The organism is Enterococcus mundtii (genome assembly GCF_002813755.1).
In the GTDB taxonomy this organism is placed as follows: domain Bacteria; phylum Bacillota; class Bacilli; order Lactobacillales; family Enterococcaceae; genus Enterococcus_B; species Enterococcus_B mundtii.
The window spans coordinates 1,669,730-1,727,400 of record NZ_CP018061.1 but is presented as its reverse complement, the minus strand read 5'-3'; the positions used below and the strand labels follow the sequence as shown (position 1 = coordinate 1,727,400).

Below are 57,671 nucleotides of genomic sequence, written 5' to 3'. Positions count from 1 at the left end.
GGAGTTCCATATATTTGTGTCTCCGATTATTTGTTGATTTTGTTTATATAGGGCCAAAGCATGTTGTGCGAATTGTTTTTGTGAAAACAAATCTTTCCAATAAAGAAGATTATGAACTTGATAATCTCGAATGACTTCAAGAATTGCATCATTAATGCTACTTACTTTTTTTTGCAAATTTTTTTCATGACTATCTGGTAATCGTGATTTATCAATAATCACACCATAAGGGGTAACCCAATAAGCAGTATAGAACTTACCTTTTAAACGATACTCCGAATACACAAAATGTTCCATCGGATGATTCGGTACACGAGGGTCCCAATAAATTTTTGATAGCTTTGGAAAGACCTCCGGACCATAATCAATAAAGTTATCATTATGTATCAAAGTCAAATCTGGATCGATTGCTTGAAATTTTTGAGTCAGTTCTTCTGTCATTTTTCTGATCTCTGCTTGTGGTCGACGGTTGGGATCGACAAAGGGGAAGAAGGTCATAGTTAATATCCTTTCTGTTCAAAATTTTTATTTGAATCATAACACGTTGGAAAAGTAGAAGAGAGAATTATTATTTCGGGAAAGTCGGAGTAAAAAGAGAATTTGAGTGAAGCGTTAACAAACATCTAAGTTAGACAGACCTATCCAGTCTCCATGTCTCTCTGTCTTTATATTCATTAATTTTTTTTTGAAACATTTCAGGTGTATATACATTACGCCAATAATATAAATTGTTCTGTTGATATTGATAGATGATAGCTAAAATTGAATTATTCAATTGTTCGCTTAAACCAAGGTAGTCCGTATTAAACATCCATTCGCTATAAAAATCCCCATGTATTCCATAGCTTAATTGATAAGGGGAACAACCAAATAAAGAAATACCGTCGTAACTAATTGTATACTCTTCATTAGACAAATAACGTCTAGGATCATTAGGTTCATCTTCTTCAGGATCATAAGGGAATTCAGCGAAAAAGAACCCAACTTCTGGATCAAAATCAATGTATGAGTCATCACGAATCACGGTTAATCGAGAATCTAATTGATCTAACTGAGTTTCTAGAAATTCCGTATTTTTTTCTACAGCAGCCAAAGGTCGGTGCTTGGGGTCAGTGAAACTAATTGGTGAACTAATTAATTCGCCAGGTCCAATAGATTGCGATACTCTCTTGTAGGGTTTTAACTTCTCCTGTTCCAATTGTTTTTCAGTAAATATATCTTTCCAATAGAGAAGGTTATGCACTTGATAGTCATGAATGATTCTTAGGATAGTCTGTTCAATCATTTTTAAAGTTTTTCTTCGCGAGCCTGCATTCCCTCCAGGGCTTCTATAATATTCGTAAATTTTTTCATCATAAGGCGTAAACCAGTAAAGAGGATAGCCGCCATATCTAAGTAGATACTCCGAATACACAAAATGTTCCATTGGGTGATCTGGCACACGAGGGTCCCAATAAATTTTCGATAACTTTGGAAAGACCTCTGGACCGTAATCAATAAAGTTATCATTATGTATCAAGGTCAAATCTGGATCGATTGCTTGAAATTTTTGGGTCAGTTCTTCTGTCATTTTTCGAATCTTGGCTTGTGGTCGACGATTGGGATCGACAAAAGGGAAGAAGGTCATAGATATTATTCCTTTCTATATCAAGTTTTTTCATTTGAATCATAACATGTTGAAAGACAGTATAAAGAATTTTTTTTCGAAAAAGTCGAAGTAAAGAGAACATGAGTAAAGCGATAATAAACATCTAGGTTGGACATCTATCTAAGCGATAAATCGACTATTGAACAGACCAAGTAGTCCTTGGTAGAAAAATTGAAAATCACTGAATACTATAACCGTAAAGCCTTGCGTCATGTGGAGGGAGAGGTAAGACCGGGGAAAGATGGTGTACCTGTACTTAAAGGTGCTCATTCACGCCGCCCTGATTTTTATAATCCAGACAGTGGAGTGGATTATGAACCAACTGGGACAGTGGTGGAAGGACGACCTTTTGAGGCGAAAGTTAGATATGATGGGAAATATAAGAGAACTAACTCTACTGTTTTTCCTGACAACTGGGATGCAGAGAAAATTACGAGTGAAGTAGAGCAAATTGTAAAAAAAGAGGTTCCGAATATACCGGGGAGACATCCTTTTAGTGGTGAAAGTACAGAAGGTTTTACGATAGAAGGACATGCGAATGTTAAAGCAAATGGAAAAATTACGGTTGCGACAGCATATCCGATTATAAAATAATAAAGATGGTGGTGCTTAGTTATTCTAAGCACCACATCTTTTTATTTTTTTTAATTTCTTTTTGGAACTCTCCAGTAGTATAATAATCACGCCAATAATATAAATTATTCAATTGATATTTGTGAACATGTTTTATTACAGTAGCATCAAGTTCATTACTTAGTCCAAGATGAACGAAACTAGGTATGCCACCATTAAGAATATTTCCTTGGTAACCAGTTCCAAAGCTATAGGGAGTAAAACTGTACAAAAGAGTATCACCATAATAGATTTGATACTCTGAATCAGATAAGTCGCATATAGGATCATTAGGTTCATCTTCTTCTGGATCATAAGAATATTCAGCTAAAAAACGACCAATCTTTGGGCCAAAGTCAATGTATGAATCATCATGAATAAGAGATAAGCGCAAATCTAGTTTGTTGAGCTGTGTTTCTAAGTATTCGGTATTCTTTTCTACAGCAACCAAAGGTCGATGCTTGGGGTCAGTAAAACTAATTGGTGAACTAACGAGTTCTCCTGGTCCGATGAATTGTGATGGACGATTATAAGGTTTTAACCTTTCCTGTTCCAATTGTTTTTCTGGAAATAAGTCATTCCAATAGAACAGGTTAAGTACTTGATATTCATGAATGACTTTTAAGATAGCTTGGTCAATCACTTTTACTGCTTGTCTAGAAGAATCTGAAGCCCCACTCGGTTTTCTATAATATTCGTAAATTTGTTCATCGTAAGGCGTAAACCAGTAAAGAGGATAGCCTCTATATCTAAGTAGATACTCCGAATACACAAAATGTTCCATCGGATGTTTTGCCACGCGAGGATCCCAGTAAATCGACGAAAGTTGTGGAAAGACCTCTGGACCATAATCAATAAAGTTATCATTGTGAATCAAGGTCAATTCTGGATCGATTGCATGAAATTTTTGAGTCAGTTCTTCTGTCATTTTTCTGATCTCTGCTTGTGGTCGACGGTTGGAATCGACAAAGGGGAAGAAGGTCATAGTTACTATCCTTTCTGTTCAAGATTTTATTTTTTGAATAAACTGTTAAAATAAAGTCCACCATTCTTTATCTTCACTTATTTTACTTTGAAATTGTTCTGGGGTATAGGTTTCCCGCCAGTAGTATTTGTTGTAAAGCATATATTTTCTCATAATCACATTGATCGCATCAACTAGCTTCTTGCTTAGTCCAAGGTAGGTAACATTCGGTATTCCCCCATTAAAGTAATCGCCATGAAATCCAGTCCCACTACAATAAGGAGAGAGAGAGAAAAGTAATGTTTTATTAAAATAAATGTCGTACTCGTAACGAGATAAATCACGTCTAGGATCATCTGGCTCGTCTTCCTCTGGATCGTAAGGGCACTCCGCAAGAAAATGACCGATATCTGGACCAAAATCAATATATGAGTCATCACGAATCACGGTTAATCGAGAATCCAATTGATCTAACTGAGTTTCTAGAAATTCCGTATTCTTTCCTACAGCAGCCAAAGGTCGGTGCTTGGGGTCAGTGAAACTAATTGGTGAACTAATTAGTTCGCCAGGTCCAATAGATTGCGATACTCTCTTGTAGGGTTTTAACTTCTCCTGTTCCAATTGTTTTTCTGTAAATATATCTTTCCAATAGAGAAGGTTATGAACTTGATAGTCATGAATGATTCTTAGGATATTCTGTTCAATCATTTTTAAAGTTTTTCTTCGCGAGTCTGCATTCCCTCCAGGTCTTCTATAATATTCATAGATTTGTTCACCATAGGGCGTAAACCAGTAAAGAGGGTAACCTCCATATCTAAGTAGATACTCCGAATACACAAAATGTTCCATCGGGTGATTTGGCACACGGGGGTCCCAATAAATTTTCGATAACTTTGGAAAGACCTCTGGACCGTAATCAATAAAGTTATCATTATGTATCAAAGTCAAATCTGGATCGATTGCTTGAAATTTTTGGGTCAGTTCTTCTGTCATTTTTTTGATCTCTGCTTGTGGTCGACGGTTGGGATCGACAAAGGGGAAGAAGGTCATAGTTACTATCCTTTCAGTTCAAGATTTTTTTAGTTCAATCATAAGAAGTTGAATTAATTCAACTTCCATGTCTTTTTATAGTTACGCACTATTTTTTGGAAATCTTCATAGGAATAATTGTTGCGCCAGTAATATTTATTATAGAGCATATATTTCCTCATAATCACTTCGATCGCATCATCTAGTTCCTTACTAAGTCCAAGGTACGTAACATTAGCAATCCCTCCATTGAAGAAGTCGCCATGAAAACTTGTTCCTATACTATAAGGAGAAAGTCCGTAAATGGGTATCTCATTAAAATAAATGTGGTAATCATAATGAGATAAGTAACGAGTAGGATCATCTGGCTCGTCTTCCTCTGGATCGTAAGGACATTCCGCAAGAAAATGGCCGATATCCGGACCAAAATCAATATAAGAATCATCATGAATCACTGTTAATCGAGAATCTAAGTGATCTAATTGAGTTTCCAGAAATTCGGTATTCTTTTCTACAGCAGCTAAAGGTCGGTGCTTGGGGTCAGTGAAACTAATTGGTGAACTAATTAGTTCGCCAGGTCCAATAGATTGCGATACTCTCTTGTAGGGTTTTAACTTCTCCTGTTCCAATTGTTTTTCTGTAAATATATCTTTCCAATAGAGAAGGTTATGAACTTGATAGTCATGAATGATTCTTAGGATATTCTGTTCAATCATTTTTAAAGTTTTTTCTTCGCGAGTCTGCATTCCCTCCAGGTCTTCTATAATATTCATAGATTTGTTCACCATAGGGCGTAAACCAGTAAAGAGGGTAACCTCCATATCTAAGTAGATACTCCGAATACACAAAATGTTCCATCGGATGATCTGGCACACGGGGGTCCCAATAAATTTTCGATAACTTTGGAAAGACCTCTGGACCATAATCAATAAAGTTATCATTGTGGATCAAGGTCAAATCTGGATCGATTGCATGAAATTTTTGTGTAAGTTCTTCTGTCATTTTTTTGATCTCTGCTTGTGGTCGACGGTTGGGATCGACAAAGGGGAAGAAGGTCATAGTTACTATCCTTTCTGTTCAAGATTTTATTTTTTGAATAAACTGTTAAAATAAAGTCCACCATTCTTTATCTTCACGTATTTTACTTTGAAATTGTTCTGGGGTATAGGTTTCCCGCCAGTAGTATTTGTTGTAAAGCATATATTTTCTCATAATCACATTGATCGCATCAACTAGCTTCTTGCTTAGTCCAAGGTAGGTAACATTCGGTATTCCCCCATTAAAGTAATCGCCATGAAATCCAGTCCCACTACAATAAGGAGAGAGAGAGAAAAGTAATGTTTTATTAAAATAAATGTCGTACTCGTAACGAGATAAATCACGTCTAGGATCATCTGGCTCGTCTTCCTCTGGATCGTAAGGGCACTCCGCAAGAAAATGACCGATATCTGGACCAAAATCAATGTATGATTCATCACGAATCACGGTTAATCGAGAATCTAATTTATTTAATTGAGTTTCTAGAAATTCCGTATTCTTTTCTACAGCAGCCAAAGGTCGGTGCTTGGGGTCAGTGAAACTAATTGGTGAACTAATTAGTTCGCCAGGTCCAATGAATTGTGATGGACGATTATAAGGTTTTAACCTTTCCTGTTCCAATTGTTTTTCTGTAAATAAGTCATTCCAATAGAACAGGTTATGCACTTGATATTCATGAATGACTTTTAAGATAGCTTGGTCAATCACTTTTACTGCTTGTCTAGAAGAATCTGAAGCCCCGCTCGGTTTTCTATAATATTCGTAAATTTGTTCATCGTAAGGCGTAAACCAGTAAAGAGGATAGCCTCTATATCTAAGCAGATACTCCGAATACACAAAATGTTCCATCGGGTGATTTGGCACACGGGGGTCCCAATAAATTTTCGATAACTTTGGAAAGACCTCTGGACCATAATCAATAAAGTTATCATTATGTATCAAAGTCAAATCTGGATCGATTGCATGGAACTTTTGAGTGAGTTCTTCTGTCATTTTTTTGATTTCTGCTTGTGGGCGACGATTGGGATCGACAAAGGGAAAGAAGGTCATAATCGTTTTTCCTTTCTATGCTATAAAAGTTTTTTAAATTAAAGTATGACATGAAAATAAGGAGTGGTGAGGACTGTTTTTTCGATAATCAGAAGAAAGTGAGAATTCATATTGAAATAAGCAATACCTACCTAACTTAAAGTTAACTAAGCTTTATATGATTTTTAGCGCTTGTTGTGTTTCTCAATGATATTTGAATTTATTCTACTAGTGGAAAACATTACTATTATTGTTTCTATGAGGCATTGAGTGCGAGGTATAGTGGGCTTTCATAGCAACGAAAGGTTAAGTCAACTTGAGAGAGGTTCATGATTCTTCTCCAGTATTGATTTAAATAAAAAAAGATGCTGGCAAATTTCACCAACATCAAAAAAATATATACAATTACTATCTGTTATGGCATTTAAAAAATTGTTGCTGTAGTGGGATGATGCAAGAAGTTTTCAACTAACTGCGCATCTTCATCATCTTTTGAAATAATGATCGTTGTATCGAAACCAGCGATGGTACTGACGATATGTGGCGGTTTGATTTCATCTAATACAGCAGCAAACAACGGGGCATTATCTGGTAAGGTATGGACGATAGTCAAAAAATGAACTCGTTCCACTTTTAACACGATATCTTCAATCATCTGGATCAAACGTTTTTCATCTTCGCTCTTTGATTCAGCTGTCTCCTTTTCTTTGAACAGGACAAAATGGGAAACACCATTTTCATCAGGCGCCTTGACGATTTTTAAGTCACGTATATCTCTTGAAATCGTCGCTTGAGTCGCAGATACACCCATTTCAGTCAGTTTAGCTAACATTTCATCTTGTGTACGGATCGTATAATCTTCAATGATTTGTTTAATCAACAAGTGTCGCTCAGTTTTTCGCATTTTAGTTCTCCTTTAACGAAACTTTTCACAAGTATCATAACAAAAAAACGTTGAATTGCCCATCTTTATTTTACATTTACCTGTTTATTTTTTCACGAATTGCTTATTAAAAAACAAAGAAATAAAGTAAAAAAATGAGAGGGAGAAAAAGAAGACACAAAAAAATAAGTAAGTTGATTTTTTTTCTTGAAATTTATGCCCAATTCAGTTAAACTATTGAATGTTGAGCAGAAAAAGATCACTTTGGTGTATCTTACGTCACTACTCAATAAATCCACATTCTTGTTGGATCGTTGGTCGGTGCTTGAAAAAGTTGGCTAGCGAGTTGGAAGACAAGAAGAGGGAAAATAAAAACCAAATCGGAGGAAACAAACATGGCAGTAATTTCAATGAAACAATTACTAGAAGCCGGCGTACACTTTGGTCACCAAACTCGTCGCTGGAACCCAAAAATGAAGAAATACATCTTCACAGAAAGAAACGGAATCTACATTATTGACTTGCAAAAAACAGTTAAATTAGTAGATGCAGCTTACGATTACATGAAGAGCGTAGCAGAAGAAGGCGGCGTTGCTTTATTCGTAGGTACGAAAAAACAAGCACAAGAAGCAATCAAAGATGAAGCTACTCGTGCTGGACAATACTTTGTAAACCACCGTTGGTTAGGTGGAACATTGACAAACTGGGATACGATCCAAAAACGTATCGCTCGTTTGAAACAAATCAATGCAATGGAAGAAGATGGAACTTTTGCAGTTCTACCTAAAAAAGAAGTTGCTGGTTTGAACAAACAACGTGAACGTCTTGAAAAATTCTTAGGTGGTATCGCTGATATGCCAAGAATCCCAGATGTAATGTACATCGTTGACCCACGTAAAGAACGCATTGCCGTTCAAGAAGCACACAAATTGAATATCCCAATCGTAGCAATGGTTGATACAAACTGTGATCCAGATGAGATCGACGTAGTTATCCCATCAAACGACGACGCAATCCGTGCCGTTAAATTGATTACTTCAAAAATGGCTGATGCTTTCATCGAAGGAAATCAAGGGGAAGATCAAGTAGTTGAAGAAGATTTTTCAGCAGAAAACACAGCGACTTCAATCGAAGAAATCGTTGATGTTGTTGAAGGCGACAACTCTTCAGCAGAATAATTTTTAAATGATGGAGCTGTTTCAAAGGCTAGGCGACAAGCCTCACTCTCCTTTGAAACAGCTTTTTTTAAAGAAAAAGCATACAACTAGGAGGAAGTAAAAATGGCAGACGTTACAGCTAAAATGGTAAAAGAACTACGCGACATGACTGGCGTAGGTATGATGGATGCGAAAAAAGCATTGGTTGAAGTTGAAGGTGACATCGAAAAAGCAGTAGATCTTTTACGTGAAAAAGGAATGGCTAAAGCTGCGAAGAAAAACGATCGTATCGCCGCTGAAGGTCTTGCTTCAGTTGCAGTGAAAGGTAATACTGCAGCAATCGTTGAAGTCAACTCAGAAACAGACTTCGTTTCTAAAAACGAAATGTTCCAAGACTTAGTAAAAGAAATCGCTGAACTAGTTGCTGAAAACAAACCAGCTGACATGGACGCAGCAATGAAAATCAAAACATCAAAAGGAACAGTTGAATCTGACTTGATCGAAGCAACACAAGTTATTGGTGAAAAAATCAGCTTCCGTCGTTTTGAAGTAATCGAAAAAGATGACAACGCTGCATTTGGCGGTTACCTACACATGGGTGGACGTATTGCTGTATTAGCTGTTTTAGAAGGTACAACTGACGAAGCAGTAGCTAGAGACGTAGCGATGCACGTAGCAGCGATCAACCCTCGTTATGTAAACGAAACACAAATCCCTGAAGCTGAATTAGATCACGAACGTACAGTCTTGACTGAACAAGCATTGAACGAAGGCAAACCAGCGAACATCGTTGAAAAAATGGTTGAAGGACGCTTAAACAAATTTAAAGCTGAAATCGCATTGGTTGACCAACCATTCGTTAAAGATCCTGATATGACTGTTGAAAAATTTGTTGCTTCTAAAGGCGCAACTGTGAAATCATTTGTCCGCTTTGAAGTCGGCGAAGGTATCGAAAAACGCGAAGATAACTTTGTAGAAGAAGTAATGAACCAAGTGAAAAAATAATCCGGTTTACGGACTTGGTTAATGGTACGATGTTTGGTCCAAAGAAAATAGAGATCATTCTGCATTTTCTTTGTGACCACATCGGTTCCATCGCTTATTTGAATGAAATGAGGAGCAGCGACATTCGTCACAGCTCTTTTTTTTAGGGCAAGAGATATCAAGAGCATAGGTATTTTCGTGCCTAAACTATCTGGATATGGTAGAATGTCAATAGAAAATATTGGAGGAATGAACATGGTCACACCAAAATATCAGCGTGTCGTCTTAAAATTAAGTGGAGAAGCTTTAGCTGGAGATGAAGGGTTTGGAATCAAACCGCCAGTTATCAAAGAAATCATCCAAGAGATCAAAGAAGTCCACGAGTTAGGCGTAGAGATGGCAATTGTTGTCGGCGGTGGAAATATCTGGCGCGGTCAAATTGGCGCACAAATGGGGATGGAACGTGCACAAGCGGATTACATGGGCATGTTAGCAACTGTGATGAATGCTTTAGCATTACAAGATACATTAGAAAATGTTGGTGTTCCTACACGCGTCCAAACCTCAATTGAAATGCGACAAATCGCAGAACCATACATCCGTCGTAAAGCAGAGCGTCATTTAGAGAAAGGGCGCATCGTTATTTTTGCCGGTGGTACTGGAAACCCTTATTTTTCTACAGATACAACTGCGGCATTACGTGCAGCTGAAATTGGCGCTGATGTTATTTTAATGGCTAAGAACAATGTTGACGGTGTTTATTCTGCCGATCCAAAAATCGATTCAACAGCAGTGAAATTCGATGAATTGACACACATGGAAGTCATTGCAAAAGGATTACAAGTAATGGATTCAACTGCTAGTTCATTGAGTATGGACAATGATATCCCGTTACTTGTGTTCAATCTTAATGAACATGGAAACATTCGCCGAGCAATCTTAGGTGAAAATATCGGAACAACCGTAAGGGGGAAATAAACAATGGCAGATGCAATTATGACAGAAGCAAAAGACAAGATGCAAAAAGCAGCACAAAATCTACAACGTGAACTTGGACAGATCCGTGCCGGCCGTGCGAATGCGAGCTTATTAGATCGTATCACTGTTAATTATTATGGCGCACCAACACCATTGAACCAATTAGCATCGATTCAGATCCCAGAAGCAAGAGTATTGATGATCACACCATTCGATAAAAGTGTGCTTCAAGACATCGAAAAATCGATCATGGCAAGCGACATCGGTATCAGCCCAACAAATGACGGAAATGTGATCCGTTTAGTCATTCCTCAGTTAACAGAAGAACGTCGGAAAGAATTAGCGAAAGACGTGAAAAAAGAAGCTGAAAATGCGAAAATCGCTGTCCGTAACATTCGTCGTGATGCAATCGATGAATACAAAAAACAACAAAAAAATGGCGATATCACAGAAGATGATTTGCGCGACTTAGAAAAAGAAGTGCAAACTTTGACAGATAACAGTATCAAAGAAGTGGATAATATTGCTGCAGACAAAGAAAAAGAATTGCTTGAAGTATAAGAATCAATAAAAACAGGTGGACAGTGAGAAGTGCTGTCTCCTGTTTTTTGCTTTTTGACTAAGAAAAACTAAAAAATCTTTTGAATTTGCGTAAAAAAAGGGCTATACCATAGGAAATAACGATAGATATTGCTATAATGGTAAAGATAGTTGTAATTTTTTAGTATGGGAGGAAAAAGAATGTTACGTTTTTTTCCGCAAAAAAACAAATATATTCAAGAAAAAAGTGAGTACCATTTTGATGCGCAGAGAGATATCCCGAAACATATTGCCATCATCATGGATGGGAATGGTCGTTGGGCACAAAACCGTCGTCTACCACGAGTGGCTGGCCACAAAGAAGGCATGGAAACCGTTAAGAAAGTCACAAAAAAAGCTTCTCGACTTGGGGTAAAGGTGTTAACGCTCTATGCGTTTTCAACCGAAAATTGGAAACGTCCAAAAGAGGAAGTCAATTTTTTGATGCAATTACCTGTAGACTTTTTTGATACGTTCGTCCCTGAGTTGATTGCTGAAAATGTCAAGGTACAAGTGATGGGCTATGAAGAACTCTTACCGGAACATACGCAAGATGCAGTACGCCGTGCTATTGAACAAACCAAAGAAAATACGGGAATGATCTTAAACTTCGCACTGAATTATGGTAGTCGGGCAGAAATCATCTCTGCAGTCAAAGCAATCAGTGAACAAGTAAAAGAAAACGATCTTTCTACGGAAGACATCGACGAGGACATGATCGCGGATCATTTGATGACCGGTTTCTTACCTCCCGAACTTCGCGATCCAGGATTAGTCATCCGGACAAGTGGCGAAGAACGGATCAGTAATTTCTTATTGTGGCAGATTGCTTATAGTGAATTATATTTTTCAAAAGCCTTATGGCCAGATTTTGACGGCGCCCATTTAGAGGAAGCAATCGCTTCTTATCAACATCGAGACCGTCGTTTTGGTGGCGTAAAAAGTGTAGATAAAGGAGAACAATCATGAAGCAACGTGTGATCACTGCGGTCGTAGCATTGGCATTATTTATTCCGATCATTTGGATCGGAGGAATTGGTCTTGAGCTAGTAGCGGCTTTATTAGCAGTAGTTGGTGTCTATGAACTTTTTCGTATGAAAGGATTGACACTATTAAGTTTTGAAGGAGTTCTTTCTGCCATTGGTGCAGTTTTTCTTGTCCTGCCGAAAGAGCGCTGGTTTTTCTTTTTACCTGAACAAACAAATGAATTTATGTTGTTTTATTTGACTGTGATGATCCTTTTGGGTGCCGCTGTCTTCTCAAAAAATATGTATACGATCGATGAAGCTGGTTTTCCAGTTGTTACTAGTTTATATGTCGGTTTTGGTTTTCAAAACTTTGTTAGTGCGCGTACAGAAGGAATCAACGTATTGCTTTTTGGCTTGTTCATCGTTTGGGCAACCGATATTGGCGCATATCTAGTTGGTAGACGTTTTGGTAAGCGTAAGCTATGGCCAGATATCTCACCCAACAAAACGATTGAAGGTGCATTAGGGGGAATAGGTAGTGCGTTAGTTGTTGCCTTACTGTATTTCTTACTTTATCCACCACAAGAATTGTTTGGACATGGTTTATTCGTCATGTTACTCCTAACGATCATTCTATCGATCGTAGGACAATTTGGGGATCTAGTCGAGTCGGCAATTAAACGCCACTATGAGGTCAAAGATTCAGGGAACATTTTACCTGGACATGGTGGGATCTTAGATCGATTCGATAGTCTATTGTTCGTCTTTCCTGTCATGTACTTATTTGGATTGATTTAAATAAAAATTCTGTAAAAGAAGCTTCCGAAACCAAAAGTTTTTCGTCCGTCAATCAGACACGATCGGTAAGGAGATTCTTTACAGGATTTTTATTTTTTACATTTTAACAGGTGCTTGGTGAAGTGTCGATAATATGGTAAAATTAAGTAGTTTTATTTTAACTGAATAAAAAATAATGATTAATGTAAAGGAGAATAGGATGAGAACAATTATCACGTTCATTATCGTTTTTGGCATCTTAGTGATCGTACATGAATTTGGCCACTTCTTCTTTGCGAAACGATCAGGAATCCTAGTTCGCGAGTTTGCGATTGGCATGGGACCTAAAATCTACGGTCATCAAGCAAAAGACGGCACGACTTATACATTGCGTTTGTTACCGATCGGTGGCTATGTGAGAATGGCTGGGAATGGGGACGACGAAACGGAAATGGCCCCAGGAATGCCGTTATCGCTCTTGATGGATTCAGATCATGTCGTAAAGAAAATCAATTTAAGCAAAAAGATCCAATTGACCAATGCGATCCCCATGGAATTGATCCGTTATGATCTTGATGAAGCACTCACGATCACAGGTTATGTGAATGGTGATGAAACGCAAGAAGTAACGTATGCAGTGGATCACGATGCTTCGATCATCGAGGCGGATGGGACTGAATTGAGGATCGCACCGAGAGATGTGCAGTTCCAATCAGCCAAATTATGGCAACGAATGTTAACGAACTTTGCGGGTCCAATGAATAATTTTATTCTAGCGATTCTATTGTTCATCGTATTAGCGTTCATGCAAGGCGGGGTGACAGTCACAAATACCAACCAAATCGGTGTTGTTACGCCAGACGGAGCTGCGGCTGCAGCCGGACTGAAAGAAAATGATGAAATTCTTTCAGTTGAGGGGAAATCGATCCAAACATGGAATGATCTGACAGCGATCATTACTGAAAATCCAGATAAACCACTTGATTTTGAAGTTGAACGAAATGGACAGGTTTCTTCTGTTGAAGTGACACCGAAAGCAATTGAGTCGAATGGTGAAAAAATTGGTCAACTTGGAATACAAGCGCCAATGAAAACTGGCTTCTTCGATAAGATCATCGGTGGAACACAACGTGCATTTAGTAGCTCTTTGGAAATATTCAAAGCATTAGGTTCATTATTTACCGGCTTTAGCTTGGACAAATTAGGTGGACCGGTGATGATGTTCCAATTATCTTCTGAGGCAGCGAATCAAGGGATCATGACAGTCATTGGTTTGATGGCGATCTTATCCATGAATTTAGGGATCGTCAATTTATTACCGATTCCAGCATTAGATGGTGGAAAACTAGTCTTGAATATTTTCGAAGGTGTCCGTGGTAAACCACTTAGTCAGGAAAAAGAAGGCGTTTTGACGCTTGTTGGTTTTGGCTTCCTGATGCTATTGATGGTATTAGTGACATGGAATGACATTCAACGATTCTTTTTCTAGAAAAAGTAGGGTATAATGACATGCGTTAGATTATTTGAGGAATAAAGGAGTTTATATAATGAGACAATCAAAAATGTTGATTCCAACATTAAGAGAAGTTCCAAATGATGCGGAAGTATTAAGTCATCAAATCTTACTACGTGCCGGTTACATTCGTCAGGTTTCGGCTGGAATCTATTCTTATTTACCACTTGCAAATCGTGTATTAGAAAAATTAAAAACGATCATGCGCGAAGAATTTGAAAAAATCGGCGCAGTAGAAATGTTGATGCCAGCGATTTTACCTGCTGAGTTATGGCAAGAATCTGGTCGTTATGAAACATACGGTCCCAACTTATATCGCTTGAATGATCGCAACGATCGTCAGATGATCTTAGGACCAACACATGAAGAAACATTTACAGAATTGATCCGTGATGAAGTCAATTCATACAAAAAATTACCTTTGAATCTTTATCAGATCCAAGCAAAATACCGTGATGAAAAACGTCCTCGTTTTGGATTATTACGTGGACGCGAATTTATCATGAAAGATGCTTATTCTTTCCATGCTTCTCAAGAGAGTTTGGATGAAACATACAAAGATTACGAAAAAGCTTATACAGAGATCTTTAAGCGTTGTGGTCTAGAGTTCCGTGCAATCATCGGTGACGGTGGCGCGATGGGCGGAAAAGACTCAAAAGAATTTATGGCGATCTCAGAAATTGGTGAAGACACGATTTGTTATTCAACAGAAAGTGACTATGCAGCAAATTTAGAGATGGCGACGAGCTACTATGTGCCAAAAAAATCCCATGAAACACAATTGGAAATGGAAAAGAAAGAAACACCAGATGTGAAAACCATCGAAGAGGTTGCAGCTTTCTTTGACGTTCAACCACAAAAAATCATCAAATCTGTACTTTTCACAGCAGATGAGCAACCTGTTTTAGTTTTAGTTCGCGGCGATCATGAAGTCAATGATGTGAAATTGAAAAACTTCTTAGGTGCAGATTTCTTAGAAGAAGCAACAGAAGAAGAAGCGAAAAACTATTTAGGCGCTGATTTTGGATCAGTTGGACCAATCGGTGTAGCTGAAGAGGTCAAAGTCTATGCGGATCGTCATGTTCAAGATCTGGCAAACGCGATTGCGGGAGCGAATGAAACTGGCTACCATTATATCAATGTCAATCCAGAACGTGATTTCAATGTTCTAGCATATGAAGACTTACGCTTTGTCCAAGAAGGCGATCCTTCGCCAGATAATAATGGCGTATTAGCCTTCACTCGAGGAATCGAGATCGGTCATATCTTCAAACTAGGGACACGTTACAGTGAATCAATGGGTGCTACTGTTCTTGATGAAAATGGTCGTGAAAAACACGTGATCATGGGTTGTTATGGTATCGGTGTGAGCCGTCTACTTTCAGCAATCGTTGAACAAAATGCAGACGAAAACGGTATTCACTGGCCAAAAGGCATTGCACCATTTGATTTGCATGTCGTACAAATGAACTTAAAAGATGAGTTCCAAACGAACTTGACGAATGAAGTGGAAAAAGCAATGAACGAAGCCGGTTATCAAGTACTTGTTGATGATCGCAATGAGCGTGCCGGTGTTAAGTTTGCTGATTCTGATTTGATCGGATGTCCAATCCGTATCACCGTCGGTAAAAAAGCAGTAGATGGCATCGTCGAAGTGAAAATCAAAAAAACAGGTGAAATGGTCGAAGTTCGGAAAGAAGAACTTGTGAATACATTACCGATTTTATTGAATCAAGGCGAATAAGCAAGAGTGGAAAAGTCGTATCAGTCTTTTAAAAGACGGAAGCGACTTTTTCATTTCCTTTTCTTCAGTTAATGAACGGTGTTCGAAAAGCTAACCTTCAACATTAAGATGGAAAATCAAAAAATATGAAAAGCCATTTTCTGATTTTCCATCTTACTGCTCAGGTCAAAGCGCTTTTCTCACAACCTTGATGAAAATTTCCCTAAAAAGGGTTATACTAGATAGTATTGAAAAGTAAGGGTCGGAAATGGAATGATTTCTGGTCTTGACAGAAAGGGCGTATATTTTTGTCAGAAAAACGAGAGTTATTTGAGAAATTATTGGAGCAGATCCAATTAGAAGAAACAGAAAAAGCGCATCCGCTTATTTCTGCTGGTGAAATGGAACAGGTGGTGGTCCATCGTAAATCTCGTTTGTGGGAGTTTACGTTACGTTTTCCAGCTATTTTGCCTGTGATGCTTTATCGCTCTTTGGTGCAACATGTCATACTTGCATTCAAAGAAATTGCTGAGGTGAAAATCACAGTTCAAGCAGCGGATCAAACATTTGATGAACAACTCTTACAGGATTATTGGTCGCAAGCACTGGAGAGTCAGCAATGCGATACGCCTTTAGTACAAAAGGTATTAAAGACGCAAGTGCCAACGATCAAAGATCATAAGGTGATTTTGCCTGTTGATGGTGAGGGAGCGATCGGCTATCTTAAACAACAATATCTGCCATTAGTAGAACAGTTATTTGTTAGTTACGGCTTTCCTAAGTTTCGGATCGAACCAGAAGTTGATGAGCAACAAGCAGAAAGAGTCCTAAAGCTTTTTGAAGAAAGACGACAAGAACAGGCTGAGGCGTTTATGAAACAAGCGGCTGAAAGCTTGATTGTTCATGAACAAAAGAAAAAAGAGCGCAAAGAGCAATTACCAGCGCTTGACGGGCCGATCCAACTAGGTAGAAATATCCCGAATGATGAGCCTATCACACCGATGATCAATATCTTGGAAGAGGAACGCCGGGTAACGATCGAAGGTTACGTGTTCGACAAAGAAGTACGCGAGCTTCGTTCAAAACGTAAGATTTTGACATTGAAGATCACAGATTACACTTCTTCATTTATCGTCAAAAAGTTTTCAAATAATGAAAAAGATGAACAAATCTTTGAAGCAATCAGTACGGGTAGTTGGCTGAAAGTTCGTGGGAGTGTCCAAGAAGACACCTTTGTTCGTGACCTAGTGATGAATGCTCAAGACATCTTAGAAGTTAAACATGCACCACGTAAAGATTATTCTCCTGAAGGGGAAAAGCGTGTCGAATTACATCTTCATAGTAATATGAGTACCATGGATGCGACGAACAATATTGCAGATCTTGTGGCACAAGCAGGTAAGTGGGGACATAAAGCAATTGCAATCACTGACCATGGCGGTGCACAAGCATTTCCAGAGGCACATAGTGCAGGGAAAAAAGCTGGTGTGAAGATCTTGTATGGTGTCGAAGCGAATGTGGTCGATGATGGAGTGCCGATTGCGTATAATGACGCCCATGATTCATTGAGTGAATCCACTTATGTCGTGTTTGATGTGGAGACAACAGGTTTGTCTGCTGTTTATGATACGATCATCGAGTTAGCTGCTGTTAAGATGTATAAAGGAAATGTCATTGAAAGTTTTGATGAATTTATCGATCCTGGACATCCCTTATCACGAACAACCATTGATTTGACAGGAATCACGGATGAAATGGTTCGCGGTTCAAAATCTGAGGAAGAAGTTTTACGCTTATTCTTGGAATTCTCAAAAGATGCGATCCTAGTTGCCCATAATGCGGCATTCGATATGGGATTTTTGAATACAAGTTATGCCAAATACAACATCCCTGAAGCAGCTAATCCAGTTATAGATACCTTAGAACTAGCTCGTTATTTATATCCACAATTCAAACGGTTTGGTTTAGGTGTACTATCCAAAAAATTCGGTGTTAGCTTGGAACAGCATCACCGCGCGATTTATGATGCGGAAGCAACCGGACATCTGGCTTGGATATTTATCAAAGAAGCGATGGAAAACCACGAAATGTATTACCACGATCAGTTGAATGCCCATGTAGGTGAGGGTGATTCTTACAAACGGGCGCGACCTTTCCATGTCACATTACTGGCGAAAAACCAAGCTGGATTAAAAGACCTGTTCAAATTGATCTCGATGTCCAACGTCGATTATTTTGAACGTGTGCCACGAATCCCCCGATCACAACTGAAAAAATTCCGACAAGATCTGTTAGTTGGCTCTGCCTGTGACAAAGGTGAGATTTTTGAAGCTATGATGCAAAAAGGGGTAGAAGAAGCACGTAATCGGGCGAAATTTTATGACTATATCGAAGTCATGCCTAAAGCTGTCTATGCACCACTCCTGGAGCAAGAGCTTGTCAAAAATGAACATGATTTAGAAGAAATCATTCGTAACTTAGTAGAAATCGGCAAATCATTAGATAAAATCGTTGTAGCAACAGGAAATGTCCACTATCTGAATGAAGAAGATGCGATCTATCGTAAAATCTTGGTCAATTCGATGGGGGGAGCCAATCCATTGAATCGTCACAGTTTGCCTGAAGTGCATTTCAGAACAACGGATGAGATGCTCACTGCTTTCACCTTCTTAGGGACAGATTTAGCAAAAAAAATCGTAGTTGAAAATACCAATAAGATTGCAGATATCTGTGAAGAAGTCGTGCCAGTTAAAGATGAATTATATACGCCTAAAATCCCTGGTTCGGAAGATGAAATCACAGATCTAAGTTATACGAAGGCAAAACAAATGTATGGTGATCCATTACCGGATATCGTAGAAAAGCGTCTGAAAAAAGAACTGGATTCGATCAATGGTAATGGTTTCTCAGTGATTTATTTGATTTCACAAAAGTTAGTGCATAAAAGTAATGAAGATGGCTATTTAGTTGGTTCTCGTGGCTCGGTTGGTTCTAGTTTCGTCGCAACCATGACCGGGATCACAGAGGTTAATCCATTGGCACCTCATTACTATTGCCCAGATTGTCAGTATTCGGAATTTTATGAAGATGGAACTTATGGTTCAGGATTTGATATGCCTGAGAAAAAATGTCCAAAATGCGGCGCTCGTTTAAATAAAGATGGGCATGATATTCCGTTTGAAACATTCTTAGGTTTCCATGGCGATAAAGTACCCGATATCGATTTGAACTTCTCAGGGGATTATCAAGCAGAAGCCCATCATTATACGAAAGTATTGTTTGGCGAAGAATATGTCTATCGTGCGGGAACGATCGGTACTGTTGCGGATAAAACGGCGTATGGATTCGTTAAAGGGTTTGAACGTGACCACAACTTGCATTACCGCAGCGCCGAAGTGGATCGCTTAGCCAAAGGTGCTACTGGGGTCAAACGAACGACCGGACAGCATCCAGGGGGGATCATTGTTATCCCCGATTATATGGATGTATATGATTTCACGCCGATCCAATATCCGGCAGACGATCAGAATTCAGAATGGAAAACGACCCACTTTGATTTCCACTCGATCCATGACAATGTCTTGAAACTTGATATCCTGGGACACGATGATCCAACGGTGATCCGGATGTTGCAAGATTTATCTGGGATTGATCCACAAACAATCCCAACCGATGATCCAGAAGTCATGCGGATCTTTTCTGGACCCGAAGTCTTGGGAGTCACACAAGAACAGATTTATTCTAAAACAGGTACATTAGGGATACCGGAATTTGGGACACGTTTCGTTCGTGGGATGCTAGAGGAAACACACCCAACGACTTTTGCGGAATTATTGCAGATCTCTGGTCTTTCTCATGGTACGGATGTTTGGTTAGGGAACGCAGAGGAATTGATCAAACGTGGGGATGCAACGCTGGCTGAAGTAATCGGCTGTCGTGACGATATCATGGTTTATTTGATCCATGCTGGCTTAGATAGTGGGATGGCGTTCAAAATCATGGAGACGGTGCGTAAAGGATTATGGAATAAGATCCCTGACGAATTACGTGAAACGTATTTGACCGCAATGAAAGAAAATAACGTACCTGACTGGTACATCGATTCTTGTTCGAAAATCAAATACATGTTCCCGAAAGCCCATGCGGCTGCTTATGTCTTGATGGCGTTACGGGTTGCTTATTTCAAAGTTTATTTTCCGATATTGTATTACTGTGCCTATTTTTCCGTTCGTGCAGATGATTTTAATCTTGTCGCTATGTGCAAAGGAAAAGAAGCAGTGAAAGAGGCGATGAAGGAAATCACGGATAAAGGGTTAGATGCTTCTGTAAAAGAAAAGAATCAGTTGACAGTTTTAGAGTTAGCCAATGAGATGCTAGAACGTGGCTTGAAATTTGGAATGATCGATTTATACAAATCCGATGCAGTAAACTTTGTGATCGAAGGAGACACGCTGATTGCGCCATTTCGTGCGGTACCAAGTTTAGGGGCCAACGTAGCGAAACAAATCGTCGAAGCTAGAAAAGATGGTCCTTTCTTATCCAAAGAAGACTTGGCAACTCGTGGGAAAGTCTCGAAGACGTTGATCGAGTATATGACAGAAAATGGTGTCTTGAAAGATTTACCTGATGAAAATCAATTATCGTTATTTGATATGTTATAAAAGTCAACGTGAGAAATGAAAATGAATCAAAATGAAAGCAAAGATTAGTAAAGCTGGTTGCCAGTTGATTCTAATGATATGGCTTGTCATTTAGAGTGATTTATGTTATAGTTATTTAAGGTAATGATACTAACTGTGAGTGAGCGGAATTTTCGCTCACTCTTTTTAATGGAATTACGGATCTAATTTTAAGGAGGCGAAATCTTTGAGTAGCGTCGTTGAAACAGTCACAGAAATGGTGACACCGATCTTAGATGAACAAAAGTTTGAGCTAGTAGAAGTAGAATTTGTCAAAGAAGGAAAAAGCTGGTTTTTACGGGTGTTTATAGATAAAGAAGGCGGAATCGACATTGAAGAATGCGCATTTGTCAGTGAAAAATTAAGTGAGAAACTTGATACGACAGAGCCAGACCCGATACCACAAGCATATTTCCTAGAGGTATCATCTCCAGGCGCAGAACGCCCTTTGAAAAAAGAGGCAGATTATGAAAAAGCACGAGGAGAGTATATCCATGTGTCTTTATATCAACCAGTTGACGGAGAAAAACAATACGAAGGTTTTCTCCAATCATTTGATGCTGAACAGCTTACATTGAAGATACGCATAAAGACACGGGAAAAAGAAATTGTTTTTGACCGTAAGAATATTGCCAAAGCTCGCTTAGCAATCCAATTTTAATCACGGAGAGGAAACAGAAGAATGAGTAAAGAAATGTTGAACGCGTTAGATGCTTTAGAGGCTGAAAAAGGAATCTCAAAAGAAATCGTGATCGACGCTTTAGAAGCTGCGTTAGTTTCTGCATACAAACGCCATTATGGGCAAGCACAAAACGTAGAAGTAGAATTTGAACAAAAAAAAGGCAAGATCCATGTCTATGCAGTGAAAGAAGTCACCGAAGAAGTGATGGACTCACAATTAGAAGTATCTTTGAAAGACGCCTTGTTGATCAATCCTGCTTACGAGATCGGTGACAAGATCCGTTTTGAAGTCACACCAAAAGATTTCGGTCGTATCGCTGCCCAAACAGCTAAGCAAGTCATCTTGCAACGTGTACGTGAAGCAGAACGCACAATCATCTATAACGAATTCAGTGCGTATGAAAAAGACATTATGCAAGGGATCGTTGAACGTCAAGACAAACGTTATATCTATGTCAATTTAGGTAAAATCGAAGCAGTCCTATCAAAACAAGACCAAATGCCAAATGAATTTTATCAACCACATGATCGTATCAAAGTATATGTATCACGTGTTGAGAATACATCAAAAGGCCCTCAAGTCTTTGTTAGCCGTAGTCATCCTGATCTTTTGCGTCGCTTGTTCGAACAAGAAGTACCAGAAGTTTATGATGGACTTGTTGAAATCGTCAGCGTTGCTAGAGAAGCAGGCGATCGTTCAAAAGTGGCTGTTCGCTCAACTGATCCGAATATCGATGCTGTCGGCACATGTGTCGGTCCTAAAGGCCAACGTGTCCAAGCAATCGTGAATGAATTGAAGGGCGAAAACATGGATATCGTCGAGTGGGATGAAGATCCTGCGGTGTTCATTGCGAACGCATTGAATCCTTCACAAGTCGTGGATGTCATTTTTGACGAACAAAATCCAAAAGCTTGTACGGTCGTTGTGCCGGATTATCAATTGTCATTGGCAATCGGTAAACGCGGACAAAATGCGCGTCTAGCAGCCAAATTGACGAACCACAAAATCGACATCAAATCAGAGTCAGACATGACTGAATTCTATGAGAAAAAAGCTCAGGCAGAAGCAGCGATCTCTGAAGAATTACACGATGAAGCAATCATCCAATCAGATTTGACAGATGATGAATATCAAACAATCGCATTTGAAGACGAAACAACCGAAGTAACTGAACAAGAAGAAATTTAACTGCTAGTGAAGGAGGCAAAGAGATGAAACAAAGGAAGATCCCTTTACGCAAATCTGTGGTTTCAGGTGAAATGAAACCAAAAAAAGAGATGATTCGTGTCACACGTTCAAAAGAAGGTGTGGTATCGATCGATCCTACTGGAAAAATGCCTGGACGAGGAGCGTATGTCTCACTTGAGCCGGAGGAAGTACAACAAGCTTGGGATAAACATCTCTTGGATCGTGTACTTGAAGCTAAGCTAACAGATGAATTTTATCAAGAACTATTAGATTACGTCACTCACCAAAAAGCCCGAAAAGAGCTATTTGGCGAATGAATGGAATGAATCGGCAAAAAGCCATGAATCTTATTGGTCTAGCGATGCGTGCAGGGAAAATGATCACAGGTGAAGAATTGACGATCGGAGACATCCGTCGCCAAAAAGCCAAGATCGTTTTCGTCGCAAGTGATGCCAGTGAGAATACCAGAAAAAAAATCAAAGATAAGAGTTCGTACTACGAAGTTCCTTGCTTTGAGCTGTTTTCTGAGGAAGAAATCACGCAGATGATCGGTAAACCTCGGAAAGTGATAGGAATCACGGACACCGGCTTTGCAAAAAAGGTCAAGGAGCTAATTGAAGGTTAGGAAGGTGATTGCATGGGCAATAAACGAATTTATGAACTAGCGAAAGAATGGAACAAGTCTAGTAAAGAGGTCGTTGATAAAGCGCAGAAACTTGGAATCGATGTGAAAAATCACATGGGTGCAGTCAGCACACAAGATGAAAAGAAACTGCAACAAGCGTTCAACCAACCACAGCAGAAAAAGCAACCAGTACAAAAAGCAAACCAAAAACCAGCCGGACAACAGCCAAGTAACCAAAAGAAAACAAACGAACCATCGAACCAACAAAAAAATAAAAGTAACCGCAACTATCAAGATCGCGGTCAAGGGAGCGGTCAAGTGAATCAAGGAAAAAACCAATCAACAAATCAGAATAAGAGTAATCAGACAGGTGGAAACAATCAAAACCGTCAAGGAACTACTCAAAACAATAATCAAAATCGCCAAGGTAACAACCAAGGCAGCAACCAAAACCGTCAGGGAACTACCCAAGGAAACAGCCAAGGTAGCAACCAAAACCGTCAGGGAACTACCCAAGGAAACAGCCAAGGTAGCAACCAAAACCGTCAGGGAACTGCCCAAGGAAACACTCAGGGCAGTAACCAAAACCGTCAAGGAGCAAACCAAGGCGGCCAAAATAGAAACAATAATAACAATCGCGGCAAATTCAACAATAACAACCGCAATCGTTTCAACAAAAAAGGGAAAAAAGGCAAACAACAAACGTCAAACAAGCCAGCAGTCCCACCACGTAAATTCCGTGAGTTACCTGAAGTATTAGAGTATACAGAAGGTATGAATGTTGCAGATATCGCGAAGAAAATTCACCGCGAACCAGCAGAGATCATTAAAAAATTATTTATGCTAGGTGTGATGGTCAATCAAAACCAAGCATTAGATAAAGATACGATCGAATTGTTAGCAACAGACTACGGTATGGAACCACAAGAAAAAATCCAAGTAGATATCGCGGATATCGACAAATTCTTTGAAGCGGATGAAGTGAATCCAGAAAAATTAGTTTCACGTCCGCCAGTTGTAACGATCATGGGTCACGTTGACCATGGGAAAACAACTTTACTCGATACCTTACGTCATTCTCGCGTAACAAGCGGAGAAGCCGGTGGTATCACACAGCATATCGGTGCGTATCAAATCGATATTGATGGCAAACCAATCACATTCTTGGATACACCAGGACATGCGGCCTTTACAAGTATGCGTGCGCGTGGTGCAAGTATCACTGATATCACGATTTTAGTTGTTGCCGCCGATGATGGCGTAATGCCACAGACTGTAGAAGCGATCAACCATGCGAAAGCAGCTGGTGTACCAATCATCGTTGCAGTCAACAAAATCGATAAACCAGGTGCAAACCCACAACATGTGATGCAAGAATTAAGTGAATATGAATTGATTCCTGAAGCATGGGGTGGCGAAACGATTTTTGTAGAAATCTCAGCAAAATTCGGCCAAAACATCGAAGAACTATTAGAAATGATTCTTTTAGTCGCTGAAGTGGAAGACTTGAAAGCTGATCCAACACAACGTGCGATCGGTACAGTGATTGAAGCACGATTAGACAAAGGAAAAGGTCCTGTGACAACATTACTTGTTCAACAAGGTTCATTGAATGTTGGAGACCCAATCGTTGTCGGAAACACATACGGTCGTGTCCGTGTAATGGTCAACGACTTAGGACGCCGTGAAAAAACAGCTGGACCAGCAACACCAGTTGAAATCACAGGATTGAATGATGTACCTCAAGCAGGCGATCGTTTTGTTGTCTTTGAAGACGAGAAGACAGCTCGTGCGGCGGGTGAAGAACGTGGCAAACGTGCGATGTTAGAACAACGTGCAGCAACTAGTCGTGTGACATTAGACAACTTGTTTGAAAGCTTAAAAGAAGGCGAATTAAAAGAAGTCAATGTCATCATCAAGGCTGACGTACAAGGTTCAGCAGAAGCACTAGCTGCTTCATTGAAGAAGATCGACGTTGAAGGCGTACGTGTCAAGATCGTCCATTCAGCTGTTGGAGCAATCAATGAAAGTGATGTGACGCTTGCTGCGGCAAGTAATGCGATCATCATTGGTTTCAATGTTCGTCCGACACCACAAGCGAAAATCCAAGCAGATACAGAAGAAGTGGATATCCGTCTTCACCGTATCATCTACAAAGCCATCGAAGAAATCGAAACTGCGATGAAAGGGATGTTAGATCCTGAGTTTGAAGAGAAAATCACTGGTCAAATGACTGTCCGTGAAACCTTCAAAGTATCAAAAGTTGGAACGATCGCTGGTGCCTTTGTCACTGATGGTTACATTCGTCGTGATAGCGGTGTGCGTGTCATTCGTGATGGCATCGTCATTTTCGAAGGACAATTAGCAAGCTTGAAACGCTTCAAAGACGATGTCAAAGAAGTGAAAATGGGCTTTGAATGTGGAGCAATGGTTGAGAAATTCAATGATCTTAAAGTAGACGATGTTATCGAAGGCTTTATCATGGAAGAAATCAAAGTCGACTAATTTAAAAAAAGGAGGCCGCTCATTATGGCTAACTATCGTGACCGCAGAGTCGGTCAAGAAATTTTAAAAGAAGTGAATGATATCTTACGCAAAAAGGTACGTGATCCACGTGTGGAAAATGTAACGATCACAGATGTGCATGTCACGGGTGATCTGCAACAAGCAACGATTTATTATAGCCTTTTATCAGACTTAGCTTCAGATAAGAAAAAAGCGCAAGAAGGGTTGAATAAAGCAAGTGGACTGATTCGTCGTGAATTAGGACATAACATGAGTATTTATAAAACACCTGAATTGACGTTTGAGCTAGACGAATCAGTTGTATATGGTAATCATATCGATGAATTATTGCGTAATTTAAACAAAGACTAATGTTCTAGCGAGTTAACTCGTTCGTATCAATGGTCGAACAGGGAGGATACAATAACTGTATCCTCCCTGTTTTTTTTGTCTATTTTCATTCGACACTAGAGAGCCAAACGAAATACAACGAAAGAATCCAAAAATAGAAGAAGCCATTTCCGAATTTTTTCGTTGTATTCGTAGCAGATGATCATCGCTGAATTGTCCGCTTTTGGGGAAAACATGTTTCATCATAAAAGCAAAATATAAGAATTGACTGATCAAAGAATCATCCGATCATCTACCAGATAACCATCCGTATAACCAATCAAAAGGTGCAAAGAAAAGATTTTCCATAGGTGCTCCCTCCTTTACAAAAAGAATACCATCTTTCTATTTACAACAGTGTGAACTTTTGTTACGTTTATGTTTCTAAAACAAAATAATCGTACATTTAAGGATCAATCCCGTCAGTTTTTGATCCGATGTGTTATAATAATTCAGTTAATACTTAAAAGAATGGAGAACAAAAGATGGAAGGCTTATTACCTTTATGGAAAGAACGCGGCATGACTAGCCACGATTGTGTATTCAAATTACGAAAAATTTTACATACAAAGAAAATCGGACATGGTGGGACATTAGATCCTGATGTAGATGGTGTTCTTCCAATTTGTATTGGTAAAGCCACTAAAGTCATTGAATATCTGACGGATTCGGGGAAGACCTACAAAGGAGAAATCACCCTTGGCTACAGTACGACGACTGAAGACAAATCAGGAGAAATCGTCGAACAACGGGCTGTAACCGAAGTGTTGACAGAGGACCAAATAGATGAAGCAATGGCTGCTTTTGTCGGTGAGATCACACAGATTCCTCCGATGTACTCGGCTGTGAAAGTCAATGGTCGACGTTTATATGAATATGCTCGAAATAATGAAACAGTGGAACGACCTGTTCGCAAGGCGCAGATCTATCGTTTTGAACGAACGAGTGAAATCCACTGGTCAAAAGAAGCAGGGACCGTTTCGTGGCGGTTTGAAGTCGAATGTGGGAAAGGTACCTATGTCCGGACATTGGCTGTAGATACGGGGAGTAAGTTGGGCTATCCTGCACATATGTCAGATTTGACGAGAACAGCGAGTGCCGGCATGAATGAATCCCAAGCAATTACTTTAGCTGAAGTAGCATCATATATGGAGAATGGTACGATCGAAGAGTATTTATTACCCATTGAAACGGGTGTAACAAAGTTCAAACAGGTCGATATCGACGATACAGTTTGGCAGAAAGTCAAGAATGGTATGCGTTTAGATTACCAAGTATTTGGTTTATCAGAGATGCCATCAGAAGAAATTGCTCTTTTTTATCAAGGAAAAGTAGTGAGTATCTACCAACCAAATCCAAAAGAAAAAAATAAGTTAAAACCAAGTAAAGTTTTAAGAAATGAGGTTTAATGTAAAAATGGAAATCATCAAAATCAGACACCCTTATCAAGTTTCTCAAATTCCGAAAGAAGACGTCGTATTGATCTTAGGTTTCTTTGACGGAGTTCATTTAGGACATCAGAAAGTGATTGAAACAGGGCGAGAAATTGCTCAAAGAGAGGGTCTGAAATTGGCATTGATGACATTTAATCAACATCCGTCAATCGTCTTTAAAAAAATCAATCCAAGTAACGTCAAATACTTGACTACGTTAGAACAAAAAGAAGAAAAAATGGCAGAACTTGGTATCGATTATCTTTACGAAATTGAATTTACTTCTGCATTTGCCCACTTAGCCCCTCAAGATTTCGTTGATCAATATATTGTAGGACTAAATGCTAAGTATGCTGTTTCTGGCTTTGACTATACGTATGGTCCGAAAGAAATTGCGGATGTCCCTCATTTCCCTGGTTATGCAAAAGGTCGTTTTGAAGTAGTCACTGTACCAAAAGAGCAACAAGAAGGGGAAAAAATCAGTTCTTCACGGATTCGTCAAGACTTGGATGCTGGGGATGTCGCGAGGGTGGCCCATTTGCTAGGATATATTTATGAAATCGACGGTGTGGTCATCCACGGGGACGCACGTGGTCGCTTATTAGGATTCCCGACAGCCAATGTCAAAGTTAAAAGCACCGTTCATTTACCAAAAGTGGGTGTCTATGTTTGTGAAATCAAAATCGGTGAGACGTGGTACCCAGCGATGGGATCAATCGGACATAATGATACATTTGGCGATGGACGTGAATTGACAGTCGAACTGTATATTTTAGATTTTGATCAAGATATCTATGGTGAACATGTCTACATTCGTTGGCACGAGTTTATCCGAGATCAAGTGAAGTTTGATGGAGCAGAAGCTTTGATCGAGCAATTAAAAGCAGACGAACAAGTAACTGCTGATTTTTTTGAACATGTTGAATAAGCAAATGTAGTATTCGAGAATAAGGAAGAAGCCCAATCAGGATAACTGAAGGGCTTTCTTTTTTTGGAAAGAATTTTTTAGTGCGTATGATTTGCTTTCACCTACACTGCGTAGTGTACACTGTCTTTATAGCTAATAACGAATGTTTTAAAATATCTGTTATTAATGTGATAAAAGAAAGGGTGTCTTCTATGTATAAAGAATTAGAACAGAAAGTAGCTGTAGTGACTGGTGGGTCCAAAGGGATCGGTACAGCCATTTCTCAGCGTTTTGGAGAAGAGAAGATGAAAGTAGTCGTAAATTACCATTCGGATGCTGAGGGAGCCGAAGAAGCAGTTAAAGCGATTGAAGAAGCTGGGGGCCAAGCAATAGCTGTCAAAGCGGATGTGGGAACAGAAGAAGGCGTGCAGACTTTGATTGATCAAGCTATAGAAGCCTATGGTCAGTTGGATGTTTGGGTCAACAATGCTGGCACTGAGAACCAAAAACCTACACACGAATTAAGCTTGGAAGAATGGGAAACTGTGATGCAAGTCAACCTTACTGGCGTGTTCTTAGGAACAAAAGCCGCGATCAATTATTTCAAAAAACACAAAGTAAAAGGAAGTATTATCAATCTTTCCTCTGTCCATGAACAAATCCCATGGCCGACTTTCTCACATTATGCCGCTTCAAAAGGTGGGGTAAAACTATTCACTCAAAGTGTTGCGATGGAGTATGCGCCTGAAGGAATACGTATCAATAGTATCGGACCAGGAGCGATCAAAACACCGATCAATGCCGAAAAGTTTGATGATCCAGAACAAAAAGCGACAACAGAAAGTATGATCCCGATGGAACGGATCGGAAAACCAAGTGAAGTTGCCGCTGCAGCTGCTTGGTTGGCTTCAGATGAATCAAGCTACGTTACAGGTATTACGTTGTTTGTAGACGGTGGTATGACGCTTTATCCTTCATTTCAAGGTGGGAAAGGATAGGTATTGATTGATGGGAATCTTAATTGCATTAATACCAGCGATTGGCTGGGGGATTCAACCACTGGTTTTGAAAAAAATCGGTGGGCGTCCCACTAATGAAATATTAGGTACGGGTATTGGCGCATTACTCGTTGGTCTAGTTGTTCAATTGTTCATGTCACCCGGTGGTATTTCGATTACTACATTTTTGATCAGTCTTTTATCGGGGGCGTTTTGGGTCATTGGCCAAATCGGACAATACACCACGTTCAATTTGATCGGCGTATCAAAAACAATGCCTATTTCCACTGCGATGCAACTTGTTGGAACGTCACTGATCGGTGTTTTTGCTTTTGGCGAATGGGCAGGAACAACAGGAAAAGTGATTGGCGGAGTAGCGATCGTCTTGCTAGTGATTGGTTCTGCACTAACAGCAGTAACTGATGGGGGAAGTAAACAAGGTGGGATAACTAAAGGAATTTCGATTCTTGCTTCTACGAGTATTGGTTATTGGGTGTACAGTGCATTACCTAAATTAGTCAATGCAGACGGTGTAGCTATCTTCTTTCCACAAATGTTAGGTGTTTTCTTAGCAGCGGCTATTTACGTCGTCTTGAAGCAACCAAAAGCGTACGGAGATGGAAAAAGTTGGAAAGCAACGATCGTCGGAGTCATTTTTAGTTTAGCAGCATTTGCTTATATATTTTCAGCTAATGCCAATGGAGTAGCTACTGCCTATATCATCACGCAACTGAACGTAGTGATCTCAACATTAGGTGGTATGGTTATTTTGCACGAAAAGAAGAGCAAAAAAGAATTAAGATACACGTTGATCGGGTTAGCCTTGATTGTCGGGGGTAGTATGATCACTGTGCTGATTTAAAAAAATAAAGCAATGTAAGACATCAACTAACAAAAATGTCTTACACTGCTTTATTTTGGTGCGGTCAATGAGATATCCGTTCGTTTTAAAACAGCTTCATTGAACCAAGTACCAAAACTTTGAACATAGTTAAAATTCCCGCTAATAATAAATTCCGCGTAGGTGTCATCTAAGACATTATAAAAAAAGTAACGATCTTCTTTATTTGAATAAACATCTTGATGATACTTGATCATACAATCTCTAAATTGGTGCAATGACTCCAACGTTTCGTACTGAAGGTAGAATTTTAGGACTACTGCACTATTTATTGGTTGGTCAGTTCCTACGAAACTTGGTTTATTTTTAAGGGAGAACTGTAGAAACTCTGACAGATTTTCTTCTGAAAATTTCCATTTTCCTCCAACCTTTATCCCCTGTAGTTTTCCCTCGCGTAAATAATTTCGTACAGAACGAGTGGTTACTCCTAGAATCTCTGCAAGTTCATTGACTGAATAATAATTCTTCATCAGTTTTCCTTCCTCCGTTTTCTTGAATGATAGAAACAAATAACTAGTACCATTTACGAGTTAGATAAATTATTCTTGCTATTATGATTTGCCTATCAAATATATAAATATAGCGTGAAATAATAAATAAATAGAGAAAAAATAAGGATATCTTTCAAATTATTATACTCAATATAAAGCATTAAAACCATAATTTTTGAAGATTATTGTTATGTTTTTAATGTTTTTAAACTTTTGCAAAAAAATCGATAAGGTAAATATCAAGTCTGGAAACAATCCGCCTAAACCTTTTTCTAAAACATTTCCTAAAATTTGTGAGTGTTTCAATAATAGGGTAGCTAGTTACTCCTTAATTCAGTGTCTAAAATCCTGCAATCCATGAAAATAGTATGAATAAGCTGTTTAATAAAAAAGCTTATTCCTAACTTTTCCTAACAAAAATATTGACTTTTACATTAATCGCGTTATACTAATGTTAGGAAAAAAAGTGAAATTTTTTCCTAAATGCTAGAGAGGAGGACAGTGATAGTTAGCTCAAAGGATCTGAGAAGAGTTTCTAAGCATATTAGATGACCGTATACTAAAGTGAAGTCATGTAATCGTTCTAGTAGCTTAACAAATGGACCAAAGCTTACACCGTTCTTTTTTATGGTAGAAACGAAGTTAGTACACTAAAAAACTCCCCTTTTTTGTATAGACTAACTTTAGTTTCCTAAAAATCCCCTTATTGTGAGGCAAATGATTTCGTTTATGATTTGCCTCACAATAATCAATTGTAAGTTAACGATGAATAAGATCAGATAAGACGGATAGCCCTTATTTATATAGGAAATATTATGTGTATACATAACGTTTTGAGATGATAACTACTACTTATTCGCATTTGATTACTTTACGATGTAAAGTAAAAGCAAGAATCAATCACCTGCCAAGAATAAAGGGACTCTTATCTTTGGAATAAGGAATGAGAACAAGTAATAGGGTTAATGCTTTTGAAAAGTTAGTCCATGTGAAGTAATATTCAGAACACCATCAATTTCGAAGAATGACTGTTAAAAGAAGACGATCAATAGTAGAACTATTGGTTATGGAGTTAAAGGAAGGGAAGAAAAGAAATGAAGTTAAACAAAACAATCGCTTATGAAAAATTAGGAAACACAATCTATTTGTCATCAGATGAGGGCATCTTTCTATTGGAGAATGAAGTAGCGACATATATCTTCGATCTTCTGACAAAGGAACAGACCCTCAAAGAAATCAAAATAAATGTAAAAGAAAAGTTTAGTCAAGCGAATGAACTGACAAAAGAAGGAACAGATTTATTTATTGAAAATTTTTTAACTGATCTGTCAAAACGATCGATCGTTTGTTAAATGAAAAGCACATTATCTCACTCTATGTTGGATCATTCAACATGAAACAGCTCTAATTGTTTGCTACCAATAAAATATACCTGTTACAGCTGAAGGTACAATAAGTTTAAAGCTGTTTTATTTTGAGCTATCGAACGATATAAATAGACTATAAGTCAAACTTGTGGTCTATTTTTTTGATTGAAAATAGATTTAAAGCCAGATTCAATGATCACCAAGAGAAGATATGTCTTTGTCTTCCTCGATTTCTAGCTGTTGCCGTGATACAAAAATATCAGAATTTGTTCTGTCGCAATTGATTCTATTTTAGTATTCCTATACTTTTCTCTACCAATAAAAAAACCTCTATGCTATATTGGAATAAATATGGTATATTTTACTTAAATAGAAAATAGCGGAAGGAAACTATGTCTATCATATGAAAATCGCAAAATTAAGTGACTTTTCCAAAAAATTTTACGATTAAATGATACCGATTACATCGGGCTGCTATTTATTTGATCGGCATGAGAAATTACTACTGTCTGAGGAAGATAGCTGTTGGAACTGACTTAGTATGGAAATTCAATGAAAGAATACAGTGAGGGGAAAACGAATATGGCGAAAAAAGTTGGTATTTTATCAATAGAAGGCTATGTAAAAGGGGGAGAGCGGTTGGTGGAACAGCTTGTGCTTTCCATACCTGAACAAGAAATCGAATTATTTGCAATCAATTTTTCTGAAGAACAATATATCCAAACAAAGCTGGATCAAAATGTAAATCATTGGCATTTATTTGATTGCTCCTATTTATGTTCAGAAACTAACCATGTAAACTATCCATTTATTCAATTGATAAAAGAGGAAAATTACGACTCCTTCGTATTATTAGGTGGGACTTCGAGTGTTGTATTTGCAAATGAGCTACGTAGCCATGGGCTTTCAGTAATCACTGTACCAGTATCCAACTATCTTGATTACCCAAGTGGTGACTATACAGTAGGTTCAGATACATTTATCAACGGCGTAACAAAAGTGATTGATCGGATCGTCGATACTGGACATTCTCATCAAAAAGTAACGTTCATCCAAATTGACGATACCATCACAGGTAAAGTCACAAGAGAACTATCTTTGACAAATGAAATCGATGTTTGTATTGCTAATCAACTTGATTTAACGAATAATAAAAAATATCTTTTGAAACATATGAATAGCCATCCTATGCATTTTTTATTGAACCGTTCAGTGAGTTCAATCGAATCTTTTGTTGAAACGTTTTGTCCGACTTTATCCGACTATAGAAGTATTGTTTTAGATAATTTAGCAATTGGACAATCGATGATCACCGCATTTGATCGAATTGCGGTAATCAAATTAGCGAATGTCATAACTGATTTACTTAACGACAGGCAATGTTTAGACGCTGAATTATATTTTTCACATGGGAAGGTGTTGTTTGAACAGAGTCCCTATCATCAAAATGTGGAAAAGCAAGCGGTGGAGTAACGATTTGTAAGCATATTGTTACAGGATAGATAGTTACGTTCCACAAAATAATTTTTGGCAATCAGGACTTGGTAAAAGGTAGTCCTCCAAATTATTTCTCGCAATCAAATCAATAAAAAATTCTAACTCAAAGCAACCCATGAGTTAGAATTTTTTTGTTATTGTCATTTAGTAAAAAAGATAAGATGAAAATTTTTATAAATTAATCTTTTATATTACGTTGTATCGTGTTATTATATTTGTTACAAATGGTTATTTTATTTACTTTTGTATAAACGGAAATAGTAAAAGATTTCACTTTTAAATCATATGATTTAATGGAGTATGGCGAATATATACTGTTTTGTTCATGTTCATGAGAGTAATGAAACAACTGTTTTATATAAAAAAATAATTGTTATTGTAGGGGGAGAAATGAAAAAAATTAGTTATCGAAAAAAATATGAATGGATCGGATTAGGTTTGCAATTAGTATTAGTAGCAATCGGTTTGATTTATTACTTTTTTATCTATCGTTAGGGGAATGAAAATGAAATTAATAGTAAAAAAAAGGTTGAATGGCGTCTATCTTGATAAAAATAAACATACAGCACAACAAGCCATCGAGAAACTAACGCCACCAAAGAAAATTATTTTACCAATGTCTATGCATCTTGGAAAACCTGCTAAAGTTGTTGTTGAAGTAGGAGATAAAGTGGCAATTGGGACACTCATCGGAGAAAAAGATGGACGAATATCTGCCAATGTACATAGTTCAGTGGCAGGAGTCGTAAAAAAAATCGAGGAGCGTATGGTCAATCATCAGTTGACTAAAGTAGTCATTATAGAAAATGACTTTTCTGATCGTATAGAATTATTACATACAAAAAATAAAGATTTACATAGCATCGTTGCGAATGCAGGAATCATAGGGATGGGAGGTGCTGGTTTTCCAACTGACATAAAGCTACTACCTCAAGAAGAACAAAAGATCCATACCTTGATCATTAACGCAGCAGAATGTGAACCATCCATTACTAGTGATAGAAGATTATTGATTGAAGATACCGAACAAATGATCAAGAGTATACAAATGATTCTGGATACTTATCAAATCCCAAAAGCAAGGATTGCGATCGAAAAATCATCTGTACAAGTGATTGAACATTTACATAAATATCTGATTGATCCAAGAATCCAGTTACATATTCTAGGGGACCTATATCCTCAAGGTGCGGAAAAATTAGTGATCAAGCATGTATTATCTCAAGAAATACCTAAAGGCAAGCTCCCTTTTGATGTCGGAGTGATCACCTTGAATGTAGCGACGATACATAGTATTTTTAGTGCTGCGTTGAAGCAGGTCGCATCCTTCGAACGGGTAGTAACAGTTTCAGGTACACCGATCAAAGAAGGAAAAAATCTACGAGTACGAATTGGCACACCAGTAGAGGAATTGATTGCTGCGTGTGGTGGATTTGTGTCGTCACCTCTTAAGGTATTGAATGGTGGTCCGATGATGGGGAAACTTATCCAATCATTAGATGAACCAGTCACAAAAACGACTAATTTGATTTTAGCATTGTCTGCAGCAGAGGCAATTATCCCCAAGGAACAAAGGTGTATCAAATGTAGCGAGTGTGTGAATGCGTGCCCAATCGGTCTACATCCGATCTTGATCAGTCAAGCGTACCGTCATCAGGATCTTCAGACAGCCGAACAGTTAGGCGTGTTGAATTGTTTAGAATGTGGTGCTTGTTCATTTATCTGCCCTTCAAAAATCGACTTACTAAAAGATATCAGAGCAGTAAAAAATCAGATCATGGAGGCAAAAGGATGAGTACGAAATATCTAGGAAACGGAACGATTAATGGTCCGCATATCCGTAATGATTGGACAAGCCAATGGAAAATGAAACAAGTGTTGATTGCCCTTATATTTCCAACGATTGGTGCTACTTACTTTTTTGGTGGGCGTCCGATAGTGATGATCATTACCAGTATCATCACATGTGTCTTACTAGAAGGGGTTATCCAAAAAGCAAGTAAACAACCGATCACAGTCAACGATTTGACTGCTGTGATCACAGGTTGGCTGTTAGCTTTGACATTGCCTACTAGTGCACCATTGTGGACAGTACTAGTTGGGGATTTTATTGCTATCGTCCTTGTAAAGCATCTAGGAGGCGGGTTAGGAAGGAACTGGATCAATCCCGCAGTAGCAGCACGAGTCCTTCTAAAGCTCTTTTTATCTCCTTGGATCACTAATTGGATCGCACCAGGACCAGATGTAATCACAACTGTGACGCCACTTGTGGCACTTGGTCATTTTTCTCGAGAAATCAGCGCGACCACACCTGAATGGTGGAAACTTTTCTTAGGGATTGATCTAGGCGGTCCAATGGGGGAAACAAGTAAACTGCTTTTATTGATTGCTGGGGGCTATTTGATCGTGCGAAAAATCATCCATCCATTCGTTCCTTTATTAACCCTAAGCTCTTTCTATCTAGCGATTTTGATTTATAGTGGGTTTAATTTCAGCTTTGCTACAGCTCATTTGCTTAGTGGAGCATTGATCATGGCAGCTGTTTTCATGGTAACAGACTATACGACTTCACCTGCAACCGATAAAGGGAAGTATTATTTCGCTATCGGCTGTGGTTTACTATGTGCCGTTTTAAGAATCGTCTTAGATTTGCCAGGGGGAATCGGCGTAGCGATTGTTGTCATGAATCTAGCGGTACCATTCATTGATCAGTGGACGATGCATCGGGTGTATGGTGAAAAAGAGTTTAAGATAACCCCGATAATTGATAAAGAAAATAGAAAAGGATTATCAAGTTTCAAGTGATAATTTATAACGAATAGGACTGTTACCCGACTAGAGAAATTTAGTCGGGTCTTTTAAGGTAAAACTGTTGCTCAACTATTTTTTTGCGAAAGAACTCAATAATTTCACCTGTGAATGAAATTATTGAGTGCAAAACTATTTATTTATCTGCTAATCTACAAATGGATATCGTTCGTTATTTTATAGTGTATTGAAACAAAAGTTACCTAACGCCAAAAATACTTCCTGTTTAGAACGATAGCCAATCACAGCTAAAAAGAATGGAGAGACAAATGAACAAACGACAACTAAAAATGATGTTATGTTTTCTGGTTCTGTTTGTAATAAGCATACCAGCAAATATAAACGCAGAAGCAACGAATGAGTTAGAGGGCCAAAAAACTTTTCCGGCTCAGCACACCGAATGGTTAGATGCAACAGATGAGACGATTTTTGGGGAGCACGCGTTGCGACGTGAGAGTTTAGAAGATCAGTCAGATCAATTACAAACGATTATTGATCACACCAATTCTTTAACAAAACAGTTATATATTCCAGCTGATACGTATATCATCAATAAAAATGTGGTGTTAAGAAGCGGTCTCAAGATCAAAGGAGAAGAAGAAAATCCAACGATATTGAAAAATGAAACAGGACAAAACGTTTATTTGTCAGATGAAAATTACCAGACAAGCCACAATATTGAGATTCATTCATTGTTTTTCGATGGAGTAGGAATTTTTACACGTTTAGCAAATAACATTACCATCAATGATAATGTGTTTTATCATCCTGTCTCTTTGTATCCGATCAACCTACAGACATCCAATGGGGCAACTATGCAAAATAATATATTTATGAGAGACCATGAACATGCCACGCCAGATACAGAAAATCGGGCAATCTATATTGGTGGTTTTTCGACGGTTGGAAGATATGAGTATATGGAAAACGTACAGATTACAGATAATCTATTTGGATTACGGATCAATGAGTTAGAGGCAATCAAGAGCTTTAGCAATCCTGAGATTATCAAAACCATCAATCGTCTACAATCTGCGTTGGAGTCTGAGCAAATGTCTCTTGAACATAACGAACAAAACTATCTTTCTTGTGGTGTCAATTCATATAGTAATTCGAAGAATGTTTTGATAAAAGATAATTTCTTCCAGCAGATGTACGAGAACGAGGATCGATATGGTGTGGTAGGTGATCATGCCATCTATCTAAGAGGATCACAGAATGTACAGGTTATAGGCAATCACGTTCGTGGATTGCACAATGGACCTTATGGTGGATTTAAATTCAAATCAGGACGTAACATCACAATCATGAATAATTATCTACGTAATACCGGTATTATTATGTATGAAACACCAGAATTTGGATTAGGAGATAGTTTTGATCAAGGTCAAGTAGCGGAGTTATCGAATTGGCTAGTAGCAAATAACGTGTTTGATTTTAAAGAGTGGCAGGATAAATACGCGATTGGGATAGAGTATAATCGGCATACTGGAAAGGACAACGTATATAATGGAGTATTTATTGATAATCAATTTATCAATTATCACAATATTCCAGCCAACCGCCGGAGAGAGCTATTGATCATGAATCAAGCTTCTGAAGGTTTTAAAGGAGAGTCAACGTATGTTTCTGGCAATACACGTGATGACACATCTGATCGACAATTAAATGTTGAGTATTGGACCTCTGCAGAGTATGACAAAATGCCAAAGAATTGGAGAAGTTTGATCGATTCTACATTGTATGATCAATATAAAGAAACGCAAATACCAATACAAGATGCATTTCCTGTTGGCCGGAGGGTTGAGATTGTTTTAGGAGAACCTTATGATCCATTTGATTTTGTTGAGCAGACCCATATAGAAGAAAATGATCGTCCTGAAATCACTATTTTGAATCCTGAAGTTCTATCAAAAGTTGGTCAACATAAGCTAGAGCTAATGCTTTCATATCCAAATGGACGAACAGTGCGTGCGATAGCAAATGTGACGGTTCTGTTTCAATAAAAAGTTTAGGTGGTCCCACAAACAAGATGAAATTTCTGGAAAAACTACTTTCTTCTAAAAGTCGGAATAATTGGAAGCATATCCGACATAAAAAGATTCAGAAATAGTCATTTTATTAGAAATACTAAGTATTACTGGATTATTTTCTATTGAAAAGGCGCTGCCAATATTCTTCGTGTTAACAAAATAAATCAATATTGTTTGAACATTAAAAATAACTCGTAAAAACCAAAAAACTGTGCAAGTTTTGGGATTTACGAGTTGTTTTTTTGTTACTTTTGTAGCAGTTGCTTCCGTAACAAACAATAAGTTAGGAAGTAAATAAATAAAAAGATCCGAAAACGAATCTGCCACTATGATATACTTAAAAAAACAAGAGGTGAGACAATTGTTGGTAAACGTAGTTGAAAAAAACAAAAAGAATATCGTAGTGATCGAAATGGAAAATCATAAACCACTGATTTTCGATACTGCATCCGCCTTAGATCTTGCAATGTCATTAAATTATCACTATCAAACAACTGATATCATTCTAAGGAAAGAAGCCATAATCAATGGATTTTATGATCTAAGTTCAGGAATAGCAGGAGAAATTTTGCAAAAATATATCAATTATGATATCCATTTAGCAATCGTTGGTGATTTTAATGAAGGCAGTCAAGCCCTGAAAGATTTTATTCGAGAAGCAAACAAAGGGAATAATTTCTATTTTGTATCAACTTTTGAGGAGGCTGTGGAGTGCTTAGGGATTTAAAAACTAATTATAAGCTTTAGAAGGTAAATAATTTGAACCAGAACTAAGAGAAGAACATTAGAATACAATTAATAGAATAGAATCCAGAACTTTTGCGTATATTTTTATAAGAAAGCCATTAAATCAAAAGGTCACTCGCTCATACGTTCCTTAAAGATTATCAAAAGTGTAATTTTGGAGAAAACTGATGAAAGTAGTTGAAAATAAAATATAGGTTTGAACCTATAGACTAAAAGAAAAGAGTGGAAAAATGAAAAAAATATTTTTGATAAGTCAAGTTCTATTAGGTGTTAATACGTTTATGTTGATTGTAATGCCCTTTATTTTGAGTGTATTGAGTAACTTATTTCCTAATTTTATTGATAGTGATATTGTACTATCATGTATAGGGGTATCGCTGTGGGGAATATATATTACTGCTCCGTTTGGTATAACAATGTTATTGGTATATACTCTACATCTTAGATACCAAGAAAAAAAGGACGATCGTTCTAAAACTTCTTAATAAGTTGAGGAGTTAAATAAGTATAGATGACAAAACTAGAAAATAAAGGAGTGATTTTTTTATATTATTTAACTTATCGGTAAAAAGACAGTTTGATACCCTTAAAAAAATTGAAAAACAATGCTTACAAAGGTATATATGATGATTAGAAACTTAGAGGAGAAATTACCTAACTAAAAAAAGAACAAGTACAGCAGGTAGTAAGCAGAGGAAATAAAAGAAACAATAAGTAAAACATAGCTCGGGTCGTAGAAAATATAATTATTGTTCAAGGTGCCATAACGTCATTACGTGGTAAAGCTTTGGCATACAATAGGCACTAGAACTAATAGCAGCATTAGCTGCTGGAAAAACTGTAGAAAATTAAGATATACTGTTAGAAAAATACAATTTTTTTGCATAAACTTTTGACTATAGATAGTGAAAAGAATTTAGGTGAATCAAAGTGATATATTTAATGGTTCGGATAAGCTTATGTTTTTTTAGTATGATGTGTTTTAGTATAGGTATTGTTTTTTTATTGAGAGTAAAAAAAGTAGTACGACTAAACCTCGGGAAAAGTCTATCAAGATCAGATTATACGAAGACAGAAGCTTATTTAACAAAGTGCAAGTTTCATATATACATAGGATTTTTTATTCTGGCACTTAACTTAATATTATTACGTTTTAACTAATAATAAACTTTTTTTATTACTCTGGTTAAAATTTGTACGAAGCCAAATTTTACTACATAATAATAACAAAAAATTGGAAATGTGGTGTACTATGTTTAAGAAAATTAGGAACATAAGTTTAGTGTTGTTTTTAATAAGTATGTTTATATTAGTATTTATACCGTTTGTATTTTTAGTTATTTTCAAAATTTTTCCTCATTTAGATGCAAGTGAAAATGGTATAGGCGCTATGCCATTACTAGCTATATTCTTAGGTGCATTTTTGTTGAGTGTAACTGGTCCTTTTATGTTTATTATGCTGATGATCGACATTGCTTGTAATCTAAAAGATAAAAATAGTCTATAAAATTAGTTATTAAAATAGATGGTTTGTATTAGATAAAGAGGTGCAATGTATACATATTAAGAACTAACTGCGAAATTGATTCATGAGTATCTATACAATTGAATAAAAACATCAAATATTAGGAACTGAACGTTTGTGATTCAAGTTAACAAAATCTTTATTAGCAATTTTAAAAAATAAAATTCTAATTATCGAATAATTATCAAAGAATTTAATAATAATCATTGTAAGATTAGTATGCGTATATAAGAGGTCGTGAAAGTGCTGGGTAGCTCCGATGATAATCAGAAAGCAATTTTGAAACAGTTTTTCATGTTTTGAAAATTGATCGTTTATTTCAAGAAGTTGGCACTTGAGCACCGTTTAAAGAGTGGTTGAAAAGTGGAACGACTTTTTGAGGTAAGGAGAAAGAAAAAATAATGAAGTAATTCAAGGTAAAAGTAAAACTACTGATCAAAAGGAAGCTATATTTATGGCTGTCACACCTGGTGCTGGAAAGACCGAGGTAGCGATTAGCCTATTAGAATTATCAGAAGATATTTGTAGAATTGATGCAGACGTTTTTCGAGCAAAGTTTCCAGTCTATACCGGTAGTAATTCTTCTGATTTTCAAAGTGGTTCATCTTGGTTAGTTGATTATTCTTTAGACATGGTTTTGAAAAATGGCTATTCTTTTAGATGGAACATTTGCAATTGGCCAAGCAAAACAGAATATTGAAAGATGTCTTTATCGAGATTATGATGTGACAATTTATTTTATCTTCCGAGATCCTCTCATAGCTTGGGACTATACAAAAATACGAGAAAAAGTATTGGGACGATTTGTTCCTAGAGTATTTTCCTTTCGGTTTCGGTGAAAGACTTTAAATGCCTTATTTGAGGGATGATTGATGCCAATGAAAAACCTGGAGCGTTGGAGGACAAGCCGTATTTCAGGGTAATGTCAAGATAAGATTTATCACTATTCAACTAATAGTATGTGACATCTTGTTTGAATTGAGAAGAGTAACTTTGTTTCGTTTTTTCTTGTGAAAAGCATCAAATTCGAGCGTCTCAACTGTTTTTATCCGTTTTTAACTGGATAGGAGTCTGGAATACTATACCGATCCGTCAATGGTTTATAAACACCTTCACTTCCTTGGTAAGCTTCAACTATCTGTTTTTTAAATGCGTAATTGTATTTAGTCACTAAAATACCCCCTAAGTTAGATTTTTCGGTCTAACTTAGGGGGGCGCACTTCATTGTTATGATGGTTTTATATTCAGTAACAACAGAAAAGATAAATCATATCCTTTGTTAAATTAGCTATGTCATCATGGTTAACCTGATGTGTGTCGAACGTTTCTATATGAAAATTACAATGGGAATTTGTAACTAAGTTTCGACAACAACTAAAGAAAAATTAAAGGAGAGGCAAACAAATCTACAGGATATAAGTTTTCTGCTTCTATCCATATTTCTTTATTGAGTATATCTGTCATCACTATGAATAGACCATTTTTTTCATCAATCATTCAAATAAAGTCACATTGGATAGTCATATTTTTTGTACAATTAACGTATATAAAAATAAAATTTTTTTAGTTTTTTTTTATTGCTATTGACGATATGCTTTTCCTTTATTTCGGTATCCAGGCTTAACACTCTCTATGATTAAAAATATGATTATTACATAATTTTTTTTATTAAAACAGATGAAGGAGTGAAAAAAATGATAATAGAAGTTTATAGGAAAAAAAATGGTGAATTTTATTATCAATGTCAAAAGAAATATAATCAGAAAGCAGAACAAAGATGGTTGAACGCTTTAGCCAATAGTATGGGACAGACGCTCAGCCCCAAGGGATTTCACAGTCCGCTAGGATTCCTTTATCTATTAAGTGTATTAGGAAATTTTCGATTATCCGATAAAGTATCACCAAATCTTCAACAAACAGGTAAAGGAGATTCTTCCGCTTTTGAAGTAGACACCTTCATAGAAGTGCGTAATCAAGAAGAATTTCTCACAGTTCAATCTTTTGTTTCAACTTCTACTTCTAACCGGTTGCATTTTCAGGCAGAAGCAGGTAACAATACGATAGTCGGACCAATCATTGAAGGGAATTCTAATAATCCTCCGATGATGTACTTAGCTGAAAAAGCTCATCAATGGAGTGTCAATATTCATCAGGTAGTTCACGGGATTTCGAAACTTGAAAATTGTACAACCAATAGTGAGTTTAACTATCGACTACATTGGGGACTGTGGCAAGTTCCCAATCATACACAATCTCACTTTAAAACAATCTGTCAGAGAGCCATCATCGATTCACAAGAAAGGCTAGGTCAACAAACTTACCGCCCAATAGACATTAAAAAGTTTCACTTTAAAAAAACTAGCACAGAAAACGACTTGCCATTTTCTATTGGAAAGGATATGACTGAAACATTAAAAACTGTTTTTCAATTCCACATGGAAGATTTATATTCTTTGTCAAATAAATATTTTTCAGTAAATGCAACTGAAGGAGCAGTATCAAATGTAGAAGAATTTCCGATAGAGAAGATTGATTTATTTCCCATTTATTTTAGTGGATTTTTAAATAGTATATTTACAGAAAAACAAGAAAATGCAAATGGATACCTTTTAATTGACTATTTTTTCCCCTTTTTCAAGCAAACTTTTCCTCCCTACTATGAAACAAAAAATTCGGAAACTACCCAAGTTAGAAAGAATATTAGACATCCAATACAACATTTCTTCCCCAACTTATTTCAACTCACTAAACATCTAGATAACAGCTCAATAGTAAAAGAACAATTTAATATGGTATGGACATTAATGGAGAAAGCAACGGAAAGCGTTGACCGATTCCTTGAAATATTGGATCCATTAAAAGTAAGAGTTGCAGAAGCGGCAACGATTCCTGTCAAATTATCCGATGGTAGAAAAAAAATATTCCCATTGGATAGAAGTGTGAACATTCCACTGAAATCATATGAAGACTTTTCGGATCATACACTAAAAAAAATCGAGTCTACGATTTCGTCTTATATGAAAAATGAACTTTCTTCAGAAAAAATAGTTGAATCACTGAGGCCAGTATGGTTTGATTTAGCGGTTTTTAGCAAGCGTGATAAGACGGAGACGGTTAATAAAGTGATTATTGAGCGTGTGTGCCAGCATGATAAGGAGTTGTGTTTGTCGAATGAATCATCGCTCAGAGAGTTGTTTCTTGCAATCCAATACTGGGGAAATAGAGGGAACACGAATCAAGATATTTTGGATAAAAGAAAACAAATTGCTCGAATCATTTTGAAAGCTTATGATCTTTCCGAAGAACATCTGACGGATAGTAGAGCCATTGAAGTATTTCTCCAATGGCGAAATAATAATATTTTTAAAAACGTTACATTTTCAATAAATAAAAATTTTGCTTTGATGAAGAACCAAACAATCATAATGGACACCCAGATGAATCAAGATAAAGCTACAATGAATGCGACTGAATTAACATTAATATCTAAAGTGACTGAAGCGATTGCGGCAAATCGTTTTCCTACAATCGATCAGGATCAACCATTGCCGATTTTTTATTATAACGAACTTCTTTTTTTAAGAAGAAACGCTACAAAAACGGTAAATAAACATCTAAAAGATTGGTACATCAAACAAGGATTATTGAGTGATTCTGTCACTGACACGGAACTGATAAAGAGACTTCAAGATAGGGTAGGAATAAGTGAAAAAAATGAAGTATCAGTTATATCAGAAAAGTTAGCAACCTTAGCTTTTTTTTTACTCAAAGCGTATGGCGTAGAAAATGTAAGGTTGGGAGATATTCTTTCTGCGACTCAATTACAGGCAATTTTTATGCAATGGAAAACAAATACGATTTTAGAGGGTAATACATACAAAAATCAAACGAATCAAACGCACATTTATCAACTAGCTCAACCGGAAACATCCGTGATGAGTCATTTCCTAGAGAAAAGAAAACATAGTGATCAAATTTATGCCGACTTTATTAATGATCGACCGCTTTCTATACCTAATACACAACCAATCATTCTTGTCTGTTACCACTTTGCTCTTTTTGAAAATCGCACCAAAACTTCTAAAGTGAACGAAGCGGTCAGGACGTTTCTCCATGAGCAAAATGCCCATTTTATTAATTCATCTACGAGTGAATTAGTCAGAAAATTGCGCGAGTGGACTTTATCAGCTGATACATATGATTTGATTATCAAAAGAGAAAAAGAGGCAGCCAATCTCCTCCTTAAAAATTATGGTATTAAAGAAACTTTTATTACCATTGATGAGGCAAGAAAGATTTTTCTCCAATGGGAAAACAATAACGCACAGAAAGGATATTTCTATAAGGAATTCAGAGAAAGTGAACGTCGTTTTGTTGGAGGGATCACTGAAGAGATAGAGGGAGAGAAAGAGACAAAGGTAAAAATTGAAGCATTTCTGAATGAAAATCATATTGATCCAGCCAAACAGGTAACCAACGAATTACAGAACCATTTTGAAAATGGAATCGATTCTACTCAAAAAGAACAAATCAATCAAAGAATTGCCACTTTCTTAACTACAAAAGGGATTCCTTGCGATATCTCTAATCTTCGTTTGTTAGTTGAAAAAGTGTCAGAATGGACATTACTTGAAGATACTACTCAAGAAACAATTGATATGGTGAAAGTGAAACAAATCGCTCGATTGATTATTGGTGAAGAACAAGATGGAGTAATCTCAGACATGGAGGCAAAAATCACTTTCATTGTTTGGCTTTCTCAAACGATTGAAGATGTCACTTCTTTAAATGAAAATAGAACATCTAGTATATTTGAACAATCAACTAGTTCGAATTCATCTGTACCCCCTGCAGATATACCTAAAGATAAACAAGATATCTTAGGAAATATTATTAATTTAAAAACAACGAGTGACGGGGATCAGTGGCGTGAGGGACGAGTAATGGAACAGGTGAAACGTTTTTTTTACAATAAAGGCCTATTAGCAAATGAAGCAACGAAAGAAGATCTATTCGTTGTAATGGGAAAATGGTTGATACGAAGTGGTGACAAACGAATGATCATACATGAAAACTTACAAGCAATCGCGATGATCATTCTTAAAGAGTTAAATCTATATGGTGGAGAATTAGAGGAAAAAATCTCCGATAATCTTGCAGAAGCTACGGTTTCCAAATGGGCTGTTGAAAATTTATTAGAAAGTTCAATCGAAGCATACATAGCTAAAAGTATACTTGCATCTTCAGATCCATCATCCTATACGATTGGACAGCTCAGAAAGCTGTTTGAGCTAGAGGAGTTGAAAAAATCGGGTTTGATCGATCCTCTACCTCGAGCACATACACTTGCTGATTCACGAAAGCAAGAGGAGGATCAAGCGAATTTAAAGAGTTTATGGATCCATCTAGTCGATCGCGTATTACCAAATTATCTTTTAGAGGCAAGTAATCTATCTGATGATTTACCGATTTCTGATTATGATACATTAATGCAGTTAACAGGTTCGATGTTATTAAAAGATGCAGGATATCTGAAACAGTTCAACCAAACGGAAATTCGAGCGTTTGGCGAGTTTTTTTGTGAGACAGTCAGTAAACAAGGCGTCGATTCACTTAATCAGTTGCAATATCTAATCACGCCAGCACTATTAGCCATTGCTCAACTCGATCCGAAGGGATTAAGTGAAGCATTAGAAAAAGGAAACCATAAAGAGTTTGCCTTAAGCACTTTCATAGGTTATCGACAGAAAGGTTATTTCAAAATTTTAGAGCTACATAAAATGATACATGTTTCTTATCAAATGTATGAAAAAGCATTCAGGGAGTGGCGTCGTAAGCAAGCGTTGGCAAAAGAAGTAGCCGAAGAATGTAGACAAAAGGGAGTAATAGATGTCAGAGGGTTTGATCAGATATATCTTAAGGGGAAAAATCCATGTCCTAAACTTTTGGACTTGCCAAATATTAATGAGAAATACACACACCTAACTAAAGCTGTTTCGAATGCCTATCACTCGTTCAATAAGAAGTTGATTGAACTGGCACTAAAAATAGTAATTCCTGAGGAGCTTAGCTTTATATTTTCGGCTGATACCAAAATTTACGAAGCTTCGGCGCAGTTGAAAAATGAAGCTCCTTATGTCGGAGGAGGTGCAGGTGCGCCGGGTATGCCACCAGTTTCCTTTACAAAACGCGTGGATTGGCTCGATACAATCCTTAAGTTAGAAAATACCAATCTGTTCGTTGCCATTTGCAACAATGAAGAACGTTTATACGCATTAAAAGCATTGGATGAAGACAGTGGGTATATGTTATATCGTGTCGATACTGATCCATTATTATATCTTAAATATGGTTTGTTTGATCAGAAGTACATTTGGAATCAAGGTTTTCAAAAAGACCGTGATGGGGTCTTGATAAATAAAAAACACTATACATTTACTGTTAAAGTCCATCGCGATAAAGAATTATCTCGTGGAACTGACGTAGAGACATTCGTCGAGAATATCAGCAGTAAGCACCGTGATGCATTCTACCGACAACTGTATGAGTCAGGAAATGACAAGTCGACAACTGAAAAAATATGGGATATGGTGAAGCATATTATTCCGTTTTACGATTGTGTGGTAAGTAGTATAAATGGACAAGTGGGTGAGGCCGTGTCTTCTTGTCTAATTGATGTTGTTCTGCTGATTCCTTTGTTTGGAACGGTTACTGCTTTGAATACGAAGTTTGTTGTGGGCGTAGCCAGAGCAATTGCACGAGGTGGATTAAGAAATGCAATAATGAGCAGTGCGAACGTAATCCCTAATCCAGCAGAACTGAGAGCTCTCATAGCAGGTGTGGCACGCTATATTGATCCCGGTTTTGAGTTAGTTGTAGGTGGGAGTCAATTAGTCATAAAAGGATTAGTGACATTAAAAAATCAAAATTTTTTAAACCATAGTATCAAAGAAATCTTGTTAAAACTAGAAAAGTTACAAAAAGAAACAACAGATTGGTCTGACATATACATCCGTACACATTTACCAAGAAATGGTCCAGAAGTTCAAGTGAAATGGGTAAAAAATAAATTATATATGAAGGTGACAGATTTAAAAAATGGCGATGTCTCTGGTAAATACTTTACTTTGAGAGGCAATCAACTAAGAGAATTTGAAGGGGCAGCATCTTTTACGCCAGAACAAAAAGCATTGATTGATCGCTTAACAAAGAAAGTAGATAAAGACGTTCCGTTTGTTGAAGAAGCGAATATTTACCCAAAGGGATATGGGGAGGGGATAGTTTATACCATACAAAATAAAGATAAATCCATCTCGTATGGTATAAAAATGAATGACCAAATTATACCTATCAGAATTGAGCCAGTGAAAGGTCATGGGGTACGTTACGATGTTATTGATGGAAATGAGATATTTCCAGTCAATTTCAATGGGGTGGAATGGTATTTTGAGCCAGGGACGTCACCCCTTCTCTCTAAAGAAGTAACAACCGTTGTTGAGAGTCAAATCAACCGATTTGAAGTGTTACTAGATCCAACTGGTCTTTCCGCTCCAGATGCGTATGGGTTGATGAGCGATGCAGCAGGAAGAACGTATATAAAAATCACACATCGGTACATTCCATTGATTTTGTTGGACATGGAAGAGAATCGATACCATTTAGTAAAAAAGAATATTCTAGAACCGCTCACTGTATTACGATTTGATTCTAGCATTCAACATTTTCGTTTTGAGACTCATTTAGAAAGAGTCTCTGTTGATCATATGAGTGCCGTGTCAAAAACTGGTGGGAAACATGAGAAGGCTAGTACCTCAAAGGTAGGTATCGCGAGCACATCACAGGAAGAGACCTCTAAAAATAGAATATTCCCACCATATAATACAATCCCTACAGGGGCAGGGAAAATAAGTGATTGGAACAAATTCAGACAAGCAGTAGTCACTCCAAATGATTACCAATTTCCAAGATATGAAGATAACGATGTGGCACTTACACCGTTAACTAGCTTTATTTCGGAGCCACAAAATTATTATATAAACGATCAAGCTTTGGTAGAAAGCGCATTGTCTCGTACAATTAACGATTTGTTGACTAAGAAAGTTTCTCAACATCAGGTAATTCCTGAAGAAGAGGGTCTAGGTGAAGCAATATCAAAAGCAATTGATGATCTATTAGATGCGGGACCTTCGAATGTCCCTATTGTGGCAACTAGTGACTTAACAGAATTAGAGGAATGGGTAGAAACATCATTTCCTAATGAAGACGTGACGCTCAATCAACCGCCAGAGCCTCTATTTACAGACGAAGATTTAGAGATTATGAAAGGATGGGTAGAGGATTCTATTGCTCAAAATATTGAAGAAGTAGCGCCTGACCTGGTACCTGAACAACCCGGTAATCCAAATGAAGGGGAAATTGAATTCGTAAAAGAAAACGAGTTGACTAGTCAAGTAGAGGAGGGAGGTACCACAAACTTTCGAGCTGACTATCGAGTATTTGTGGGCTTTGATGCCACAAAGGTTCCTGACTTTCTCAAACCATTTATCGAAGAATTATCCCAAGAGTTTTATAAAGCAGTAGAAAATTTCAGCAAAGCCAAAGAAATTTGTTCGAAATTATTAAAACAATCTACAATTGCTGAAACAAAAGTAGGGAAATATTTGATTCAAATGTTTGACTTAGTAGAAGCAACGAACCAAGAACAGGTTTTAAGAGAAATCATCAAAAGAGTCCTGTCGATCGCAGAAAAGGGGGAGTTATTTCTTCGACAGTCAGCGGATTGGGGATTTGAAAACATGTGGATTGTCTCATCTGACCTTGTTCAAGATGAAATCACACAAAACTATTATTCACAATATAATGAATATTTAAATGCGTATGCATTTGTATTTAAACAAGATGGCGAATGTCGAATCATTATTATGGCAGATGCTTTTCACTTAAAGCCAGCTATTTCTCCAGAAGAGCAGTTAAAAACAGCTCCAGAGGAAACGATTATGCATGAAGCCACACATCTTGCATCTTCGACAGATGACATTATAGCCTATACTTTACCTGCAATAGGGACAAGAAGAAGCGGAAAAGACTTGAGAGATGAGTTTCTACGTTATTATCCTAGCTTTGTACTGTCGGAGACATTTGAGAGGTTTGTTAAAAGACTAGCTCTGGAACAAAACAAACCGAATCTATCTAAAAATACTGTTGTTGAAGCACTAAAAGTAGATTCTATGTTACGAAGTAATTTTCAATTAATGGATGCAGAAATGGCAATGATCATTATTCGAGATATTGCACAAGGAAATGAGTTTGACATACGACCACGTTTTAAAAGAAGTGCCGATCATTCAAAATTAGGAAACGGATTTATGTTTATGTTCCAAGTAATGATGCATCTATGGAATTATGAAAATCTTGAAAAAAAGGTTACATTAAAAGAAATACCAAAAGATAGGCCAAAAGAAACAACAACAGAAAATGTTTTAACACCCACCTCACAAAATAGTGACAAAAAAAGTTTTGCGACCCTTGTAAATAGGGGGAAGATAATCAGTAAGATTATAAATAGCACGTATACTGGTAAGCAGTTCAAACAACAACTTAGAAGTGAGTTGAACATATAAGCGATATAGAAGCTTTGCTTGTGGCAAAGGGGCTGAGTATAAATAAAGTGGGATATGCAAAGTTTTTTGCTTTTTTAGAGATAAAAAGTTACCACCTATAGACTACTAGAAAATGACATTGAAAAATTAAGTACAGGTACTTGAAGCAATAATGCTTCTTATATCAAAAATTGGATAACTGTTAGTAATAGATAGATGGGAAGGAAGATGGATGAAAAAGGACAAGTATGGAAAATTGTAAATAAATACAACAAAAGTATATCTTACTTATCAGAAAATGCTACTGCTAAAGAACTTAATACAGTAATGATGTATAGCGCGAATGAGGAATATAGAAGGCAACGTAAATTAGTAGGATTAGCTAAATAATACGAATAACGATTTATGCATATTATTAAACTAGACTGAAAATTTATGGGAAATATAATCATCGTTGCTGTTTAAATAGATAGTCCATTCGTTAAGGAGATATTAGCCAGAGAGGAAATGAATATAGTATGAGAAGTAAAATTAGGGGGGGAATCCAAAGGTTGATCCTTTGAAGTGCCCCTTGTCAAGTGGACAGTAAAAAAACAAAAATAGTATGAAAATAGGAATCGAATCACTTGATTCCTGTTTTCAAGCGGCACAAAGTAATCATGGAACGTGTAGGGCATGCCAACATGAAAACTATACTGGAAATTTACAACCAAGTCTCCAATACAACTAAAGAAAAACTCATCCAAGAAATCGATTCTTGGATTTTTTAGTGGATTTGTTTGTTAAATACGTTTAGTATGCGTATATAAGAGTGGTCGAAAAGCGGTACGACTTTTTGACGTAAGGAGAAAGAAAAAACAATGAAAGAAACAAACAAATCCGCAGAACATAAGGTTTCTGCTTATATCCATATTCCATTTTGTGAACATATCTGTTATTACTGTGACTTCAATAAAGTGTTTCTAGAAGGTCAACCAGTGGATGAGTATGTCGAAATGCTACTAAAGGAAATGGCGATCATGATGGAGTGTCGTCCGGTGAATGAATTGGAGACACTGTATGTGGGTGGTGGAACGCCGACTTCTTTAGCGGCTAAGCAGCTCGATCGACTATTGTCTGGTGCCAGAGAGATCTTACCTTTTAATGAAGGAAAAGAGTTTACGGTGGAAGCGAATCCTGGTGATTTGACAAGGGAAAAGCTACAAGTAATGAAGAATTATGGGGTCAATCGTTTATCGATGGGGGTCCAGACCTTTGATAATCGCTTATTAAAGAAAATTGGTCGAAAACATACGGCGGAAGATGTCTATGAAACGATGCGATTTTTAGAGGCGGAAAATTTCTCAAATGTCAGCATTGATTTAATCTATGCATTACCTGGACAGACATTAGAAGGCTATCTTGATACGTTAGAGCGGGCATTAGCCTTAGACTTGCCTCATTATTCTCTTTATTCATTGATTTTAGAGAATAAAACGATGTTCATGAATTGGGTTCGACAAGGACGGTTGCAGTTGCCAGATCAAGAGACGGAGACACGGATGTTTGAAGAAACGATTGCGGCGATGGAAAAACATCAACGTCGTCAATATGAGATCAGTAACTTTGGTTTAGCTGGTCATGAATCCCAACACAATTTGATGTATTGGAATAATGATCACTATTTCGGTTTTGGCGCAGGAGCAAGTGGCTATCTGGATCATACGCGATATCGAAATAAAGGGCCGATCCAACATTATTTGCGTCCGTTACGTGAAGGTGAGCTACCAGTATTAGAACGTGAAGAGTTATCTCGTAAGAATCAAATCGAGGAAGAGATGTTTCTTGGTTTAAGAAAAAAGGTGGGCATTGAGAAGCAACACTTTTTACAGCGTTATGGTCAATCGATTGAATCGTTGTATCAATCTGTCCTGGATGAGTTAGTAGCAGAAGAGCTGTTAGTGAATGAAGAAGACCGAGTATATTTGACAAAAAAAGGAACTTTTTTGGGGAATAATGTCTTCGAACGTTTTTTATTGGATAAGGACTTGGTAAACGACTGAATGATTGTTTAAATTTTTTATAACAACGAAATAAAAAAACGATTTTAATCAAGTTTTTTATGATCAAATGCCTGATATGACGCTATTTTAAGCAATTTGACAATTGATTAGCACTCTCGATGTAAGAGTGCTAAAAAAGTGGGTTCTTTTCCTTGACACTTTTTAGTCTTCTTGCTATATTTATAAGTGGGTTAGCACTTAGAAGCTAAGAGTGCTAATGAGAGGTGAGAAAGATGTTAACACAGCGACAAAGTGATATTTTACGTCTGATCATCCAAAACTATACGAGTAGTGGGGTGCCCGTTGGTTCCAAAACGTTAATGGCGGAAGGAGTCGAGGCAAGTCCAGCGACGATCCGTAATGATATGAAAGCTTTAGAGGATGAAGGTCTACTTTTAAAGACACATTCTTCTTCTGGACGTATACCGTCTGCGCTAGGTTATCGTTATTATGTGGATCATCTGTTACGACCTGCTCGTGTAGCAAATGATGATTTGCACCAAATTCGACAGTCTTTAAACAAGGAATTCCATGAAATCAACGAAATCATCAAACAATCAGCTGAGATTTTATCTGAGTTGACTAGTTACACTACTTTTTCGTTAGGACCCGAGATTAAAGATCGCCGTTTGACCGGTTTTCGCATCGTGCCATTGAATAGTCGTCAGGTCATTGCGATCGTTGTGACTGACAATGGGAACGTTGAAAGTCAGGTTTTTACTCTTCCTGAAAACTTAGGTAGTCAGGACTTAGAAAAAATGGTTCGTATTGTCAATGACCGTTTGGTAGGAGATCCGTTAGTGACGGTATACAACAAATTACGCACGGAGATCCCGATGATCTTGCATAAATATTTTCAAACAACGGAAGGGATGTCTAGTCTCTTTGATACGGTTTTGAGTCATGCGTTTGAGGATAAAGTTTATGTGAGTGGCCAAATGAACTTATTGGATTATGAACCGTTGCAAGATGTGGATCAGTTCAAGTCAATGTTTTCATTTATGACAGATTCCTATGAACTGACACAGATGATCGTACCGATGGATAGCAAGATACATATCAAAATCGGTTCGGAAATAGGCAATGACCTATTGCAAAATATGAGTATGATCCAAGCGAGTTATGAAATCGTCGGCCATGGACGTGGAACCATCGCATTGCTAGGACCAACTAGTATGCCATATTCCAAAATGTTAGGCCTTGTCGATGTCTATCGAAAAGAATTGGCGCACAAACTCGCTGATTATTATCGCACACTTGATCGCTCGGATTTTTGAACAATCACAAAAGTGACTGATCGTTTTTTCGATTTGAGCAATCAAGCATCTGACTGAATAATGAAAGGAAGACTGCATCATGAAAGAAAACCATGAAGAATTAGATCAGGAATTGAATGATACGCAGCTAGATCCAGAAACGGAAGAAGTGGAAGTCTCAGAAGTGGAAGAAGAAGCAAACGAACTTGCAAATCTCCAAGCTGAATTTGATGAAATGGAAGACAAGTTTTTGCGTGCGAGAGCAGAAATCGCTAATATGGCAAATCGTGGTAAAAACGAACGAGAGCAATTGCAAAAATATCGTTCGCAAGATTTAGCCAAAAAATTATTACCTTCGATCGACAACTTAGAACGTGCTTTAGCAACAGAAGTATCGGATGAGCAAGGTGCAAGTTTGAAAAAAGGTGTCGAGATGGTTCTTGAAAGTTTGAAACATGCATTGAAGGAAGAAGGGATCGAAAAAATCCCTGCAAAAGGTGAACCTTTTGATCCGACATTGCATCAAGCAGTTCAGACCGTACCAGCAACAGATGAATTACCTGCTGATACGATCGTTGAAGTGTTACAAGAAGGCTATAAATTACATGACCGCGTATTGAGACCGACAATGGTTATCGTTGCGCAATAAAGTCATGATGGAATAGAAACAACAACTTAGTAATAAGATAAGGAGACGTTGATTATGAGTAAAATTATCGGAATTGACTTAGGTACTACAAACTCAGCAGTAGCTGTATTAGAAGGAAATGAAGCAAAAATCATTGCAAATCCAGAAGGAAACCGTACAACACCTTCTGTTGTGTCATTTAAAAATGGTGAGATCCAAGTAGGGGAAGTCGCAAAACGTCAAGCAGTAACAAACCCTAATACGATTTCTTCCATCAAACGCCATATTGGTGAAGCTGGTTATAAAGTGGATGTTGAAGGTAAATCATATACACCACAAGAAATCTCTGCAATGATCTTACAATACATCAAAGGATTCGCAGAAGATTATTTAGGCGAAAAAGTAGAAAAAGCAGTTATCACTGTTCCTGCATACTTCAACGACGCACAACGTCAAGCAACTAAAGATGCTGGTAAAATTGCAGGTTTAGAAGTAGAGCGTATCGTCAATGAACCGACTGCGGCAGCACTAGCTTATGGTTTAGACAAAACAGATCGCGATGAAAAAATCTTAGTATTTGACCTTGGTGGTGGTACATTCGACGTATCGATCCTTGAATTAGGCGATGGCGTATTCGACGTATTATCTACTGCTGGAGACAACCATTTAGGTGGAGATGACTTTGATAACAAAATCATTGATCATATGGTTGCTGAATTCAAAAAAGAAAATGGCATTGACTTAGGTCAAGATAAAATGGCTTTACAACGTTTGAAGGACGCTGCTGAAAAAGCGAAAAAAGACCTTTCAGGTGTTTCAAGCACTCAAATCAGCTTGCCATTTATCACAGCTGGTGATGCTGGTCCATTGCACTTAGAAATGACATTGACTCGTGCAAAATTTGATGAATTGACAGCTGACTTAGTGGAACGTACGAAAGTTCCTGTACGTCAAGCATTGAAAGATGCTGGTTTGTCACAATCAGAAATCGATGAAGTGATTTTAGTCGGTGGTTCAACTCGTATTCCTGCGGTTGTTGAAGCTGTAAGAAAAGAAACAGGAAAAGAACCAAACAAATCAGTAAACCCAGATGAAGTTGTAGCGATGGGTGCAGCAATCCAAGGTGGCGTGATCACTGGTGATGTAAAAGACGTTGTTTTACTAGACGTAACTCCATTATCATTGGGTATCGAAACGATGGGTGGCGTATTTACAAAATTGATCGATCGTAATACAACAATCCCAACAAGTAAATCACAAGTATTCTCAACAGCTGCGGATAACCAACCTGCTGTAGATATCCATGTATTACAAGGGGAACGTCCAATGGCTGCGGACAATAAAACATTAGGTCGCTTCCAATTGACAGACATTCCAGCTGCACCACGCGGTATCCCTCAAATCGAAGTAACATTCGATATTGATAAAAATGGTATCGTAAATGTATCTGCCAAAGATCTAGGTACACAAAAAGAACAAAAAATCACGATCAAATCTTCTTCAGGTCTAACAGACGAAGAAATCGAACGTATGGTGAAAGATGCTGAATCTAATGCAGAAGCAGATAAAGCACGTAAAGAAGAAGTTGATCTACGTAATGATGTCGATGCGTTGCTATTCTCAGTTGATAAAACCTTGAAAGAATTAGAAGGTAAAGTTGACGAAGAAGAAGTGAAAAAAGCTGAGGCAGCTCGTGACGAATTGAAAGCTGCAGTAGAAGCAAACAACATCGAAGAAATGAAAACAAAACGTGATGCGTTGAACGAAATCGTGCAAAACTTGACAGTTAAATTATATGAACAAGCGGCACAACAACAAGCTCAAGAAAATCCTGAAGCTGCCCAAGGCGGAGCGGATGATGTCGTAGATGCTGATTTTGAAGAAGTCGATGACGACAAAAAATAATCAGTTCATTTAGTTTCACTTAAAGAGATCAAGTCCCGCTTTAGAATAAGCCGAAGAATTCGAAAATAGCTTCTCATATTTTCGCGATTCTTCGGCTTATTTCCGAGGGAATAATCTTGTATCACTTTATTTTATGCAGTTTAGAAGCATCACTAGAGTAAAGTAACAAGTCATCAGTTATGATTTTTCTTTGGATCAAGAAGAGAAATGTTATCTTTTCTTTGTGCCATAGAAATCAATGATCGATTTTTTCTTCTTTAGTCGATACTTCGAAATTTCCGGTTTTTGTTTCGATCAAAGTGTGATATGATAACAAACGACGTGGAAATGAAGAGAACCAATAGGAGGAAAGCCTATGGCAACAAAACGTGATTATTACGAAGTCTTGGGGCTGTCAAAGGGAGCTTCAGAAGACGAAATAAAAAAAGCTTATCGAAAGTTATCAAAGAAATACCATCCAGATATCAATAAAGAGCCTGATGCTGATGAAAAATTCAAAGAAGTTTCCGAGGCTTATGAGATTTTAAGTGATCCACAAAAACGTGCGGCTTACGATCAATACGGACATGCCGGAACTGATCCTAATTATGGCGCTGGTGGCGGCGGCTTTGGTGGCTTTGGCGGCTTCTCCGGTGGTGGAGCTGGCTTTGGTGGATTTGAAGATATTTTTGATTCGTTTTTTGGCGGTGGTGGAAGATCTGTTGATCCAAATGCCCCTCGTCAAGGATCAGATCTACAATATACAGTCAATTTATCCTTCGAAGAAGCAATCTTTGGGGTAGAAAAAGAAATCAAATACAATCGTGAAGAAATTTGTCACACGTGTAGCGGAAATGGTGCAAAACCAGGAACACAACCGACGACTTGTCATAAATGTCATGGTTCTGGAACGATCAATGTGGAACGTCAAACACCACTTGGTCGTGTGATGAGCCGTCAAACTTGTGATGTATGTCGAGGCACTGGGAAAGAAATCAAAGAACCATGTCCGACTTGTCATGGCTCTGGTCATGAGAAGAAAGCACATACGGTCAAAGTGAATGTACCAGCCGGTGTGGAAGAAGGACAACAAATGCGCTTAGCAGGACAAGGTGAAGCAGGCGAGAATGGTGGTCCATTCGGAGATCTATATGTGGTCTTCCGAGTAGAAGAAAGTGATATCTTCGATCGCGATGGTTCTGAGATCTATTATGAGTTACCATTAAGCTTCGTGCAAGCAGCGCTGGGTGATGAAGTACAAGTGCCAACCGTTCATGGGGATGTCAAATTGAAAATCCCTGCTGGTACGCAAACGGGAACGAACTTCCGTTTACGTGGTAAAGGAGCGCCACGTTTACGTGGTGGGTCTACAGGGGACCAACATGTGCGTGTGAAATTGATTACACCTAAAAACCTCAATGAAGAACAGCGTGAAGCTTTACGCGCATTTGCTAAAGCAGGCGGCATGCATGTTCAAGAGCAACAAGAAGATGGTTTTTTTGATAAAGTAAAAGATGCGTTTGGCGGAAAAAAACGTAAATAAATACAAAAAAGATAGACGATCATACGTCTATCTTTTTTTTGATGAAGTTGCAGTGGAGAAG

The 57,671-nt window shown here is 37.6% G+C and carries 41 protein-coding genes and 5 pseudogenes (2 of these 46 running past the window's edge); 36 read left to right on the top strand and 10 right to left on the bottom strand.

All coding sequences use genetic code 11. The features are described from left to right. Together EM4838_RS08075 and EM4838_RS08070 are read right to left on the bottom strand one after the other, a co-directional pair. On the bottom strand, nucleotides 1-498 hold the 5' portion of the coding sequence (locus EM4838_RS08075) for a hypothetical protein (protein WP_071867877.1). 483 nt of this gene lie to the left of the window's left edge; the window shows 498 of its 981 coding nt (coding positions 1-498); the start codon lies at nucleotides 496-498; its stop codon lies beyond the left edge, outside the window. A 130-nt stretch (nucleotides 499-628) separates the two neighbouring features. Then, complete coding sequence (locus EM4838_RS08070; protein ID WP_100917260.1) at nucleotides 629-1,627, bottom strand: hypothetical protein; 999 nt, start codon at nucleotides 1,625-1,627, stop codon at nucleotides 629-631. A gap of 192 nt (nucleotides 1,628-1,819) precedes the next feature. On the opposite strand from EM4838_RS08070, the gene EM4838_RS08065 reads away from it, so the two are divergent. Continuing rightward, on the top strand, nucleotides 1,820-2,242 hold the full coding sequence (locus EM4838_RS08065) for an EndoU domain-containing protein (RefSeq protein WP_071868095.1): 423 nt from the start codon (nucleotides 1,820-1,822) through the stop codon (nucleotides 2,240-2,242). A gap of 19 nt (nucleotides 2,243-2,261) precedes the next feature. On the opposite strand, the gene EM4838_RS08060 is transcribed toward EM4838_RS08065, so the two are convergent. From EM4838_RS08060 to EM4838_RS08040, 5 genes and pseudogenes are all read right to left on the bottom strand, one after another. Continuing rightward, a complete protein-coding gene (locus EM4838_RS08060) occupies nucleotides 2,262-3,245 on the bottom strand; it encodes a hypothetical protein (RefSeq protein WP_074801803.1) in 984 nt (327 codons plus the stop codon). 45 nt (nucleotides 3,246-3,290) lie between these two features. Beyond that, on the bottom strand, nucleotides 3,291-4,274 hold the full coding sequence (locus EM4838_RS08055) for a hypothetical protein (RefSeq protein ID WP_100917259.1): 984 nt from the start codon (nucleotides 4,272-4,274) through the stop codon (nucleotides 3,291-3,293). 53 nt (nucleotides 4,275-4,327) lie between these two features. Next, nucleotides 4,328-5,312, bottom strand: a pseudogene (locus tag EM4838_RS08050) (hypothetical protein). Nucleotides 5,313-5,357: 45 nt separating this feature from the next. After that, nucleotides 5,358-6,341: a hypothetical protein gene (locus tag EM4838_RS08045; protein WP_100917258.1), complete on the bottom strand. Its 984-nt coding sequence runs from the start codon at nucleotides 6,339-6,341 to the stop codon at nucleotides 5,358-5,360. A 403-nt stretch (nucleotides 6,342-6,744) separates the two neighbouring features. Continuing rightward, nucleotides 6,745-7,224 (bottom strand): arginine repressor, encoded by a 480-nt coding sequence (locus EM4838_RS08040; RefSeq protein ID WP_010735183.1) that lies wholly within the window; start codon nucleotides 7,222-7,224, stop codon nucleotides 6,745-6,747. A 374-nt stretch (nucleotides 7,225-7,598) separates the two neighbouring features. Between EM4838_RS08040 and rpsB the strand changes: the two genes are divergently transcribed. From rpsB to EM4838_RS07945, 20 genes and pseudogenes are all read left to right on the top strand, one after another. Further along, nucleotides 7,599-8,381, top strand: coding sequence for a 30S ribosomal protein S2 (gene rpsB, locus EM4838_RS08035; protein ID WP_010735184.1), 783 nt, complete (start codon nucleotides 7,599-7,601; stop codon nucleotides 8,379-8,381). A 102-nt stretch (nucleotides 8,382-8,483) separates the two neighbouring features. Continuing rightward, nucleotides 8,484-9,365: a translation elongation factor Ts gene (tsf, locus tag EM4838_RS08030; protein ID WP_010735185.1), complete on the top strand. Its 882-nt coding sequence runs from the start codon at nucleotides 8,484-8,486 to the stop codon at nucleotides 9,363-9,365. Nucleotides 9,366-9,599: 234 nt separating this feature from the next. Next, nucleotides 9,600-10,322, top strand: a complete 723-nt coding sequence (gene pyrH / locus EM4838_RS08025) for a UMP kinase (RefSeq protein ID WP_010735186.1) — start codon at nucleotides 9,600-9,602, stop codon at nucleotides 10,320-10,322. A gap of 3 nt (nucleotides 10,323-10,325) precedes the next feature. After that, nucleotides 10,326-10,883: a ribosome recycling factor gene (gene frr / locus EM4838_RS08020; RefSeq protein WP_065095887.1), complete on the top strand. Its 558-nt coding sequence runs from the start codon at nucleotides 10,326-10,328 to the stop codon at nucleotides 10,881-10,883. Between the two features lie 180 nt (nucleotides 10,884-11,063). Beyond that, complete coding sequence (locus tag EM4838_RS08015; RefSeq protein ID WP_065095888.1) at nucleotides 11,064-11,870, top strand: isoprenyl transferase; 807 nt, start codon at nucleotides 11,064-11,066, stop codon at nucleotides 11,868-11,870. Beyond that, entirely contained in the window at nucleotides 11,867-12,667 is an 801-nt protein-coding gene (locus EM4838_RS08010) for a phosphatidate cytidylyltransferase (RefSeq protein WP_023519848.1), read from the top strand. Before EM4838_RS08015 ends, EM4838_RS08010 begins: the two co-directional genes overlap by 4 nt. Before the next feature lie 199 nt (nucleotides 12,668-12,866). After that, nucleotides 12,867-14,135: an RIP metalloprotease RseP gene (gene rseP, locus EM4838_RS08005; protein ID WP_062805088.1), complete on the top strand. Its 1,269-nt coding sequence runs from the start codon at nucleotides 12,867-12,869 to the stop codon at nucleotides 14,133-14,135. Nucleotides 14,136-14,193: 58 nt separating this feature from the next. Beyond that, complete coding sequence (locus EM4838_RS08000; RefSeq protein ID WP_010735191.1) at nucleotides 14,194-15,903, top strand: proline--tRNA ligase; 1,710 nt, start codon at nucleotides 14,194-14,196, stop codon at nucleotides 15,901-15,903. Nucleotides 15,904-16,190: 287 nt separating this feature from the next. Beyond that, the gene (locus EM4838_RS07995; protein WP_071866228.1) at nucleotides 16,191-20,543 is read left to right on the top strand and encodes a PolC-type DNA polymerase III; all 4,353 of its coding nucleotides are present in this window, start codon (nucleotides 16,191-16,193) and stop codon (nucleotides 20,541-20,543) included. Between the two features lie 205 nt (nucleotides 20,544-20,748). Next, entirely contained in the window at nucleotides 20,749-21,222 is a 474-nt protein-coding gene (rimP, locus tag EM4838_RS07990; protein ID WP_010735193.1) for a ribosome maturation factor RimP, read from the top strand. 21 nt (nucleotides 21,223-21,243) lie between these two features. Continuing rightward, nucleotides 21,244-22,431, top strand: coding sequence for a transcription termination factor NusA (nusA, locus tag EM4838_RS07985; RefSeq protein ID WP_019723218.1), 1,188 nt, complete (start codon nucleotides 21,244-21,246; stop codon nucleotides 22,429-22,431). A gap of 23 nt (nucleotides 22,432-22,454) precedes the next feature. Then, the gene (gene rnpM / locus EM4838_RS07980; protein WP_010735195.1) at nucleotides 22,455-22,748 is read left to right on the top strand and encodes an RNase P modulator RnpM; all 294 of its coding nucleotides are present in this window, start codon (nucleotides 22,455-22,457) and stop codon (nucleotides 22,746-22,748) included. Then, entirely contained in the window at nucleotides 22,745-23,056 is a 312-nt protein-coding gene (locus EM4838_RS07975; protein ID WP_010735196.1) for a YlxQ-related RNA-binding protein, read from the top strand. The genes rnpM and EM4838_RS07975 overlap by 4 nt, the downstream gene beginning before the upstream one ends. Nucleotides 23,057-23,068: 12 nt before the next feature. After that, nucleotides 23,069-23,161: pseudogene (locus tag EM4838_RS17160) on the top strand (translation initiation factor IF-2 N-terminal domain-containing protein); the annotation flags it as partial. Between the two features lie 9 nt (nucleotides 23,162-23,170). After that, nucleotides 23,171-25,561 (top strand): annotated as a pseudogene (gene infB / locus EM4838_RS07970) (translation initiation factor IF-2); the annotation flags it as partial. A 24-nt stretch (nucleotides 25,562-25,585) separates the two neighbouring features. Beyond that, the gene (gene rbfA / locus EM4838_RS07965; RefSeq protein WP_010735198.1) at nucleotides 25,586-25,933 is read left to right on the top strand and encodes a 30S ribosome-binding factor RbfA; all 348 of its coding nucleotides are present in this window, start codon (nucleotides 25,586-25,588) and stop codon (nucleotides 25,931-25,933) included. A 503-nt stretch (nucleotides 25,934-26,436) separates the two neighbouring features. Continuing rightward, nucleotides 26,437-27,360 (top strand): tRNA pseudouridine(55) synthase TruB, encoded by a 924-nt coding sequence (gene truB / locus EM4838_RS07960; RefSeq protein WP_071866230.1) that lies wholly within the window; start codon nucleotides 26,437-26,439, stop codon nucleotides 27,358-27,360. A 7-nt stretch (nucleotides 27,361-27,367) separates the two neighbouring features. Next, nucleotides 27,368-28,312, top strand: a complete 945-nt coding sequence (ribF, locus tag EM4838_RS07955) for a riboflavin biosynthesis protein RibF (protein ID WP_071866231.1) — start codon at nucleotides 27,368-27,370, stop codon at nucleotides 28,310-28,312. A gap of 191 nt (nucleotides 28,313-28,503) precedes the next feature. Beyond that, complete coding sequence (locus EM4838_RS07950; RefSeq protein WP_071866232.1) at nucleotides 28,504-29,289, top strand: glucose-1-dehydrogenase; 786 nt, start codon at nucleotides 28,504-28,506, stop codon at nucleotides 29,287-29,289. 10 nt (nucleotides 29,290-29,299) lie between these two features. Beyond that, a complete protein-coding gene (locus EM4838_RS07945; RefSeq protein WP_071866233.1) occupies nucleotides 29,300-30,151 on the top strand; it encodes a GRP family sugar transporter in 852 nt (283 codons plus the stop codon). 50 nt (nucleotides 30,152-30,201) lie between these two features. Here EM4838_RS07945 and EM4838_RS07940 read toward each other — a convergent pair whose 3' ends face one another. Further along, nucleotides 30,202-30,660 (bottom strand): helix-turn-helix domain-containing protein, encoded by a 459-nt coding sequence (locus EM4838_RS07940; protein ID WP_071866234.1) that lies wholly within the window; start codon nucleotides 30,658-30,660, stop codon nucleotides 30,202-30,204. Nucleotides 30,661-31,775: 1,115 nt separating this feature from the next. On the opposite strand from EM4838_RS07940, the gene EM4838_RS07935 reads away from it, so the two are divergent. The 7 genes and pseudogenes from EM4838_RS07935 to EM4838_RS17155 all read left to right on the top strand — a co-directional run bounded on the left by EM4838_RS07935 (nucleotide 31,776) and on the right by EM4838_RS17155 (nucleotide 41,497). After that, complete coding sequence (locus EM4838_RS07935; RefSeq protein WP_071866235.1) at nucleotides 31,776-32,033, top strand: hypothetical protein; 258 nt, start codon at nucleotides 31,776-31,778, stop codon at nucleotides 32,031-32,033. 597 nt (nucleotides 32,034-32,630) lie between these two features. Then, nucleotides 32,631-33,521: a 6-phosphofructokinase gene (locus tag EM4838_RS07930; protein ID WP_071866236.1), complete on the top strand. Its 891-nt coding sequence runs from the start codon at nucleotides 32,631-32,633 to the stop codon at nucleotides 33,519-33,521. Nucleotides 33,522-34,050: 529 nt separating this feature from the next. Then, complete coding sequence (gene rsxC, locus EM4838_RS07925) at nucleotides 34,051-35,340, top strand: electron transport complex subunit RsxC (RefSeq protein ID WP_071866237.1); 1,290 nt, start codon at nucleotides 34,051-34,053, stop codon at nucleotides 35,338-35,340. After that, on the top strand, nucleotides 35,337-36,350 hold the full coding sequence (locus tag EM4838_RS07920; RefSeq protein ID WP_071866238.1) for an RnfABCDGE type electron transport complex subunit D: 1,014 nt from the start codon (nucleotides 35,337-35,339) through the stop codon (nucleotides 36,348-36,350). Before rsxC ends, EM4838_RS07920 begins: the two co-directional genes overlap by 4 nt. A 272-nt stretch (nucleotides 36,351-36,622) precedes the next feature. Then, nucleotides 36,623-38,359: a glycosyl hydrolase family 28-related protein gene (locus tag EM4838_RS07915; protein WP_071866239.1), complete on the top strand. Its 1,737-nt coding sequence runs from the start codon at nucleotides 36,623-36,625 to the stop codon at nucleotides 38,357-38,359. Nucleotides 38,360-38,750: 391 nt separating this feature from the next. After that, nucleotides 38,751-39,113, top strand: a complete 363-nt coding sequence (locus EM4838_RS07910) for a DUF4180 domain-containing protein (protein ID WP_202976742.1) — start codon at nucleotides 38,751-38,753, stop codon at nucleotides 39,111-39,113. Nucleotides 39,114-41,112: 1,999 nt separating this feature from the next. Continuing rightward, nucleotides 41,113-41,497 (top strand): annotated as a pseudogene (locus EM4838_RS17155) (zeta toxin family protein). Between the two features lie 206 nt (nucleotides 41,498-41,703). On the opposite strand, the gene EM4838_RS17065 reads toward EM4838_RS17155, so the two are convergent. After that, a complete protein-coding gene (locus tag EM4838_RS17065; RefSeq protein WP_257790702.1) occupies nucleotides 41,704-41,829 on the bottom strand; it encodes a hypothetical protein in 126 nt (41 codons plus the stop codon). A gap of 523 nt (nucleotides 41,830-42,352) precedes the next feature. On the opposite strand from EM4838_RS17065, the gene EM4838_RS07885 reads away from it, so the two are divergent. The 8 genes and pseudogenes from EM4838_RS07885 (at nucleotide 42,353) to dnaJ (ending at nucleotide 57,610) form a co-directional block, all read left to right on the top strand. Then, complete coding sequence (locus tag EM4838_RS07885) at nucleotides 42,353-50,278, top strand: QWxxN domain (protein WP_071866242.1); 7,926 nt, start codon at nucleotides 42,353-42,355, stop codon at nucleotides 50,276-50,278. 207 nt (nucleotides 50,279-50,485) lie between these two features. Further along, nucleotides 50,486-50,647 carry a hypothetical protein gene (locus EM4838_RS16590; RefSeq protein ID WP_169823214.1) on the top strand — a complete coding sequence of 54 codons (162 nt, stop codon included), beginning with the start codon at nucleotides 50,486-50,488 and terminating at the stop codon, nucleotides 50,645-50,647. Nucleotides 50,648-50,907: 260 nt separating this feature from the next. Beyond that, a pseudogene (locus tag EM4838_RS17235) lies at nucleotides 50,908-51,027 on the top strand (tyrosine-type recombinase/integrase); the annotation flags it as partial. 90 nt (nucleotides 51,028-51,117) lie between these two features. Next, entirely contained in the window at nucleotides 51,118-52,299 is a 1,182-nt protein-coding gene (gene hemW, locus EM4838_RS07880; protein ID WP_071866243.1) for a radical SAM family heme chaperone HemW, read from the top strand. A gap of 233 nt (nucleotides 52,300-52,532) precedes the next feature. After that, a complete protein-coding gene (gene hrcA / locus EM4838_RS07875) occupies nucleotides 52,533-53,576 on the top strand; it encodes a heat-inducible transcriptional repressor HrcA (RefSeq protein ID WP_071866244.1) in 1,044 nt (347 codons plus the stop codon). A gap of 79 nt (nucleotides 53,577-53,655) precedes the next feature. Further along, nucleotides 53,656-54,204, top strand: coding sequence for a nucleotide exchange factor GrpE (grpE, locus tag EM4838_RS07870; RefSeq protein ID WP_010735217.1), 549 nt, complete (start codon nucleotides 53,656-53,658; stop codon nucleotides 54,202-54,204). A 54-nt stretch (nucleotides 54,205-54,258) separates the two neighbouring features. After that, nucleotides 54,259-56,088: a molecular chaperone DnaK gene (gene dnaK, locus EM4838_RS07865; RefSeq protein WP_010735218.1), complete on the top strand. Its 1,830-nt coding sequence runs from the start codon at nucleotides 54,259-54,261 to the stop codon at nucleotides 56,086-56,088. 355 nt (nucleotides 56,089-56,443) lie between these two features. Next, nucleotides 56,444-57,610, top strand: a complete 1,167-nt coding sequence (dnaJ, locus tag EM4838_RS07860; protein WP_010735219.1) for a molecular chaperone DnaJ — start codon at nucleotides 56,444-56,446, stop codon at nucleotides 57,608-57,610. A gap of 27 nt (nucleotides 57,611-57,637) precedes the next feature. Here the strand turns inward: dnaJ and EM4838_RS07855 are convergent, their stop codons facing one another. Next, a protein-coding gene (locus EM4838_RS07855; protein ID WP_071866245.1) for an HAD family hydrolase crosses the window boundary here: on the bottom strand, nucleotides 57,638-57,671 show its 3' portion. 665 nt of this gene lie beyond the right edge of the window; only the last 34 of its 699 coding nucleotides appear in the window; its start codon lies beyond the right edge, outside the window; it ends in the stop codon at nucleotides 57,638-57,640.

Coding starts and splice junctions, on each gene's coding strand:
- rbfA (WP_010735198.1), top strand. CDS start 25,586: ATGGCTAACTATCGTGACCGCAGAGTCGGTCAAGAAATTTTAAAAGAA.
- truB (WP_071866230.1), top strand. CDS start 26,437: ATGGAAGGCTTATTACCTTTATGGAAAGAACGCGGCATGACTAGCCAC.
- EM4838_RS07920 (WP_071866238.1), top strand. CDS start 35,337: ATGAGTACGAAATATCTAGGAAACGGAACGATTAATGGTCCGCATATC.
- EM4838_RS08060 (WP_074801803.1), bottom strand. CDS start 3,245: ATGACCTTCTTCCCCTTTGTCGATTCCAACCGTCGACCACAAGCAGAG.
- dnaJ (WP_010735219.1), top strand. CDS start 56,444: ATGGCAACAAAACGTGATTATTACGAAGTCTTGGGGCTGTCAAAGGGA.
- rnpM (WP_010735195.1), top strand. CDS start 22,455: ATGAAACAAAGGAAGATCCCTTTACGCAAATCTGTGGTTTCAGGTGAA.
- dnaK (WP_010735218.1), top strand. CDS start 54,259: ATGAGTAAAATTATCGGAATTGACTTAGGTACTACAAACTCAGCAGTA.
- EM4838_RS08010 (WP_023519848.1), top strand. CDS start 11,867: ATGAAGCAACGTGTGATCACTGCGGTCGTAGCATTGGCATTATTTATT.
- rsxC (WP_071866237.1), top strand. CDS start 34,051: ATGAAATTAATAGTAAAAAAAAGGTTGAATGGCGTCTATCTTGATAAA.
- EM4838_RS07975 (WP_010735196.1), top strand. CDS start 22,745: ATGAATGGAATGAATCGGCAAAAAGCCATGAATCTTATTGGTCTAGCG.
- hrcA (WP_071866244.1), top strand. CDS start 52,533: ATGTTAACACAGCGACAAAGTGATATTTTACGTCTGATCATCCAAAAC.
- EM4838_RS08015 (WP_065095888.1), top strand. CDS start 11,064: ATGTTACGTTTTTTTCCGCAAAAAAACAAATATATTCAAGAAAAAAGT.
- pyrH (WP_010735186.1), top strand. CDS start 9,600: ATGGTCACACCAAAATATCAGCGTGTCGTCTTAAAATTAAGTGGAGAA.
- grpE (WP_010735217.1), top strand. CDS start 53,656: ATGAAAGAAAACCATGAAGAATTAGATCAGGAATTGAATGATACGCAG.
- ribF (WP_071866231.1), top strand. CDS start 27,368: ATGGAAATCATCAAAATCAGACACCCTTATCAAGTTTCTCAAATTCCG.
- EM4838_RS16590 (WP_169823214.1), top strand. CDS start 50,486: ATGGATGAAAAAGGACAAGTATGGAAAATTGTAAATAAATACAACAAA.
- EM4838_RS07885 (WP_071866242.1), top strand. CDS start 42,353: ATGATAATAGAAGTTTATAGGAAAAAAAATGGTGAATTTTATTATCAA.
- EM4838_RS08040 (WP_010735183.1), bottom strand. CDS start 7,224: ATGCGAAAAACTGAGCGACACTTGTTGATTAAACAAATCATTGAAGAT.
- rseP (WP_062805088.1), top strand. CDS start 12,867: ATGAGAACAATTATCACGTTCATTATCGTTTTTGGCATCTTAGTGATC.
- rpsB (WP_010735184.1), top strand. CDS start 7,599: ATGGCAGTAATTTCAATGAAACAATTACTAGAAGCCGGCGTACACTTT.
- hemW (WP_071866243.1), top strand. CDS start 51,118: ATGAAAGAAACAAACAAATCCGCAGAACATAAGGTTTCTGCTTATATC.
- tsf (WP_010735185.1), top strand. CDS start 8,484: ATGGCAGACGTTACAGCTAAAATGGTAAAAGAACTACGCGACATGACT.
- EM4838_RS07935 (WP_071866235.1), top strand. CDS start 31,776: ATGAAGTTAAACAAAACAATCGCTTATGAAAAATTAGGAAACACAATC.
- EM4838_RS07945 (WP_071866233.1), top strand. CDS start 29,300: ATGGGAATCTTAATTGCATTAATACCAGCGATTGGCTGGGGGATTCAA.
- EM4838_RS08055 (WP_100917259.1), bottom strand. CDS start 4,274: ATGACCTTCTTCCCCTTTGTCGATCCCAACCGTCGACCACAAGCAGAG.
- EM4838_RS07940 (WP_071866234.1), bottom strand. CDS start 30,660: ATGAAGAATTATTATTCAGTCAATGAACTTGCAGAGATTCTAGGAGTA.
- EM4838_RS08045 (WP_100917258.1), bottom strand. CDS start 6,341: ATGACCTTCTTTCCCTTTGTCGATCCCAATCGTCGCCCACAAGCAGAA.
- EM4838_RS07915 (WP_071866239.1), top strand. CDS start 36,623: ATGAACAAACGACAACTAAAAATGATGTTATGTTTTCTGGTTCTGTTT.
- EM4838_RS08070 (WP_100917260.1), bottom strand. CDS start 1,627: ATGACCTTCTTCCCTTTTGTCGATCCCAATCGTCGACCACAAGCCAAG.
- EM4838_RS07950 (WP_071866232.1), top strand. CDS start 28,504: ATGTATAAAGAATTAGAACAGAAAGTAGCTGTAGTGACTGGTGGGTCC.
- frr (WP_065095887.1), top strand. CDS start 10,326: ATGGCAGATGCAATTATGACAGAAGCAAAAGACAAGATGCAAAAAGCA.
- EM4838_RS08000 (WP_010735191.1), top strand. CDS start 14,194: ATGAGACAATCAAAAATGTTGATTCCAACATTAAGAGAAGTTCCAAAT.
- EM4838_RS07930 (WP_071866236.1), top strand. CDS start 32,631: ATGGCGAAAAAAGTTGGTATTTTATCAATAGAAGGCTATGTAAAAGGG.
- nusA (WP_019723218.1), top strand. CDS start 21,244: ATGAGTAAAGAAATGTTGAACGCGTTAGATGCTTTAGAGGCTGAAAAA.